Annotated in this window: 54 protein-coding genes (1 of these 54 only partly in view); 26 read left to right on the plus strand and 28 right to left on the minus strand. The window is 69.2% G+C overall.

Annotated elements, in window-relative coordinates:
* Positions 1–491: carboxylating nicotinate-nucleotide diphosphorylase (nadC, locus tag Q0581_RS13955; protein WP_298701058.1), on the plus strand; the 491-nt coding region annotated here is incomplete at its 5' end.
* A 69-nt stretch (positions 492–560) separates the two neighbouring features.
* Positions 561–776: a hypothetical protein gene (locus Q0581_RS13960; protein WP_298701059.1), complete on the plus strand. Its 216-nt coding sequence runs from the start codon at positions 561–563 to the stop codon at positions 774–776.
* A 4-nt stretch (positions 777–780) separates the two neighbouring features.
* On the opposite strand, the gene Q0581_RS13965 is transcribed toward Q0581_RS13960, so the two are convergent.
* Positions 781–1,884: a cell wall hydrolase gene (locus tag Q0581_RS13965; RefSeq protein WP_298701060.1), complete on the minus strand. Its 1,104-nt coding sequence runs from the start codon at positions 1,882–1,884 to the stop codon at positions 781–783.
* 435 nt (positions 1,885–2,319) lie between these two features.
* On the opposite strand from Q0581_RS13965, the gene Q0581_RS13970 reads away from it, so the two are divergent.
* From Q0581_RS13970 to Q0581_RS13980, 3 genes are all read left to right on the plus strand, one after another.
* A complete protein-coding gene (locus tag Q0581_RS13970) occupies positions 2,320–2,508 on the plus strand; it encodes a hypothetical protein (RefSeq protein ID WP_298701061.1) in 189 nt (62 codons plus the stop codon).
* A 57-nt stretch (positions 2,509–2,565) separates the two neighbouring features.
* Positions 2,566–3,051 carry a hypothetical protein gene (locus Q0581_RS13975; RefSeq protein WP_298701062.1) on the plus strand — a complete coding sequence of 162 codons (486 nt, stop codon included), beginning with the start codon at positions 2,566–2,568 and terminating at the stop codon, positions 3,049–3,051.
* Between the two features lie 115 nt (positions 3,052–3,166).
* Positions 3,167–3,526 carry a DUF6481 family protein gene (locus Q0581_RS13980; protein WP_298701063.1) on the plus strand — a complete coding sequence of 120 codons (360 nt, stop codon included), beginning with the start codon at positions 3,167–3,169 and terminating at the stop codon, positions 3,524–3,526.
* 13 nt (positions 3,527–3,539) lie between these two features.
* Here the strand turns inward: Q0581_RS13980 and Q0581_RS13985 are convergent, their stop codons facing one another.
* A complete protein-coding gene (locus Q0581_RS13985) occupies positions 3,540–7,211 on the minus strand; it encodes a PAS domain S-box protein (RefSeq protein WP_298701064.1) in 3,672 nt (1,223 codons plus the stop codon).
* Between the two features lie 188 nt (positions 7,212–7,399).
* Between Q0581_RS13985 and Q0581_RS13990 the strand changes: the two genes are divergently transcribed.
* From Q0581_RS13990 to Q0581_RS14000, 3 genes are all read left to right on the plus strand, one after another.
* The gene (locus Q0581_RS13990; RefSeq protein ID WP_298701065.1) at positions 7,400–7,879 is read left to right on the plus strand and encodes a Dps family protein; all 480 of its coding nucleotides are present in this window, start codon (positions 7,400–7,402) and stop codon (positions 7,877–7,879) included.
* A gap of 65 nt (positions 7,880–7,944) precedes the next feature.
* Entirely contained in the window at positions 7,945–9,111 is a 1,167-nt protein-coding gene (locus tag Q0581_RS13995; RefSeq protein WP_298701066.1) for a cell wall hydrolase, read from the plus strand.
* A gap of 117 nt (positions 9,112–9,228) precedes the next feature.
* Positions 9,229–10,179: an aldo/keto reductase gene (locus Q0581_RS14000; protein ID WP_298701067.1), complete on the plus strand. Its 951-nt coding sequence runs from the start codon at positions 9,229–9,231 to the stop codon at positions 10,177–10,179.
* Positions 10,180–10,188: 9 nt separating this feature from the next.
* Here Q0581_RS14000 and trxB read toward each other — a convergent pair whose 3' ends face one another.
* On the minus strand, positions 10,189–11,202 hold the full coding sequence (gene trxB / locus Q0581_RS14005) for a thioredoxin-disulfide reductase (protein ID WP_298701068.1): 1,014 nt from the start codon (positions 11,200–11,202) through the stop codon (positions 10,189–10,191).
* A gap of 70 nt (positions 11,203–11,272) precedes the next feature.
* Between trxB and Q0581_RS14010 the strand changes: the two genes are divergently transcribed.
* Both Q0581_RS14010 and Q0581_RS14015 read left to right on the plus strand, forming a co-directional pair.
* On the plus strand, positions 11,273–11,566 hold the full coding sequence (locus Q0581_RS14010; RefSeq protein ID WP_298701069.1) for a hypothetical protein: 294 nt from the start codon (positions 11,273–11,275) through the stop codon (positions 11,564–11,566).
* A gap of 102 nt (positions 11,567–11,668) precedes the next feature.
* Complete coding sequence (locus Q0581_RS14015; protein ID WP_298701070.1) at positions 11,669–12,463, plus strand: hypothetical protein; 795 nt, start codon at positions 11,669–11,671, stop codon at positions 12,461–12,463.
* Positions 12,464–12,519: 56 nt separating this feature from the next.
* Here Q0581_RS14015 and Q0581_RS14020 read toward each other — a convergent pair whose 3' ends face one another.
* The 7 genes from Q0581_RS14020 to Q0581_RS14050 all read right to left on the minus strand — a co-directional run bounded on the left by Q0581_RS14020 (position 12,520) and on the right by Q0581_RS14050 (position 20,221).
* Positions 12,520–13,503 (minus strand): mitochondrial fission ELM1 family protein, encoded by a 984-nt coding sequence (locus Q0581_RS14020; RefSeq protein ID WP_298701071.1) that lies wholly within the window; start codon positions 13,501–13,503, stop codon positions 12,520–12,522.
* Between the two features lie 4 nt (positions 13,504–13,507).
* Complete coding sequence (gene greA, locus Q0581_RS14025; RefSeq protein ID WP_298701072.1) at positions 13,508–13,981, minus strand: transcription elongation factor GreA; 474 nt, start codon at positions 13,979–13,981, stop codon at positions 13,508–13,510.
* 135 nt (positions 13,982–14,116) lie between these two features.
* Positions 14,117–14,326 (minus strand): hypothetical protein, encoded by a 210-nt coding sequence (locus Q0581_RS14030; RefSeq protein ID WP_298701073.1) that lies wholly within the window; start codon positions 14,324–14,326, stop codon positions 14,117–14,119.
* A 30-nt stretch (positions 14,327–14,356) separates the two neighbouring features.
* Positions 14,357–15,664 (minus strand): M20 family metallopeptidase, encoded by a 1,308-nt coding sequence (locus tag Q0581_RS14035; RefSeq protein ID WP_298701074.1) that lies wholly within the window; start codon positions 15,662–15,664, stop codon positions 14,357–14,359.
* 95 nt (positions 15,665–15,759) lie between these two features.
* On the minus strand, positions 15,760–19,059 hold the full coding sequence (gene carB / locus Q0581_RS14040) for a carbamoyl-phosphate synthase large subunit (RefSeq protein ID WP_298701075.1): 3,300 nt from the start codon (positions 19,057–19,059) through the stop codon (positions 15,760–15,762).
* A gap of 11 nt (positions 19,060–19,070) precedes the next feature.
* Positions 19,071–19,388 (minus strand): ribonuclease E inhibitor RraB, encoded by a 318-nt coding sequence (locus Q0581_RS14045; protein WP_298701076.1) that lies wholly within the window; start codon positions 19,386–19,388, stop codon positions 19,071–19,073.
* A 113-nt stretch (positions 19,389–19,501) separates the two neighbouring features.
* A complete protein-coding gene (locus Q0581_RS14050; RefSeq protein ID WP_298701077.1) occupies positions 19,502–20,221 on the minus strand; it encodes an HAD family hydrolase in 720 nt (239 codons plus the stop codon).
* A gap of 194 nt (positions 20,222–20,415) precedes the next feature.
* Between Q0581_RS14050 and Q0581_RS14055 the strand changes: the two genes are divergently transcribed.
* On the plus strand, positions 20,416–22,347 hold the full coding sequence (locus tag Q0581_RS14055) for an oligopeptide:H+ symporter (RefSeq protein WP_298701078.1): 1,932 nt from the start codon (positions 20,416–20,418) through the stop codon (positions 22,345–22,347).
* A gap of 108 nt (positions 22,348–22,455) precedes the next feature.
* Here the strand turns inward: Q0581_RS14055 and Q0581_RS14060 are convergent, their stop codons facing one another.
* On the minus strand, positions 22,456–24,498 hold the full coding sequence (locus Q0581_RS14060; RefSeq protein ID WP_298701079.1) for a TonB-dependent receptor: 2,043 nt from the start codon (positions 24,496–24,498) through the stop codon (positions 22,456–22,458).
* Between the two features lie 97 nt (positions 24,499–24,595).
* Positions 24,596–26,641 (minus strand): TonB-dependent receptor, encoded by a 2,046-nt coding sequence (locus Q0581_RS14065; protein ID WP_298701080.1) that lies wholly within the window; start codon positions 26,639–26,641, stop codon positions 24,596–24,598.
* Positions 26,642–26,800: 159 nt separating this feature from the next.
* Here Q0581_RS14065 and Q0581_RS14070 point away from each other — a divergent pair, with 159 nt between their 5' ends.
* Complete coding sequence (locus Q0581_RS14070; RefSeq protein WP_298701081.1) at positions 26,801–27,772, plus strand: TraB/GumN family protein; 972 nt, start codon at positions 26,801–26,803, stop codon at positions 27,770–27,772.
* 7 nt (positions 27,773–27,779) lie between these two features.
* Here the strand turns inward: Q0581_RS14070 and tldD are convergent, their stop codons facing one another.
* Genes tldD through Q0581_RS14090 form a run of 4 tightly spaced genes read right to left on the minus strand, consistent with a single transcriptional unit; the run spans position 27,780 to position 30,962 of the window.
* Positions 27,780–29,210 (minus strand): metalloprotease TldD, encoded by a 1,431-nt coding sequence (tldD, locus tag Q0581_RS14075; protein WP_298701082.1) that lies wholly within the window; start codon positions 29,208–29,210, stop codon positions 27,780–27,782.
* Positions 29,211–29,254: 44 nt separating this feature from the next.
* Entirely contained in the window at positions 29,255–30,037 is a 783-nt protein-coding gene (locus Q0581_RS14080; protein ID WP_298701083.1) for a DUF2807 domain-containing protein, read from the minus strand.
* Positions 30,034–30,615, minus strand: coding sequence for a DUF1700 domain-containing protein (locus Q0581_RS14085; protein ID WP_298701084.1), 582 nt, complete (start codon positions 30,613–30,615; stop codon positions 30,034–30,036). Before Q0581_RS14085 ends, Q0581_RS14080 begins: the two co-directional genes overlap by 4 nt.
* Positions 30,615–30,962, minus strand: coding sequence for a PadR family transcriptional regulator (locus tag Q0581_RS14090; RefSeq protein WP_298701085.1), 348 nt, complete (start codon positions 30,960–30,962; stop codon positions 30,615–30,617). Before Q0581_RS14090 ends, Q0581_RS14085 begins: the two co-directional genes overlap by 1 nt.
* A gap of 411 nt (positions 30,963–31,373) precedes the next feature.
* Here Q0581_RS14090 and coxB point away from each other — a divergent pair, with 411 nt between their 5' ends.
* The 11 genes from coxB (at position 31,374) to Q0581_RS14145 (ending at position 41,592) form a co-directional block, all read left to right on the plus strand.
* The gene (gene coxB / locus Q0581_RS14095) at positions 31,374–32,336 is read left to right on the plus strand and encodes a cytochrome c oxidase subunit II (RefSeq protein ID WP_298701113.1); all 963 of its coding nucleotides are present in this window, start codon (positions 31,374–31,376) and stop codon (positions 32,334–32,336) included.
* A 19-nt stretch (positions 32,337–32,355) separates the two neighbouring features.
* The gene (ctaD, locus tag Q0581_RS14100; RefSeq protein WP_298701086.1) at positions 32,356–34,026 is read left to right on the plus strand and encodes a cytochrome c oxidase subunit I; all 1,671 of its coding nucleotides are present in this window, start codon (positions 32,356–32,358) and stop codon (positions 34,024–34,026) included.
* Between the two features lie 94 nt (positions 34,027–34,120).
* On the plus strand, positions 34,121–35,086 hold the full coding sequence (locus Q0581_RS14105) for a heme o synthase (RefSeq protein ID WP_298701087.1): 966 nt from the start codon (positions 34,121–34,123) through the stop codon (positions 35,084–35,086).
* 5 nt (positions 35,087–35,091) lie between these two features.
* The gene (locus Q0581_RS14110) at positions 35,092–35,310 is read left to right on the plus strand and encodes a hypothetical protein (RefSeq protein WP_298701088.1); all 219 of its coding nucleotides are present in this window, start codon (positions 35,092–35,094) and stop codon (positions 35,308–35,310) included.
* Positions 35,307–35,849, plus strand: a complete 543-nt coding sequence (locus Q0581_RS14115) for a cytochrome c oxidase assembly protein (RefSeq protein ID WP_298701089.1) — start codon at positions 35,307–35,309, stop codon at positions 35,847–35,849. The genes Q0581_RS14110 and Q0581_RS14115 overlap by 4 nt, the downstream gene beginning before the upstream one ends.
* 116 nt (positions 35,850–35,965) lie before the next feature.
* The gene (locus Q0581_RS14120) at positions 35,966–36,892 is read left to right on the plus strand and encodes a cytochrome c oxidase subunit 3 (protein WP_298701090.1); all 927 of its coding nucleotides are present in this window, start codon (positions 35,966–35,968) and stop codon (positions 36,890–36,892) included.
* Between the two features lie 70 nt (positions 36,893–36,962).
* Positions 36,963–37,328, plus strand: coding sequence for a DUF983 domain-containing protein (locus tag Q0581_RS14125; protein ID WP_298701091.1), 366 nt, complete (start codon positions 36,963–36,965; stop codon positions 37,326–37,328).
* Entirely contained in the window at positions 37,315–38,019 is a 705-nt protein-coding gene (locus Q0581_RS14130) for an SURF1 family cytochrome oxidase biogenesis protein (protein WP_298701092.1), read from the plus strand. The genes Q0581_RS14125 and Q0581_RS14130 overlap by 14 nt, the downstream gene beginning before the upstream one ends.
* A 50-nt stretch (positions 38,020–38,069) precedes the next feature.
* A complete protein-coding gene (locus tag Q0581_RS14135; RefSeq protein WP_298701114.1) occupies positions 38,070–39,296 on the plus strand; it encodes a pitrilysin family protein in 1,227 nt (408 codons plus the stop codon).
* 9 nt (positions 39,297–39,305) lie between these two features.
* A complete protein-coding gene (locus tag Q0581_RS14140) occupies positions 39,306–39,896 on the plus strand; it encodes a GNAT family protein (RefSeq protein WP_298701093.1) in 591 nt (196 codons plus the stop codon).
* A 28-nt stretch (positions 39,897–39,924) separates the two neighbouring features.
* Positions 39,925–41,592, plus strand: coding sequence for a bifunctional diguanylate cyclase/phosphodiesterase (locus Q0581_RS14145; RefSeq protein ID WP_298701094.1), 1,668 nt, complete (start codon positions 39,925–39,927; stop codon positions 41,590–41,592).
* A gap of 4 nt (positions 41,593–41,596) precedes the next feature.
* Here Q0581_RS14145 and Q0581_RS14150 read toward each other — a convergent pair whose 3' ends face one another.
* Complete coding sequence (locus tag Q0581_RS14150) at positions 41,597–42,184, minus strand: YqgE/AlgH family protein (RefSeq protein WP_298701095.1); 588 nt, start codon at positions 42,182–42,184, stop codon at positions 41,597–41,599.
* A 143-nt stretch (positions 42,185–42,327) separates the two neighbouring features.
* On the opposite strand from Q0581_RS14150, the gene Q0581_RS14155 reads away from it, so the two are divergent.
* Positions 42,328–42,813, plus strand: a complete 486-nt coding sequence (locus Q0581_RS14155) for a peroxiredoxin (RefSeq protein ID WP_298701096.1) — start codon at positions 42,328–42,330, stop codon at positions 42,811–42,813.
* Positions 42,814–43,036: 223 nt separating this feature from the next.
* Complete coding sequence (locus Q0581_RS14160; protein ID WP_298701097.1) at positions 43,037–43,462, plus strand: very short patch repair endonuclease; 426 nt, start codon at positions 43,037–43,039, stop codon at positions 43,460–43,462.
* Here the strand turns inward: Q0581_RS14160 and Q0581_RS14165 are convergent.
* The 5 genes from Q0581_RS14165 to Q0581_RS14185 form a co-directional block, all read right to left on the minus strand.
* Positions 43,444–45,372, minus strand: coding sequence for an ATP-binding protein (locus Q0581_RS14165; RefSeq protein WP_298701098.1), 1,929 nt, complete (start codon positions 45,370–45,372; stop codon positions 43,444–43,446). The two genes, Q0581_RS14160 and Q0581_RS14165, sit on opposite strands and share 19 nt — an antisense overlap.
* Positions 45,373–45,440: 68 nt before the next feature.
* Positions 45,441–46,475: a quinone-dependent dihydroorotate dehydrogenase gene (locus Q0581_RS14170; protein WP_298701099.1), complete on the minus strand. Its 1,035-nt coding sequence runs from the start codon at positions 46,473–46,475 to the stop codon at positions 45,441–45,443.
* Complete coding sequence (locus Q0581_RS14175; RefSeq protein ID WP_298701100.1) at positions 46,472–46,816, minus strand: DUF952 domain-containing protein; 345 nt, start codon at positions 46,814–46,816, stop codon at positions 46,472–46,474. The genes Q0581_RS14170 and Q0581_RS14175 overlap by 4 nt, the downstream gene beginning before the upstream one ends.
* The gene (locus tag Q0581_RS14180) at positions 46,813–47,316 is read right to left on the minus strand and encodes a histidine phosphatase family protein (RefSeq protein WP_298701101.1); all 504 of its coding nucleotides are present in this window, start codon (positions 47,314–47,316) and stop codon (positions 46,813–46,815) included. The genes Q0581_RS14175 and Q0581_RS14180 overlap by 4 nt, the downstream gene beginning before the upstream one ends.
* Positions 47,317–47,327: 11 nt before the next feature.
* Positions 47,328–48,104, minus strand: coding sequence for a methyltransferase domain-containing protein (locus tag Q0581_RS14185; RefSeq protein WP_298701102.1), 777 nt, complete (start codon positions 48,102–48,104; stop codon positions 47,328–47,330).
* A 45-nt stretch (positions 48,105–48,149) separates the two neighbouring features.
* On the opposite strand from Q0581_RS14185, the gene gloB reads away from it, so the two are divergent.
* Positions 48,150–48,878 (plus strand): hydroxyacylglutathione hydrolase, encoded by a 729-nt coding sequence (gloB, locus tag Q0581_RS14190; RefSeq protein ID WP_298701103.1) that lies wholly within the window; start codon positions 48,150–48,152, stop codon positions 48,876–48,878.
* Between the two features lie 11 nt (positions 48,879–48,889).
* On the opposite strand, the gene Q0581_RS14195 is transcribed toward gloB, so the two are convergent.
* The 6 genes from Q0581_RS14195 to Q0581_RS14220 all read right to left on the minus strand — a co-directional run.
* Entirely contained in the window at positions 48,890–50,578 is a 1,689-nt protein-coding gene (locus Q0581_RS14195; protein ID WP_298701104.1) for a pilus assembly protein, read from the minus strand.
* A gap of 121 nt (positions 50,579–50,699) precedes the next feature.
* The gene (locus tag Q0581_RS14200) at positions 50,700–52,553 is read right to left on the minus strand and encodes a M2 family metallopeptidase (RefSeq protein WP_298701105.1); all 1,854 of its coding nucleotides are present in this window, start codon (positions 52,551–52,553) and stop codon (positions 50,700–50,702) included.
* Positions 52,554–52,642: 89 nt separating this feature from the next.
* The gene (mtgA, locus tag Q0581_RS14205; protein ID WP_298701115.1) at positions 52,643–53,329 is read right to left on the minus strand and encodes a monofunctional biosynthetic peptidoglycan transglycosylase; all 687 of its coding nucleotides are present in this window, start codon (positions 53,327–53,329) and stop codon (positions 52,643–52,645) included.
* Between the two features lie 47 nt (positions 53,330–53,376).
* A complete protein-coding gene (locus tag Q0581_RS14210) occupies positions 53,377–54,342 on the minus strand; it encodes a WD40 repeat domain-containing protein (RefSeq protein ID WP_298701106.1) in 966 nt (321 codons plus the stop codon).
* Positions 54,339–55,421 carry a GTP-binding protein gene (locus Q0581_RS14215; RefSeq protein WP_298701107.1) on the minus strand — a complete coding sequence of 361 codons (1,083 nt, stop codon included), beginning with the start codon at positions 55,419–55,421 and terminating at the stop codon, positions 54,339–54,341. The genes Q0581_RS14210 and Q0581_RS14215 overlap by 4 nt, the downstream gene beginning before the upstream one ends.
* A 40-nt stretch (positions 55,422–55,461) precedes the next feature.
* Positions 55,462–56,385, minus strand: partial view of a cation diffusion facilitator family transporter gene (locus Q0581_RS14220; protein ID WP_298701108.1) — the 3' portion only. The gene runs 6 nt beyond the window's last position; only the last 924 of its 930 coding nucleotides appear in the window; its start codon lies beyond the right edge, outside the window; it ends in the stop codon at positions 55,462–55,464.

The following is a 56,385-nucleotide window of genomic DNA, read 5'->3' on the forward strand; positions in this document are numbered from 1 at the left end:
AGGCGGTCGCGGGGACCAAGGCGCGCATCGTCGACACGCGCAAGACGACGCCGGGGCTACGGGCGCTGGAGAAGCACGCGGTGGCCTGCGGCGGCGGGCTGAACCATCGCTTCGGTCTGGATGACGCCATCCTGATCAAGGACAACCACATCGCCGTGTGCGGCGGGGCGGCCGAGGCGGTGCGCCGCGCCCGCGCCCATGCCGGGCATCTGGTCAAGGTCGAGGTCGAGGTGGATAGTCTGGACCAGCTGGACGCCGTGCTGCCGGAACGGCCCGATGTGGTCATGCTGGACAATTTCACCCTGCCGGCCCTGCGCGAGGCGGTGGAGCGGGCGGCGGCCAGCCCCTTTGGTCGGCCGGTGCTGGAGGCGTCGGGCGGAGTGACCCTGGACACCGTGGGCGTCATCGCGCGCACCGGGGTGGACGTGATTTCGGTCGGCGCCCTGACCCATTCGGCCCCCGCACTGGATGTGGGGCTGGACGCCGCCTGACGCCTTTTGCCGGGAACGGACGCTTCAGGCGGGGGTTCTGAAAGGGACCGTCACCGACAGGAGCGAGACATGGGCCACGCCCCCAAGATCCCCAAGGAACAGCGCAGCTTCGCCGACCATGGCGCGCGCAGCGAAGACGAAGCCGCCATCAGCGACCGCCGCGATCTGGCGACCGGCGTCCAGTCCGGCCAGGTCGGCGATGCGGATGTGAATCTGGACACCCAGGGGCGGTTCGGAAACCTGCGCCAGAATCTGACGACCCACTGGAAAGTCCAGGAACGCTGAGGCGTCAGGCCGGCGCCGCGCCCGGATTGGCCGCGGCGGGCGTGGGGGCAGTGGGCTTGGCCGCCGCCGGTGCGGGAGCCGCTTCGGCCGGTTCGGCCTGAGGACGGTCCTGGGCGCGGTCGGGCGCGTTGCGACCCTCTTGAGCCAGCAGCAGGGTATAGGCCACGGCCTGACCCGCCTGACGCGCGGTTTCGACCGGGTCCAGCCCGGCCTGGACCAGTTGCGGTTGGTCGTCGGACGACGAGGGCCGGGCGGCATAGGTGAAGGCCGCGCTGGAGCCCGCCCGCCCGCCGAAGCGATAGAACAGATGCTGGCCCACGCGCGTCACCTGGATCAGCGAACCGCGCCACGCCGGGCTGACCTGGGTGGTGTGGAAATGGGTGGCGGCGCCGACCGGGGCATAGACATAGCCGGACAGGGCGCGGGTCGCGACCTCGCGCGCACGGCTCCAGGCGGCGCGATTGACCGGGCCGCGCATCGAGCCGTCACAGGTGAAGCTGAACTGGCAGCCGGTGCGCCGGGCCGCGCCCTGGAACACCACGCCGCAGATGCTGCTGGGGAAGGCCGCGTGGCGGACGCGGTTCAGGACCACCTGGGTCACCGCGCGCATGCCGTCGGCGCCTTCGCCGCGCGCTTCGTAATAGGCGGCCTGGGTCAGGCAATCCAGATCGCGGGAATCGTCGATGGCGCTGGCCAACCGGAAGGGCTGGACCGAGGGACCGGCTGTCAGGCTGATGCGACGCAGGTCACCCGCCGGGGCGCCGCGCAGCTGTTCCAGGCGGGCGGTCAGCAGGGCCGACTGGCGGTCGCGCTGGGCGCCGCCGGCCACCGTATAGGGATCATGACGCCGCGCCACGGCCAGGGCGCCGGAATCCAGGCCCCCGGCGGCGGCCGACAGGGCCTCTTCGGTGAAACCGGCCGAGGTCGCGACCTGAATCCGTTCCGCCTGGCCCCGCACCGTATTGGCGCGCGCGGCCGTTCCGCCCAGATAGGCCGCGCCGATCGCCAGCCCGACAAGACCGCCGAACACGGCCGCCGTCGTCATGGGGCGCAGGCGCGCGACGCGGTCGGCGGACGGAAGGGCGCTGGGGCCGGGAATGGGCGACAAAGGCGTGGTCCTGTGCGGCAGGGCGGATATCGTCGCCCCCGGGTCGTCTCGCCTGCCGGTCGATTGCGTCATCGATCCGGCCGCGGAACCGATGCTCGGCGAACGGCCGGACATCGGGAAGGCGCGCCTATAGCCATCCCTTTATGGCGTCAATGTGGTTGATTCGCAACTTTGTGCTGCGGCGCAGCAATTTTGAGCAATTGTGACAACGCTTTCAGCCGCCCAGAGACGATGCCGGGTCGATTGCAAAGTCGTGGGCGGCAATACTGTATCCATCGTCTCGACGTCTGCATTGGCGACCGTCTTTGGGGTTCGGGGCGACTAAGGGCGTGTTCGCCTGGGGTTTTTGCGCCGCCGCAATACCAGCGCTCGACTGAAGCCGGAACCCGCGACCCGGCCAGCCGTTGAACAGCCAAGCCTTAGAGGAGTTGATCCATGACCCAGCGACTGATCCTGATCGCCGCCGCCTCGACCGCCGCCCTGGCCCTGGCCGGCTGCGGATCGACCATCGAACAGAAGGCCGCCACCGGCGCGGTCGCCGGCGCCGTGGTGGCCGGCCCTGTCGGCGCGGCGGTGGGCGGCGCGGCCGGCACGGCGGTGGGGCAGGCGTCCAAGCCCAACTGATCGGCCGTCAGGTCTCGACAGCCGACGTGGCCGAGCACGCCCGGCTAGATGGCTGTGATGAAGATTGCCGCGCTCGTCCTCGCCGTCCTGGCCTCTGCACCCCTGGCCGCCAGCCAGGCGGGCGTGGTGCGTCTGGGTGCGCTGGAAGCCGATTACGACCCGGCCATGATGACCATCGAGCGGTTCGACGGCGGGCTGGTGCTGCAGGGCGCCCGCGAATGGACCCGCACCGCCGCCTATGTCGATGTGTCCGAGACGGCGCCCTGTTCGACCGAGGCCATGCGAACGGCCCTGGGCGAACAATCTGAATCGCGTGAGGCGGAAGGGTCACGCACCCTGGCGTCGGGCCTGACCCTGCACTGGGCCACCACCTGGACCGGGTGTGCGGCGATGACCGGCCGCCCCGTCGCGGCCTGTGTGCGGCACGACGGCGTGACGACACGGGTGCGCGGTCTGGACCTGGGATGTCGGACGCCGATCCATCAGGATCTGCTGATCCTGGCGCTGATGAACAGCCTTCGGCCGGCCGGCGAAGCGGGCTGAAAAACCGGCGCGGGGTTGATTTTCGCGCCGGTTTGGGGTTCAGCCTCCGGCTTCCCATATCGCAATCCCCTGGCGGGCGCCTGGCCTGCCGCCTCAAGGACACGTCCGCGCCCGCATGAGAGACCTGAAGAACACCGGATTCACCGACCGCCTGACCTCGCAGCAGGAGGCCAAGAAGGCGCTGCTGGCCCGCTTCAAGCCCAAGGCGGCCGCGCCCGATCCCGAGTTCGACAAGCTGGCTGAAAAGCGCGCGGCCGAGAAAGAGGCCCAGCGCCAGCAGCATGAGCTGGAAAAGGCCGAACGCCGTCGCGAAAAGGCCGAGAAGGACGCCGCCCGCCTGGAGGCCGAACGCGAGGCCCAGGATGCGATCGACGCCGAGAAGCGCGCCGCCCGCAAGGAGCGCAAGGCGCTGACCAAGGAAGAGCAGAAGGCGCGTCGCGACGCCCGCTACGCCGCCCGCAAGGCCCGCCGCTAAATCGACCCCCGGTTCAGGCTGGCAGCTCGCCCTCGTCGATGATGCGGCGCAGCTGTTCGGCCGAATAGGGCTTGGACAGGAAGGGCCACGGCGCGTCCTTCAGGGCCGCGTCCACATCGTCCCCGACATAGCCGGACGTCAAAACGATCCGCATGGCCGGGTGATCGGCCGCCACGCGCCGGGCCAGGTCGATGCCGGTCATGCCGCCGGGCATGACGATGTCGGTCAGCATCAGATCGAAACGGCCCTTGCGCCGGCGCAGGATCTCCAGCGCCTGGGGACCGCTTTCGGCCGCCGTCACGTCCAGCCCCATGGATTTCAGCAGATCCATGGCCACGGCGGCGACGGCGACGTCGTCTTCGACCAGCAGCACCTGACGGTCCGAGGCGGCGGACGGGATCGGCGCGCGCGCCGGCTCGGCGGCGATGACCGCGCCCTGGGCCAGGCGCGGCAGGTACAGGCGGATTTCGGTCCCCTGGCCCACCTGGGACGTGATGCGCACGCCGCCGCCCGACTGGCGCGCGAACCCATAGACCTGTGACAGGCCCAGGCCCGTCCCCTTGCCGACCGACTTGGTGGTGAAGAACGGCTCGAACACGCGGTCCAGCACCTCGGGCGCAATGCCCATGCCCGTGTCGGTCACCGAAACGCAGATGTAGTCCCCCGCCGCCAGTTCGGGAATCTCGCCCTCGGCCGCCGCGCAGTCCAGGGTCTGGACCGTGATGCGGCCCGTGTCGCCCAGGGCGTCGCGGGCGTTGACGATCAGGTTCAGCAGCGCCGCCTCGAACTGGGCCGGGTCGACGTTCACCCGCGCGCCGCCGCGTTTCAGCTTCAGCTTGAACACCATGGCCTCGCCGACGGCGCGGCGCAGCAGGGGCTCGCTCTCGCGGATCAGGCCGTTCAGGTCGATGGCTTCGGGCCGCAGGGCCTGACGGCGCGAGAAGGCCAGCAGCTGATGCGTCAGCCGTTCGCCGCGCCGGGCGGCGGCCAGGGCGGCCTCGCCCATCTTCTTGCGCCGCGCCGCGTCGTCGGGCGAGCGCAGGATCATGTCCAGGGCGCCGATGACCACGGTCAGCAGATTGTTGAAATCGTGCGCCACCCCGCCGGTCAGACGGCCGACCGCCTCCATCCGCTGGGCGTGCATCAGGTCCGCCTCGGCCTTGGCCTTTTCCGCCATGGCTTCGCCGACGCGCTCTTCCAGCAGTTCGTTGATGCGCTTCAGGTCGTCTTCGGCGCGCTTGGCGTCGGTGACGTCGAAGGTGGCGCCGACATAGCCCTGGAAGACGCCGCCCGCGTCGAAGCGCGGCACGCCCTCGGTCCGCAGCCAGCGTTCGCCCATGTCGGGATGATTCATCCGCACCACGGCCTCGAACCGGTCGCGCGTCTGATGTGCGACGGTGAAGTCTTCCTCGAACCGGGCCAGGTCGTCGGGGTGGATGACGCGGCGCCAGGCGGGGGTCAGGCGCCGGTCGGACCGCACGCCGAAGAAGGTCTTGTAGCGGCGATTGGCGAAGATGATCTGATAGCGGTCGTCGCTCATCCAGATCATGGCCGGGGCGCTGTCGGCCACGGTGCGGAAACGGGCCTCGGATTCGGCGATGCGGTGTTCGGCCTCGCGCATGTCGGTGACGTCGAAGGCCACGCCGACGAAGCCCACCACCTGACCGCCGGCGGCCAGGCGCGGTCGCGAGAACGACTTGAGCCAGCGGTATTCGCCGTCATGGCGCAGATAGCGCGCCTCCATCGAGAACGGCTCGCCCGTCGCCTCGCCGGCGATGGAATCGGCGATGATGCGCGGGTGGTCGTCGGGGTGGATGATCTCGCGCCAGTCCTTGAGCCGCGCCTGTTCGTAGGTGTCGCCCGAAAAGGCGACATAGGCCTGATTGACGAACTCGCGCACCCGGTCGGCGCCCGTGACCCAGATCAGCACGGGCGCGGTGTCGGCCACGGCGCGGAACCGCTGTTCGCTTTCGCGCACGGTGGCCTCGGCGCGGGCGCGCTCGACCTCGCTCCAGGTTCGGGCGGCGACTTCCTCGACCAGATCGATCTCTTCGGCGGTCCAGTCGCGCGGCGCGCTGGCGTGGACATAGAGGAAGGCGCGCAGCCGGCCCGAGCGGATCAGCGGCGCGCGGATGAGGGCGCGGGTGCGGATGGCGTCGAAGGCGCCGGTAACCGGCCGGGTGCGCGGGTCGTGGTGGACATCGGCGATGGCGGCGGTGCGTCCGGCCGCCAGATCGTCCATCAGCGCCTGACCATAGGCGTTCAGATCGACCTGGCCCTGGGCGCTGTCGACGCCCGATGTCCAGTCGCGGCTCATGACCACCAGGCCGCGTTCCTGATCCACCTCGCCATAGCCGACGCGGTGCACGCCCAGTTCGGCGCCCAGGGCTTCCTCGACCGTCACCATGATCTCTTCGGGATCGGTCAGGTCGCGGATGCGGTCGTTCAGGGCCAGCAGGAAGGACTGGCGCCGCCCCTGGGCCGCCAGGGCGTCCAGCGCCAGCCGCGTGTCGGTGATGTCGAACGACATGCCGACATAGCCCAGGAAGCGTCCATCCGGGTCGTGGCGCGGATTGACCGCCACCCGCATCCAGCGCCATTCGCCGTCGGCGCGGGCGAAGCGGGCCTCGAAACCATAGGGCTGGCGGGTCGGGCGCGCGGCGGCCTGGGCGGCGGCGACGGTGGGGACGTCGTCGGCGTGGATGGACTGTTTCCAGACATGTCCCTGAATCTGGTCGGCGGGCAGGCCGTAGAACTGGACCAGGGCCTCGTTGACGAACTCGACCTCGCCTTCTTCGCCGGTCAGCCAGACGGGCGACGGCGCCGTATCGGCCATCAGGCGGAACCGGCTTTCGCTTTCGCGCAGGGCGCGTTCGGCCGCGCGGGCCTGGGTGACGTCGGTGTTGACCCCGATCATGCCCAGGAAGCGTCCGGCGCCGTCGAAACGCGGCTGGGCCTCGGTGCGCAGCACGCGCCAGCCGCCATCGGCGTGGGCGTAGCGACCCTCGACCACGAACGGCTGTCTTTCGCGATTGGCGGCCATGGTGCGGGCGATGATGTCGTCGCGGTCGTCCGGGTGCAGGGTGGCCGCATAATCGAAGTCGCCCAGGTCGTCGCCGACGCCCCAGAAACGGCGCTGGGCGCGGTTCAGGTGAATGCAGCCGCCATCAGGGTCGCTCATCCACAACAGGGCGGGGGACAGTTCGCTGAAGCTGTGCAGCCGGCCTTCGGTCTCGTCGGCGCGGGCGTCGGACAGGCTCTGGGCCTTCAGCGAGGCGTCCAGCCGCAGCATGGCCTTGCGCAGGGCGGCGGCGACCAGCACCACGAACACCCCGACGATCACCACATTGACGTTGGACACCACGCCCGAGCGGGTCATCAGGCCGATGCCCGCCACCTCGGGGCTGAGCACCAGCCGCACCCCGGCCATGCTGACGGCCAGGGCGGTGAAGCCGGCGATGCGGCCGCCCGCCAGCGCCGCCAGGATCACCCCCGGCAACAGGATCATGAAGCCGCTGGAATTGCCGTAAAAGTCCGACACCGACCAGCGCAGCAGCACCGCCAGGGCGCCGCACAGACCGCCGATCAGGACAGCATGCACCGGCGACGCCACGGGGCGCCGCGCCAGGCGGCCCAGCCCGGCCTCGAAATCGAATGCACGCCTGACCCAGGCGAAATCCGCCATCGGCCCCCCGAGCCTGTTCCCCCGCGTTCATATGCACGCGCAGCCTGCAACGCTTGTCGCGTTCAGGCGTTCCCCGCCATCGGCTGCATGCGGACGATTAGGCTAACCCGCCGCACCGGCCTTGGCGAAGGCTTTCGGCATCCCCACCTTCGCCATATCGAAATTTCTCACATGGAGGCTCCCCGCCCATGACCGCCACGATCAAGACCGGCCTCAGCAGCCCGAAGCGCAAGGAGATCGCCGAGCAGCTGACCAAGGTTCTGGCCGACAGCTACGCCGTCTATCTGAAGACCCACGGCTATCACTGGAACGTGCGGGGCCCCGAATTCTTCGCCCTGCACAACCTGTTGGAACAGCAGTACCGCGAGCAATGGGAGGCGCTGGACGAGATCGCCGAGCGCATCCGCGGCCTGGGCGAACTGGCGCCCCAGGGTTATGGCGCCTTCGCCAATCTGACCTCGGTCAAGGACGGCGACCCCGAGAAGGACGCCAAGGCCATGCTGGAAGAGCTGATGCGCGACCACGAGACGGTGGTGGCCACGGCCCGCGAGGCGCTGAAGATCGCCGATGACGACGGCGACGACGTCACCGCCGACCTGATGACCCAGCGTCTGGCCGCCCATGAAAAGGCCGCCTGGATGCTGCGCGCCACGCTGGGCGGGCGCTGAGCCGCACGGGCGAACGCCGGAATCCGGCCTCCAAAGGGCCGCATCCGCGCGCTATGGGATCGACCATGAACCGCGCCGCCTGGGACAGGATCAAGGCCGTGGGACGGCGCGGCATGGCCGCCGCGCCGGCGATGGCGGCTGTCCTGGGCGCCGCCATGGCGGCCGGGTCGTCGCCCCTGCCGAACCCGGACCGCGAGGCCCTGCCGCTGGCGGGGCGTGTCGACACCACCGGCCTGATGGTGGTGTCCAAGGACGATCCCCTGATGCGTCAGGCGGCGCTTCAGGGTCTGGCGCCGGGTCAGGGCGCACCGCTCAGCCTGACCGCCGCCGGGCTTGAGGCCCAGAAGCTGAATGCGGCCATGCCGGCGGCGTTGAACGCCCTGAAACCCGCCCGCGCCTTCGCCTTCACTCCGCGCACGGCCGAGGACCGGCACCGCGCCCTGCGCTGTCTGACCCAGGCCGTCTATTACGAGGCGGCGCTGGAGCCGACCCTGGGACAGGAGGGCGTGGCCCAGGTGGTGCTGAATCGCGTGCGCGATCCCAACTATCCCGCCAGCATCTGCGGCGTGGTGTTCCAGGGAGCCGAGCGGACGACGGGCTGCCAGTTCAGCTTCACCTGCGACGGCGCCCTGGCCCAGGCGCCGGTCGGCTGGGCCTGGGACCGCGCCCGGCGGGTGGCCGAGCGCGCCTTGGCGGGCCATGTCAGCCCTCATGTCGGCACGGCGACGCATTATCACGCCGACTATGTCTATCCCTGGTGGGCGCCGACCCTGGCCAAGATCACCAAGGTCGGGGCGCATATTTTCTATCGCTGGAAGGGCGCCAGCGGCGACACCGCCGCCTTCCGCCAGGCCTATTCGGGCCAGGAGCCGATGATCGACGAAGTCCGCTTCGCCCGTCCGCGCCTGATGCTGGCTTCGGTCGAGACGCCGGTCGAGGGCGCCGCGACCGCGCCAGGCCAGATGGAGTCCGCCGCTGTCGGCGGGGTCGAGATGCGCACCATCGAAATCGAGGGGCGCACCCGCGTGGTCGGCGTGGCCAGCCTGGGCGGTCGTCGCCTGCCGACGCGCGAAGAGGTGGCCCGCATCAACGCCCAGCTGGCCGCCGCCCAGGCGCCGACGCCGACGGTCACCCTGTTCCCGTCGCCGCCCGGCGTGACCACGATGGATGTCGAGGAAGTCGGCCGTCCGACCCCGGCGCCCCCGGCTTCGGCGGGTGGCGCCGGCGCCTGAACGGCGGACGCCGGAACAGGCTTCACATCTGCGGCATAGAGGAGGGCGGGGCGGTTGCACGCGCCCGGCGACGGCCTAAATGCCGACCCTCCCCATCACGCAGTCGGAGCCATCCCCATGCAGAAACGCCCCCTCGGCCCGTCCGGCCTGGATATCGCGCCCCTGGTGTTCGGCGGCAACGTCTTCGGCTGGACGGCGGACGAGGCGACGTCCTTCGCCCTGCTGGACGCCTTCGTCGATGCGGGCTTCAACGCCATCGACACCGCCGACGCCTATTCGCGCTGGGTTCCCGGCCATGAGGGCGGCGAGAGCGAGACGATCATCGGCCGCTGGCTGAAGGCGCGCGGCCGCCGTGACGAGGTGGCCATTCTGACCAAGGTCGGATCGGACATGGGCCAGGGCCATAACGACCTGTCGCCCGGCTGGATCGAACGCGCGGTCGAGGCGTCGCTGCGCCGGCTGCAGACCGACCGGATCGATCTGTATCAGGCGCACTGGCCCGATCCGCGAACGCCCCAGGAAGAGACGCTGCGCGCCTTCGACCGGCTGGTCCAGGCGGGCAAGGTGCGGGCCATCGGCGTGTCGAACCATGACGCCGACCAGGTGCGACAGGCGCTGGATATCTCGGCCCGCGAGGGACTGGCGGCCTATGCGGCGATCCAGCCGCACTACAATCTGTACAGCCGCGCGACCTTCGAGGGGCCGTTGCAGGATCTGGCCGTCGAGAAGGGCCTGGGCGTCATCACCTATTTCAGCCTGGAAAGCGGCTTCCTGACCGGCAAATACCGCACCGGCGCCGATGTCGCCGGAACCTCGCGCGAGGGGATGCTGAAGGACAAGTTCGACGAACGCGGCGTGCGCGTCCTGGCCGTTCTGGACGCCGTGGCGCGGCGCAACGAGGCGGCCCCGGCCCAGGTCGCCCTGGCCTGGCTGCTGGCCCAGCCGGGGGTGACGGCGCCGATCGTCAGCGCCACCTCGACGACGCAGCTGGCCGAGGTGCTGAAGGCGGCGGATCTGACGCTGTCGGACCAGGATCTGGCCGAACTGAGCCAGGCGGGCGCGGTCTGACGAAAGGCCCTACCAGACGCCGATCTTTTCCGCCTCGGCGTGGCTGATGGGATGGCCGGCGGCCTTGTGGTCTTCCTCGGCCAGGAAACGCGCGGCCTCCAGCGCGGCCATGCAGCCCATGCCGGCGGCGGTGACGGCCTGGCGATAGACGTCGTCGGTCACGTCGCCGGCGGCGTAGACCCCCTCGACGGCGGTCGCGGTCGTGCCCGGTTTGACCACCAGATAGCCGCCAGCCTTGGTCTCCAGCTGGCCTGAGAACAGTTCCGACGACGGGGCGTGGCCGATGGCGATGAAGACGCCGTCGGCGGCGATGTCCTGGGTCGAGCCGTCCAGCGCATTCTTCAGCCGCACGCCGGTGACGTTGCGCGCCACGCCGTCGACGACGCCGACGATCTCTTCCACCTGATGGTTCCAGATGACCCGGATCTTGGGATGGGCGAACAGGCGGTCCTGAAGGATCTTCTCGGCGCGGAATTCGTCGCGGCGGTGCACGACGGTGACGCTCTGGGCGAAATTGGTCAGGAACAGCGCCTCTTCGACCGCCGTATTGCCGCCGCCGACCACCACCACGTCCTTGCCGCGATAGAAGAAGCCGTCGCAGGTGGCGCAGGCCGAGACGCCGAAGCCCTGGTATTTCGCCTCCGAGTCCAGCCCCAGCCATTTGGCCTGGGCGCCGGTGGAGATGATGACCGTCTCGGCCAGAATCTCGGTTCCCGAATCCAGCGTTAGGCGGAACGGGCGCGACGACAGGTCGGCGCGGGCGACGATGTCGTGGATGACCTCGGTTCCCACATGCTCGGCCTGGGCCTGCATCTGCTCCATCAGCCAGGGGCCCTGGATGGTCTCCGCAAAGCCGGGATAGTTCTCGACATCCGTGGTGATGGTCAGCTGGCCGCCCGGCTGCAGCCCGGCGATGACCACGGGGTTCAGAGAGGCGCGGGCGGCGTAGATGGCGGCGGTCCAGCCGGCGGGGCCGGACCCGATGACGGCGACGCGGACGGTGCGGGGGGCGGGGGTGCTCATGACCCCTATTTAGGCGCTGATTCCGGCCGAGGCGATGCTAGTCTGACGCCCGTATCCACAAGGAGCCGACATGACGGACAAGAAGACCGACAAGAGCGCCGCCTTCCTGCCCATCGGCATCGGCGCGGGTCTGGCCATCGGCGTGGGCCTGGGGGTCGCGCTGGACGATATCGCCATGGGCCTGGCGCTGGGGGTGGCCATCGGTTCGGGGCTGGGCGTCGCCGGAATGGGGGCGGCCAAGGCCCGCAAGGGCCGCCAAGATGGCGGCGACGCCGCAGGGACGGGCATGAGCCGGGAATCAGACGCCGAGTCTGGTTCGGACTCTGGCGGTGGCTCGGGCGGCGGTGACGGCGGCGGCGACTGACGCTTCGCGACGCGGCCAAAAACCCAGGTTTCGGCTTGCCATTCGCGCCATCATCATGATGATCGCAGGCCGAACGGTATTCTTTTGAATGGGGTTGAAACTATGGAAGGCAAGGTTCTGGGGTTCGACGCGGCGACGGGAACCGGCGCCATCAAGGCGACGGACGGCGGGCGTTACACCTTTGGCGCGGCGGACTGGCGCGGCGCGGCGCCGGCCAAGGCCGGTGACGATGTGGACTTCACCATCGACGGCGCCACGGCCAAGGAAATCTATGTGACCCGCGCGGGGCTGAACCTCGACCTGGGCGGCATCGGGGATTCCATCAAGACAGAAGGCGGCGTGGCGGGCATCTTCCTGTCGTCCTGGTCGGCCATCCTGGCCGCGGCGACCCTGGTGGCCTGCTTCCTGCCCTTCATCTCGGCCGCGGGGCAGAGCGAGAACCTGTTCGGCGTCGTCGAGATGGCCGGCACGGTCAAGACCGGCCTCAGCGGCTATGGCATGGCGGCGGCCATGTTCGGCGGCGAGGCCCAGGCCCCGGCCTTCGTGGGCGTGATGAAGACCCTGCTGGGCCTGTATCCGCTATTCTATCTGATCCCGGTCGCCGCGATCTGGGTGCTGGTCTTCGCCTTCATGAACAAGCCTCTGCGCCTGCCGACCCTGGTGTCGGGCGCCCTGACCCTGGGTCTGCCGATCGTGCTGATCCTGCTGGGCGGTCTGATGGTGGTCAGCTCCATGCCCGAAGAGATGCGCGAGATGATGTCGCAGGGCGGCGGCGGCGGCCTGGAGATGGGCCTGGGCCTGGGGGGATGGCTGATCGTCGTCCTGGGCGCGGCGCAACTGGCCAATGTGTTCGGCTACATCAAGGTCACGCCGGCCGGCCTGATCAACAAGAGCTGAGGCTCAAAGCCTGGACAACAAAGGGCGGTCGCCGTTTCGCACGGCGGCCGCCTTTTTCATGCGCCGCGCGCGGCCATGGCCTGCAACACCGCCTGGGCGGCGCGGTCGGTCTCGGCCAGGGGCGGATAGGTCCAGGTCTCCAGAACGCCGTCGAACGGCCGCGTCGCGCCATGGGCCGCCAGATCGGCGTGCAGACGCGCGAACTTGCCGCCCGATCCGCGCGGGATCATGGGCAGGACATGCACCGGCTTGCCGGTCGAGGCGGCCTCGGCGGCCATGTTGGCGCTGTCCTCGGTGACCAGGATGTGGTCGGCGCCGTGCAGGAAGGCGAACAGGGGATTGTCGCCCGTCCCGTCCCAGATCCAGCCGGGCAGGGCCGCCAGCCGCTCGGTCATGATCGCCCGCGCGGCGTCCGGCGTGCGGCGCGAAAAGGTCAGCATCAGCGATCCCCCGGCCGCCGACACGGCCTCGCCGATGCGCCGGGCCAGATCGGCGGCGTGGGCGGGGGTCAGGTCGAAGGCTTTGGACCGCCCGCCGATCATCGCCGCCACGCGCGGGCGGGACAGGGGATCGATCCGGTCGGCGAAGGCGGGCGCCGCCTGGGCCAGGCCTTGCGGCGTGATGCGGTGGGGGCTGCCGATGATCTCGAACACAGTGTCGCCGTCCAGCTCGTCATGAGCGGGCGCGACCACCATGTCGAAACGGCGCGGATCAAGCCGTGGGTCTTGCACCTGAACCACGAACGGACGCGGCGCGGATGCGCGGCGAATCCTCAGCGACAGCGGCAGGCTGGCCCGGCCGCAGGCGATCCACAGGTCGGGCGCCGGCCCGTCCAGGGCGTCGGTCGCGCCATCCAGCATGGAGGGCCGCTTCAGATCGGCGGGCAGGGCGTCGAACAGCGGCCGCCAGCGGACGGTGCGGTCCTGAATCACAGCCGGGGTGCGCCGCGCCACGGCCTCGGCCAGGCCCAGGGCCTGGTTGCGGATGCCGGCGCGGCCGTCGGTGACGACGCGGATCGTCAGCGGCGCGGGCGCCGCCACGACCTTATTTCCACTCGACCTTGGCGATCTCGTAGGCCTTGACCCCGCCGGGGGTGTTGACCTCGACCGTGTCGCCCACGGATTTGGAGATCAGAGCCCGCGCGATGGGTGAGGCGACCGAGATGCGGCCGGCCTTCACGTCGGCCTCGTGCTCGCCCACGATCTGATAGCGGCTCTCCTCGTCCGTATCCTCGTCGATCATGGTGACGGTGGCGCCGAATTTGACCTGATCGCCCGACAGTTTCGACACGTCGATGACCTGGGCGCGGCTGATCTTGTCCTCGATCTCGGCGATCTGGCCCTCGATCCAGCCCTGGCGCTCCTTGGCGGCGTGGTACTCGGCGTTTTCCGACAGGTCGCCGTGCGCGCGCGCTTCCGAGATGGCGGCGATGACCGCCGGCCGCTCCACGGACTTCAATTGCTTGAGTTGATCGTCGAGGGTGCGATAGCCCTCGGCCGTCATCGGCACTTTTTCCATTGTAGCGTGGGTTTCTTGTCGCCCTGGAGACTGAAGGTAAGGCCAAAGGAAACTGAACCCGCCGCGGGGCGAGCGCGGCGGGGTTTCATCAAGACTAGGGTGTCCTGCCTAAAAACTCAAGATCGGCGTGGCGGATCAGGCGGCGCCGCGTTCGCGTCGGGCGGCGGCCAGGCGGCCCCGGAACAGCACCCGGCGGATCAGGCTGAAGGCCAGGAACCCCAGGGCGCAAAGGCCCGCCAGCAGGAACAGGCTGGACACCAGAACCGCGCCCGCGGCCATGAAGGCCAGGACGAAGGCGATGGCGGCGGCAAGGGCCAGGATGATCTGGGCGGCGTTCGGTCGCATGAACCGTTAACGGCCAGACCGGCGGAAGGTTCAGCCGGGCGTGCGCGGCATCAGGTCCAGGGCGCTGCGCACCATGGCCTCGGCGCCGGCGATGACGGCGGGCTCCGGTTCGATGCGGAACTCGGGCGAATGGTGCGGGGCGGCTTCGCCGGTCGCCGGGGCGCCGCCCACATCCATGAACACCGCCTTCACCCCCGTTTCCGGCTGGCCGTAAAGGGCGAAGTCCTCGGCTCCCATGCCCATCCGCTCGGGCGGGATCAGGGTCTCGGCCCCCATACCGTCCACCACCACCTGACGCAGGCGCAGGGCCAGCGGCGTGTCGTTGATGACCGGCGGCACGCCGGGGCTGGGCTGGCTGACGACCGGCAGGCGGTCCTCGGGCACGTTCAGGGCCAAGGCGGTGTTGCGGGTGATGCGTTCGACCCCAGCCATCAGATGATTGCGCACCTCAAGGCTGTCGGATCGCACGGTCAGCTGCAGCTTGACCTCTTCGGGGATGATGTTGTGGCGGATGCCGCCGTGGATCGACCCGACGGTGACCACGGCGCCCTGAAGCGGATCGACCTCGCGGCTGCGCAGGGTCTGCAGCGCCACCACAATGTGCGAGGCGACCAGCACGGGATCGACCGTCAAATGCGGTGCCGCCCCATGGCCGCCGACGCCGCGCACGATGACGTCCAGGCTGTCGGAACTGGAATAGGAGATGGCCTCGGGGATCTGCACCTTGCCCGCCGGCAGCCCCGCCTTGACGTGAAAGCCCAGGGCGAAGTCCGGCTTGGGGAAGCGGGTGTAGAGGCCGTCGTTGAGCATGGCGCGGGCGCCGCGCACGCCTTCTTCGGCCGGTTGGCCGATCAGCACCAGCGTGCCGGACCAGGCGTCGCGCCGGGCCATCATCTGGCGCGCGGCGCCGACCAGGGCGGTCATGTGCACATCGTGGCCGCAGGCGTGCATGACCGGCTTCTCCACCCCATCGACATCGACCTGGGTCACGGTCGAGGCGTGCGGCAGGCCGGTGGCTTCGCGAATGGGCAGGCCGTCCATGTCGGCGCGGATCAGGACGGTGGGGCCGGAGCCGTTGCGCAGCACGGCGACCACGCCGGTGCCTCCCACGTTTTCGGTGACGTCATAGCCCAGGCCGCGCAACTCCTGGGCCAGGCGCGCGGCGGTCTGGACCTCCAGCATCGACAGCTCGGGGTTGCGGTGGAAATGCTCCCACAGGGCGCCCAGATTGGCGCCATAGTCGGCGGCGATGGCGGCGCGCAGATCGGCGGGCGCCTGGGCGGCGACCGGCGTCGCAAAGGCGGCCACAGCCGCGGCCAGTCCCAGCATGGATTTCATCGTCGCCTCCCCTGACGCTGTTCGGGGAAGCCTAGACCATTTTTCGGTTCACTCGGAATCGACTGAACCCGCATCTTCGCTCTAGGCCTGCCGCCTCAGCCGTAGGCCTGGATCGGCCGGACATCCAGATCGCCGGCGCGCAGGGCGGCGATGCCTTGCGCCGCCGCCAGCGCCCCGGCGGCGGTGGTGTAATAGGGGATCTTCATCATCAGGGCCGTGCGCCGCAGGCTGAAGCTGTCCTGCAGCGACTGCTTGCCCTCGGTGGTGTTGATGACCAGCTGGACCTCGCCGTTCTTCATGGCGTCGACGATGTGGGGGCGGCCCTCCAGCACCTTCTTCACCAAGCCGACCTCGACCCCCTGTTCGGCCAGATAGGCGTGGGTGCCGCCGGTGGCGATCAGGCTGAAGCCTTGGGCCAGCAGGGTGCGCGCGGCCTCAAGGATGAAGGGCTTGTCGCTGTCCTTCACCGACACGAAGGCGCAGCCGGACGACGGCAGGGTGGTGCCGCCGCCGATCTGGGACTTCAGGAAGGCGCGGGCGAAGGCGGGGGCCAGATCGGCCTCGCCCTCGCGTTTCCAGTCCAGGCCCATGACCTCGCCGGTCGAGCGCATTTCCGGCCCCAGAATGGTGTCCACCCCGGCGAAGCGCGCGAAGGGGAAGACCGCTTCCTTGACCGCGATATGGTCATAGCAGCGCTGTTCCAGGCCGAAGGACGCCAGGGGCACGCCGGCCATGACCTTGGCGGCGATGGCGGCGATGGGCGCGCCCATGGTCTTGGCCACGAAGGGGGCGGTGCGGCTGGCGCGCGGATTGACCTCCAGCACGAAGATGCGCGGTTCGGCCGAGTGCGGCTCCTCGATGGCGAACTGCACGTTCATCAGGCCGCGCACCTTCAGGGCGCGCGCCATGGCCTCGGTCTGGCGCATCAGCTCGGCCACCGTCTCGCCCGACAGGGAATAGGGCGGCATCGAGCAGGCGCTGTCGCCCGAGTGGACGCCGGCTTCCTCGATATGCTCCAGCACACCGGCGACGAAGACGGTCTCGTCGTCGCACAGGGCGTCCACGTCCACCTCGGTGGCGCGGTTCAGATAGTGGTCGATCAGCACGGGATCGTCGCCCGAGACGCGCATGGCCTCGTGAACATAACGGTCCAGCTGTTCGCGGTCGTGAACGATCATCATGCCGCGGCCGCCCAGGACGTAGGAGGGGCGCAGCACGACCGGATAGCCGACCTCCTCGGCCTTCTGCGCGGCTTCCTCGGCGCTGCGGGCCAGGCCGTTCGGCGGCTGGATCAGGCCGATGTCGTTCAGCATCTGCTGGAACCGCTCGCGGTCCTCGGCCAGGTCGATGCTGTCGACGCTGGTGCCCAGGATCGGCACGCCGTCTTCCTGCAGGGCATGGGCCAGCTTCAGCGGGGTCTGGCCGCCGAACTGAACCACCGCGCCGATCAGTTCGCCCTTGGACCGCTCGACCTCGATCAGTTCCAGCACGTCCTCGGCCGTCAGCGGCTCGAAATACAGCCGGTCCGAGGTGTCATAGTCGGTCGACACCGTCTCGGGGTTGCAGTTGACCATGATCGACTCGACGCCGATGTCGTCAAACGCAAAGGCCGCGTGGCAGCAGCAGTAGTCGAACTCGATCCCCTGGCCGATGCGGTTCGGCCCGCCGCCCAGGATGACGGCCTTCCTGCGATCCGACGGCTCGGCCTCGCACTCGGGCGCCTGGCCCAGGGCGCCGGTCTCATAGGTCGAATACATATAGGCGGTGGCGCTGGCGAACTCGGCCGCGCAGGTGTCGATGCGCTTGAAGCTGGGCCGGACGTCCAGGGCGCGGCGGGCGCTGCGCACCGCCTTTTCGGTCGCGCCGGTCAGGGCGGCTAGGCGCGCATCCGAAAAGCCCTTGGCCTTCAGGCGGCGGAAGTCGCCGGCCTCGGTCGGCAGGCCGGTCACGCGGATGTGGCCTTCGGTGCGCACCACGTCGGCGATCTGGCGCAGGAACCAGGGTTCGTAGGCGCAGGCGGCGGCGACCTCTTCGACCGACAGGCCGTGGCGGAAGGCCTGGGCGATGACGCGGATGCGGTCGGGCGTCGGCTGGCCCAGGGCGCGCACCACGGCGGCGCGGGCGCCCGCATCGTCCTCGGCGCCGGCGACGCCCTCGATCTCGATCTCGTCGAAGCCCGACAGGCCGGTCTCAAGGCCGCGCAGGGCCTTCTGCATCGATTCCTGGAAGGTGCGGCCGATGGCCATGACCTCGCCCACCGACTTCATCGAGGTGGTCAGGTGCGGTTCCGACCCCGGATATTTCTCGAAGGCGAAGCGCGGGATCTTGGTGACAACATAGTCGATGCTGGGCTCGAACGAGGCCGGGGTCACCTGGGTGATGTCGTTGGTCAGTTCATCCAGGGTGTAGCCGACCGCCAGCTTGGCCGCGATCTTGGCGATGGGGAAGCCGGTGGCCTTGGACGCCAGGGCCGACGACCGCGACACGCGCGGATTCATCTCGATCACCACCATGCGGCCGTCGGCGGGGTTGATGGCCCACTGGACGTTCGATCCGCCGGTCTCGACGCCGATCTCGCGCAGGACGTTGATCGAGCCGGTCCGCATCCGCTGATATTCCTTGTCGGTCAGCGTCAGGGCGGGGGCGACGGTGATGCTGTCGCCGGTGTGGACGCCCATCGGGTCCACATTCTCGATGGAGCAGATGATGATGCAGTTGTCCGCCCGGTCGCGGACCACCTCCATCTCGTATTCCTTCCAGCCCAGCACCGATTCCTCGATCAGCACCTCGGTGGTCGGCGACAGGTCCAGGCCGCGCTCCACGATCTCGCGGAACTCCTCGACATTATAGGCGATGCCGCCGCCGGTGCCGGCCAGGGTGAAGCTGGGGCGGATGATGGCGGGCAGGCCGACGAAGCTGAGCGCGTCCTCGGCCTCGTCGATGTGGTGGACGGCGCGGCTGCGGGGCGATTCCAGGCCCAGCTTGTCCATGGCGTCGCGGAATTTCTGGCGATCCTCGGCCTTGTCGATCACCTCGGCGCGGGCGCCGATCATCTCGACCCCGTGCCGGGCCAGGGCGCCCGAGCTTTCCAGCGCCAGGGCCGTGTTCAGCGCCGTCTGGCCGCCCATGGTCGGCAGAAGGGCGTCCGGCTTCTCCGTGGCGATGATCTTTTCGACCACCTCGGGCGTGATCGGCTCGATATAGGTGGCGTCCGCGACCTCGGGGTCGGTCATGATGGTGGCGGGGTTCGAGTTGACCAGGATGACCCGGTACCCCTCGGCTTTCAGCGCCTTGCACGCCTGGACGCCGGAATAGTCGAACTCGCACGCCTGGCCGATGACGATGGGGCCGGCCCCGATGATCAGGATGGACTGGATGTCTGTGCGCTTGGGCATGGGTCAGGCCTTCAGTTCGTCGCCACCGCGCATTCCCAGCCGTCGTAGTCCAGCTGGAAGGCCGCGGCCCAGGATTGCATCATGACGGAAACGGGGGCGAAGGCGGCTTCGTCCACCGCCATGGTCGTTTCCAGAATAAGAGAATCGTCGCCGCCGCGCGTCAGGTATCCGGCGCGTCGCGCCACCTCGTTCAGATCGCCCAGGGCCGCGTCGTCGCCGAAGAAATAGAACAGCGTATGGCGCGGCGTGACACCGGAATCGCCGTGTTCCGCCAGGGCGGCGCGGATCATGGCGTCGCGTTCGTCATGGCTGGCGTCGGCGTCGGTCACGGCGGTCCTTCCGGCCCTGGCGCGCGCGAAGGCCGGCGCGGGGAGGCGCAGCGGTCCGGCGGCTTGTCGGCTAAGCGGCCCGTCTAATGACGCGGGGCGGCGGGAGCAAGCGATTATCGGGCCGAACCGTCCGCCCGCGCATCGATCCAGGCCGGCAGGTCGGCGATGGCTTCCAGCGCGCCATAGCGGGGGTGGCCGGCCGGGGCGTCGGCCAGCTCGTGGGCCCAGGTGATGTGATAGGGGATGTGCACCGCCCAAGCCCCGGCCTCCAGCGCCGGAAGGACATCGGATTTCATCGAATTGCCGGCCATGACGGCCTGATCCGGGCCGGTGCCGTGGCGGGTGAAGACGCGGTCATAGGTGGCGCGGTCCTTTTCCGACACGATCTCGACCGCCGCGAACAGTTCGCCCAGGCCGGACGCCGCCACCTTGCGTTCCTGATCCATCAGGTCGCCCTTGGTCACCAGCACCAGGCGATAGCGTTCCGACAGGGCGGCCAGGGCCTCGTCCACGCCGGGCAGGGTCTCGACCGGATGGGCCAGCATCTCGCGCCCGGCGGCCAGGATCTCGCGCACCACTTCCGGCGGGGCGCCGCCGTCGCACAGCTCCATCGCCGTCTCGATCATCGACAGGGTGAAGCCCTTCACCCCATAGCCGTAGAGGCGCAGGTTGCGGCGCTCGGTCTCGGCCAAGCGCGCCTCGATCGTCTCGGGATCGCCGTGGTCGTCCAGCAGGTCCACGAACCGGGCGTGGGTCAGGCGAAAGATCGTCTCATTGTGCCAAAGGGTGTCGTCGGCATCCAGGCCCACGGTGGTGACGGCGGCGCGTTTCATGCCCGGCGAATGTCGCAGCCGCCGCCCGGATGCAAGGCCCGAACGCAGGCAGAACCGCGATCACCAACGGTTACGACTTGTAAAGCCTGTTCCGTGGTGGTCCTATCCGCCTGATCGCCGGGGGAGGCGGATGCGCGGACCAGTCGTCTGGTTCAGGTCGCTGACGGGGCCCGGCACACGCAAAAAGGCATCATATGAACATCGTCATCCTGCTGGGGGTCATTATCACCCTGGCGACAGGTTTCCCTGTCCTGATGCAGATCCTGAAGAACCATCCCAAGGGTCTGATCACCTGTTTCTTCGCCGAGATGTGGGAACGGTTCTCGTTCTACGGCATGCGCGGCCTGCTGATCTTCTATCTGACCCAGCATTTCCTGTTCGACGACGACAAGGCGTCGGGCCAGTACGGCACCTATGGCTCGCTGGTGTATCTGCTGCCGCTGATCGGCGGCATCGTGGCGGACCGCTACATCGGCACGCGCAAAGCCATCGCCTTCGGCGCCGTCCTGCTGGTGCTGGGCCACGGCCTGATGGCGTTCGAGGGCAATCCGGCGACCCAGACCCTGCGCGTGGGCGATCAGTCCTACGCCGTGCAGGTGGTGGACCGCGCCGACGCCAAGGTGACCCAGGTGGTCGTCGACGGCGCGGCCTATGACTACGCCACCGACGCCCAGGGCGCGATCAGCATCGCCGGCCTGCCGGAAGGTTCGCCCCTGGCCACCGCCACCACGGCGGACATCCAGCTGACGACCCAGAAGTCGTCGGGCGAAAACTGGTTCTATCTGGCGCTGTCGCTGATCATCATGGGCGTGGGCTTCCTGAAGCCGAACATCTCGACCCTGGTGGGCCAGCTGTACAAACAGGGCGATCCGCGCCGGGATTCGGGCTTCACCCTTTACTATTACGGCATCAACCTGGGCTCGTTCTGGGCCGCCATCCTGTGCGGCTTCCTGGGCCAGACCTATGGCTGGGGCTGGGGCTTCGGCCTGGCCGGCGTCGGCATGCTGGCGGGCCTGATCGTCTTCATCATCGGCAAGCCGCTGTTGCAGGGCAAGGGCGAGAGCCCGAACCCCGAGCTGATGCGCCGCCCGGTGCTGGGCCCGATCAACCGCGAATGGCTGATCTACATCCTGGCCTTCGTCGGCGTGGGCGGCCTGTGGTTCGTGGTGCCCAATCACGAACTGGTGGGTCAGGGCCTGCTGCTGTCGACCATCGCCGCCCTGGCCTTCGTCGCCTGGTTCATCATCTTCAAGCTGAAGGGCGACAAGATCGCGCGCGAGCGGATGATGCTGGCCATGGTGCTGATCTTCGGTTCGGCGGTGTTCTTCACCCTGTTCGAACAGGCCGGGTCTTCGCTGAACCTGTTCGCCGAGCGCAACGTGGATCTGGCCGTCACCAGCCAGGCCTACACCCTGTTGGGCATGCCGATCGGTTCGCCGGCCCAGGTGGCCGCCGCCGGTCTGGACACCTCCAACTGGTGGGGCTGGATCAACACCTCGCTGACCGCCTCGCAGACCCAGTCGTTCAACGCCGGCTTCATCCTGATCTTTGCGCCGGTGTTCGCGGCCCTGTGGGCCTTCCTGGGCCAGCGCAAGATGGACCCGAACCCGGTGGTCAAATTCGGCCTGGGGATCATGCAGGTCGGCCTGGGCTTCCTGGTCGTGGTGTGGGGCGTCAACTCGGGCATGGTGAGCGAGGCGTTCCGCACGCCGATGTTCCTCTTGGCCATGCTGTACCTGCTGCACACGACCGGCGAGCTGTTCCTGTCGCCGGTGGGCCTGTCGCAGATCACCAAACTGTCGGTCGCCTCGATCGTCAGCTTCATGATGGCGGTGTGGTTCATGGCCTCGGCCATCGCCCACTTCATCGCCGGCGAGATCGCCAAACGGGCCGGCGCCGACACCGTGGGCGGCCAGGTGACCAATCCCGAAGCCGCGCTTCAGGGGTCGCTGGATACCTTCAACCTGATCGGCCTGTGGGGCGTCGGCATCGGCGTGGCCTTCATCCTGATCAGCTTCGTGATCGGCAAGTGGACCCACGGCAGCGACGACCACGGTCCGCTGGTGACCGAGGGCGGCCACGAGGACGGCAACGTCGCGCGGCCGAACACCTCGACCGCGGGGTAAGACCGAGGACGGGCTGAAAAGCCCGGTTCGCAAGATCAAGGGCGGCGTCCGCACCGGACGCCGCCCTTTCCTTATGCGCTGTCGTGGGCGCGCGTCCGGCGCCCTGGCTCAGAGCGTCTTGCGCAGTTGCAGCTGGAACCAGGGATAGGCGCTGGTCTCCTGCCGCTCGTGATAGACCAGCGGCGCGGTGTTGCGCGGCCCCGAATAGACCCAGCGGTCGCGGCCCAGCACCCGCACCGTGGCGTTGCCGACTTCCAGACGCACGGTCAGGTCGGCGCGCGGCTTCCACTGGCCATGCAGGGTCACGAACGGCGTCTGGTCCGACCGGCGCAGTTCGCGCGTGCGATAGTTGTAGCCGCCGTCGTCATCGCAGCCGTGATCGACGCCATAGCTCCAGCGCCCGCCCTGAAGGTCGTGGGTGAAGGTGACGCCGCAGCCGAAACCGTCGTTGCCCGGGAACTCGATCTCCTGGCCCGTCAGGGGATCGGTGACTTGCGACCAGGTCCAGGTGCCGCGCGCCTGAAGCCGGGCGCCGCTCAGGCCCAGCCGGTCCAGCGGCAGGGTCAGCCGCGCCTGGAACAGGTCTTCAGAGCCGTCGCCGATGTTGCCCACCGCGTCGAACCCGCCCACCAGGGGGATGACGCCGATGAAGTCGCTGATCCGCGCATGCGAGGCGGTCAGTTGCAGCACGGCCTGGTCCCAGAAACGCCGTTCATAGACCGCTTCGATCGTGTCGATCTTCTCGGGGACCAGATCGGGGTTGCCCGCCGTCACCTGGCCCAGATTGACCTCGGACGAGGCGACGAAGTCGCCGAAATCCAGCTGGCCCACCTCGCGTTCATAACGCAGACGCAGCTGGTGCCCCGCCGCCGGGGTCCAGGTCAGCAGCAGTCGGGGCTTGGGATAGGTGAAGGATTTGGACCGGTCGGTGTCGCCCGACTGGCGGATCTCGGACACCTCGACACGCAGGGCGCCTTCCAGCGTCAGGCGCGGATCGGGCCGCCAGGTCGCCTGGCCGAACACTTCGCCCCGCAGCTCCTCGACCTTGACCGCGGCCGAAGGCAGGGGCACGGCCACGCCGTTCTCGGCATAGGCGGTGGCGCTGTCCAGCAGGTTGTAGGCCAGTTCGCCGCCGCCTTCGAAGGCCCAGCGGTCGTCGCGGCGGAACCGCACCAGCGTGCGCGCGATGCTTTCGCCCTCGGTCTCGTCGGCGGTGAAGACCGAGGTGAAGCCCGTGCGGTCCAGCACCGAGGCCCCGTCCTCACGCTCGATGCGTTGCAGGGCGGTCAGCTCCAGCTCGGTGCGCGGGCCCAGCGGCCGGGTCCAGCTGACGCCCAGCTCGCCGCTGACCTCGTCGGACGCCTCGTTCGTGCGTTCGTTCTGGCCCACACCGGACAGGACGGTCAGACGCCGTCCGTTCTCGCTCTCGCCCCAGGCCGCCAGTCCGTTCAGGCGCAGCTTGCCGCCCGCGAAGGGGCGCAGCACCGCGCCGGTCACGCTGATGTTGCGAAACAGGTCGTCCAGATCCAGCCGCGCGTCCTGGATCAGGGCGCCGCTCGCGTCATAACGGCGGCGGAATCCGTCGCCGACCAGATCGACCCTCTGGTCCGAGGTGGCGCTGAAGGCGATCTCTTCCTGATGGTCGCCGGCGCGGCGTGCATACTGGGCGCGCACCAGCGGGCCGACATAGCCGTCCGGGTAGATATAGGGGCTGAACTCGATCACCCGTTCGGTGGTGACGTCGCGGTGCAGCACGACATTGGCCACGACGGCGCGGCCCTGCATGTCCACGCCCGGCGCCCCGCCGCGGATCAGGTCGATGCGCGCCACCGACCGGGCCGAGATGCGCCGCAGATAGCCGTCCAGCCCCTCGCTCTTGATCGCCGGCCGCGCGCCGTCGACCAGCACATTGCCCCCGGCGCCGGCATAGCCGCGCGTGTCGCTGTCGCCATATTCGATGACGAAGCCGGGCAGGCGGGCCAGCATGTCCAGCGCCGTATCGGGCCGGGCGTCGGCGAAGAAGGCGGGCTCATAGGCGATGACGCCCGCGCCCTCGTTGGCGGGCGCAGACGCACTGGACTGCGCTTGCGCCAGGGCGGGGCAGATCAGGGCGACAGCGGCCGCGCCGCCCAGCAGAAATCCCAGACGCATCGGCGACATCCCTCCGTTCGCCGAAGCCATGCCGAACCCGCGCCGACGACGCCAGTTACAAGGATGCAAGGAACCTTAACCGGCGTCGGCCCGGCCGTCAGAAGGTCTTGCGCAGAGACACGTTCCAGAAGGTGCGCGGATTGACGCTGCGCGTCTCGACATAGGCGACGGGCCGGGTCGTGCGGTTCGCATAGCCGATGCGCGTGAAGTTGAAGTCGTCCCAGTCGGTCAGCTGGACCCGCACGGTCAGGTCGGGCTTGGGCTTGTATTCGACATAGGCCTGGAAATAGTCGCCGCCCGCGCGCCAACTGGAGGTGAAGTCGGGGTTGTGCGTGGTCTGGCCCAGGCGGGTCAGGATGGTGGCCCCCCACTGGATGTTCCAGCTGGCGATGTCCTGGGTGACGGTGAAGTTCGGCTGGCTTTCGCGCAGTCCCGTGACGCTGCGCTTGAGGCCGGTGGTCGGGTCGGTGACCTCGGTGTCGATCCAGTTGTTGCGGAAGCTGAACCGTCCGCCGGTGAAACCGATCCGGTCGGCCGGGATCACCAGATTGACCGAGAACTGTTCGTACCAGCCGTCGCCGATGTTTCCGGTAGCCGACAGGCCGTCCTTCAGCGGGATGACGTCGATATAGTTGCTGACCGTGTCGCGACGATAGCCGACCGAGAAGACACCCTCGCCCCAGAACCGTCGCTCATAGGTGATCTCGCCGATCCAGCGGGATTCCGGCTCCAGATCGACATTGCCGCCGTACAGGGTTTCGGAATCCAGATCGGCCGAGGCGGCGAAGTCGCCGAAATCCAACTGGCCCACCTCGCGTTCGATGCGCAGCCGGATCTGGTGCGACGGGATCGGCGTCCAGGTGGCCAGCAGGCGCGGCTTGGCGAAGACGAAGCTCTTTTCCTGGCTGGCGTCGCCGGACTGACGGATGTTCGACGCCTCGATCCGCACCCCGCCTTCCAGCGTCAGATCGGGGTGGATGCGCCAGGTGCCGCGACCGAACACCTCGCCGCGCGTCTCCTCGACCTTGACGGTCGCCGAGGGCAAGGGAATGGCGGTTCCATCGACGCTGAACGCCTGGGTCACGTCCAGCAGGTTGTAGGCGATCTCGCCGCCGGTCTCGAGGGTGACCTTGGGCGAATGCTCCCACCGCGTCAGGGCGCGCAGAATGGTCTCGGATTCCAGGCCCTCGGCGGTGAACACCTGTTCGGGACTGACCGTCGCGCCGATGAAGCCGTTCGACAGGGAGGTGTTGTCGAAGTCGGCCGCCGTGTGGATGAAACGCGTCTCCAGCGTCACGCCCTGGGCCATGGGGCGGGTGAAGACCACGCCGACCTCGCCATTGATGTTCTCGTTGTCGTAGGTGCTGTAGCGCAGGATGTCCGGCGCCATCTGTTCGGTGACATTGTGCCAGTCGCCGCGGCCGATGCGGCCGGTCAGGTCCAGCTTGCCGCCCATGAAGGGCGATGAATAGTTGCCGCGCAGGCCGTTGCTGCCGCCGTAGCCTTCGGTACGCAGCGCCTCGTCACGCAGAACGGCGCCGGCGCCGTCGATGCGCCGCACCCGGCCCACCCCGTTGCCGTCGTCGCTGCTGATGCCGTCGCTCAGGGTGAAGCCCCAGGTGCGGTCGCCGTCGCGGGCCGAGAACTGGTACGAGCCGCCGAACAGGTCCGGGCCGCCGTTGAACAGGGTGGCGTTCATGCTGAGCACCGACTGGCGCGTGTTCTCGCGTTTCAGGATCACGTTCACGACCACGGCGTAGCCCTGCATGTCGATGCCCGGAGCGCCGCCGCGGATCAGCTCGATCCGTTCGACCTGGCTGGCCAGGGTGCGCGACAGCACCGACGAGCCGGTGTCGTTCTTGGATGCCGGACGGGCGCCGTTGATCAGGATGTTCCCGACCGCGCCTTCAAAGCCCCGGCTGCCGTCGCCATCCTGGGTCGAGAAGCCCGGCACGCGATTGACCATGTCGTGGGCCGTGTTCGGCCGCTGGTCGGCGAAGAAGTCGGGCGTGAAGATCAGCACGCCGCGCTGGGCCGCGTCGGCCACCGGCGCGGGGGCGGACTGCTGGGCCATGGCGGGATGGGCGGCGGCGAAGATCAGGGCCGAAACGGCCCCGGCGGTGGCGAACCGGACGGTGTTCATGTGGACTCCCCTTGTGTCGCCAGCAAAGGCGTCGGGGGATGCGAAGTCTTGTTACAAGTCGGTTAGGTCGATTAAATTTCAGACACAGACTGTGCAAACTGTAATGCTTCGGCTGCGGCAGACCAGATTTCGCCACAGTTCAATAGGTGATTGCCGATCATGACGATGATGAAGACTGTACTGGCCGGCGTGCTGCTTGTTGTAACGGTTGCGGCCATCCCCGCGCGCGCGCAGACGCTCGCGGAGGATCCGGCGCCGGCGGCCTCGGTCGAGGATGTGATCGTCACGGCCCGGCGCTCGGGCGCGCCGATGTGGGAGATCACGCGCGGCGATGCGACCCTGCTGCTGGTCGGCGAACTGATGGGGGCGCCGGACGATCTGGACTGGCGGCCCGATGCGCTGGAGGCCGCCACGATGCAGGCGCAGCGGGTGATGACGGCCCCGGTCGGGCGGGTGTCGGGCGGCGACATCCTGCGGCTGATCTGGCGCATCCGCACCATTGGATCGCTGCCCGAAGGCGTCGGCCACGCCGACTATCTGGGCGCCGAAGACTTCGCCCGGCTGGAGGCGGTGATGGCGTCCGAACGCAGCCAGACCTGGCGCCGCGCCAGCCCGGTGATGCTGAGCTTCGACCTGCTGAAGGATCGGGCAGGCTATCGGCGCGGCGACCGGCTGGCGGGCGATGCGGTGCGGCGGGCGGCGCGCAAGGCCCGCATCCCGTCGCAATCCATCGGCTTCGTGCGCGGGGACGAAATCATCGAATCCCTGATCGCCCAGCCGCCGGCCGCCTATGCCCCTTGCGTTCGGGCCGCCATCGCGGCGGCCGAGGTGGGGCCAGAGGGCTTCCGCGCGCGGGCCGAGGCGTGGCGCCGCTGGCGCGTGGCCGAGGTGACGGCGTCGCCTCTGGACCGGGCGCTGTTCCAATGCTGGCCCTATGGCGATCCGGCGATCGGGCCGCAGCTGAACGGCCTGTGGGTCGAGGCGATCGACGGCGCCCTGAACGAGACGGGCGTGACCCTGGCGGTGGCGCCGCTGCGGCTGCTGGCGGAACCGGGCGGGGTGCTCGACCGGCTGGAGGCCGCCGGCTTCCAGATCGACGGCCCCGAATGGAAGGCCGCACCGGAAAACTAAGGCGAGGTCAGACCGCCGTGCCGCCCACGGTCAGGCCGCCGATCTTCAGCGACGGCTGGCCGATGCCGACCGGCACGCCCTGGCCCGCCTTGCCGCACACGCCGACGCCGGGATCGAAGGCGAAGTCGTCGCCGATCATGCTGATGTTGGTCAGGGCCGTGGCCCCGTCGCCGATCAGGGTGGCGCCGCGCACCGGGGCGGTGATCCGGCCGTCCTCGATCAGATAGGCCTCGGTGCACTGGAAGACGAACTTCCCATTGGTGATGTCCACCTGGCCGCCGCCGAAATTGGCGGCGTAGAGGCCGCGCTTGGTGCTGGCGATCATGTCAGCCTGGCTGTCGCGGCCGCCCTCCATGAAGGTGTTGGTCATGCGTGGCATGGGCATGTGGGCGAACGACTGGCGCCGCCCGTTGCCGGTGGCCGCGGCGCCCAGTTGCCGCGCGCTCAGCCGGTCGTGCATCAGCCCGACCATGATGCCGTCCTCGATCAGCACGGTGCGGCCGGTGGGCGTGCCCTCGTCGTCGATGGTCAGCGAGCCGCGACGCCCGGCGATGGAGCCGTCATCGACCACGGTGACGCCCGGCGCGGCCACCCGCTGGCCCATCCGTCCGCTGAAGACCGAGCTGCCCTTGCGGTGGAAGTCGCCCTCGAAGCCGTGGCCGACCGCTTCATGCAGCAGCACGCCGGGCCAGCCGGCGCCCAGGACCACGTCCATCTCACCGGCCGGACAGTCGACGGCGTCCAGATTGATCAGCGCCTGGCGCAGCGCCTCGTCGATCTGGCCCTGCCAGCGGTCGGGCGCGATCCAGGTCTCGAAGCCCGCGCGGCCCCCGGCCCCGGCCGAGGCCGATTCGCGCCGGCCGTCCTTTTCCACCGTGACCGAGACGTTCAGACGCACCAGGGGGCGCACGTCCTGCACCCGCCGTCCATCGGCGCGCAGGATCTCGATGGCCCGTCGTTCGCCCACCAGAGAGGCCGAGACCTGGACCACGCGCGGATCGCGGGCGCGCGCCCAGGCGTCCATTTCGGACAGCAGGGCGATCTTGTCGGCGAAGGCGGGCGCCGCCAGGGGATCGACCGGCTCGTACAGTTTCTGATTGGTCGCGTGGGGCGCCTCGGCGGTCACGCCCGCATGGCCGGCCTTGGCCAGGGCGGCGGCGTCGGCGGCGCGCTGCATGGCCGCGACCGAAATCTCATTGGCGTGGGCGTAGCCGGCGGTCTCGCCCGCCACCACGCGCAGGCCGAACCCCTCGACCGCATCATAGGCGGCGCTCTTCAGCCGGCCGTCGTCGAAGACCAGGCTCTCGCTCTCGGTCTTCTCCAGAAACAGTTCGCCGTCGTCGGCGCCGGCCAGGGCGGCCTGAAGCACGTCCAGGGCCTGGTCGGGGTCGACGCCAGACGTTTCGAGGATAGGGGGCGGGGTGACGGAGACGGTCATACGCCCTCAGATAGGGGCTGACGGCCGCCGCGTCACCCGCCGTGTCAGAACGATTCCTCGACCGCGCCCGAACCGGTGATGGTCCGGTTCAGCTGGGCCGGCCGGCGCGTCAGGGTGACGTCACCCGAGCCGCTGATGTCGATGTCCGCCTTGCCGGTCGGCCCGGCCCGGGCTTCGCCCGAGCCGTTGATCGTGATGGCCGCGTCGGTCAGGGTCAGATCGCCCAGGTCCACATCGCCCGAACCGGTGATCTCCAGCTCCAGCCGCTGGGTCTTGCCCGTGCCGGTGACGTCGGCCGAACCGTTGACGCCGATGGCCAGGGTCGGCTGGTCATAGTTGCGCAGGGTCAGGTCGCCCGAGCCGTTGATGTCGAAGCGCGACACGCGCGGCGCGGTCACCACGATGCTCAGTTCGCCGCGTTCGGACCGGGCGTTCAGACCATCGGGGCCCCAGCCGAACACCACGCGCTCGTCGCCCTCGGCCAGGAAGATGCGGCCGTTCTCGACGCGGACCCGGTCGGCCAGGCCCTTGGGTCCGGTGACCACCACCCCGGCCTCGGCGCCCTGAACGAAGTCGACGTCCAGAGAAGAGTCCAGCGTCAGGGTCTCGCCGCTCCAGGCCAGGTTGCGGGTGATGCGCGGACCCAGGTCGTTGGACCCGCCCCCGCGAACCCGTTCGATGCGGACCGATTCGCCATTGTCGTCGCGGACGGTCCAGGCCCAGCCGTGGCGGGCCATGTCGCGGCCGCCCAGGGCGGCGGCGCCGCCCAGACAGGCCAGGCACAGCACCAGGGCGGCGCCGGCGATGATGAGCAGGGTGCGGGTCATGCCGTCTCTCCAGCGGCTTGGGGTTCCAGGGCCGGCTTCAGCAGCCGGTAGTGCAGGCGGGCGAACCAGATCAGGCCGTTGACCAGCCAGACGGTCACCAGGGCGGTCAGGGCGCCGACGAAGGTGGCGCCGGCCATCAGGCCCAGGCCGCACAGCAGGGCCGCCAGGGCGCCGCCGGGGAAGCCCGCGAACGGACCGGCCACGAAGACCACCCCGCCGCCGATGAAGACGCCGATCACGGCCACCACCACCCCGAACAGGGCGCCGACCACGCCCATCAGAAGGGGCAGCAGGATCAGGATGTCGATCGCGCCCAGGCCCAGCACCGCGAAGACGGCGGCGGCGGCGGCGGACGGGTTGCGCTCCTGGGTCCAGCGCTGGGCCGTGGCCTCGGCGCGCAGTTCGCGGGCCAGGCGGTCGGGGTCGCCCAGGGCGGCGGCCACCTCGGCCTCGGTGCGGCCGTCCTGCACGCCGTCGTCGAAGTGGGATTCATAGTCGGCCACGATCTCGGCGGCGGTATGGGTCGGCAGGCCGACCAGTCCGCGCTTCAGTCGCGACAGGAATTCGGCGCGCGTCATCAGGCGTCTCCCGATTGGGCGGCGTCGGCGTCGGAAATGACGGCGTCGACGGCGCGGGTGAAGGTTTTCCATTCGGCCGCCTGGGCGTCCAGTGCGGCGCGTCCGGCGGCGGTCAGGCGATAGTATTTGCGCGAAGGGCCGGCGGAGGATTCGACCAGATAGGTCTCGACCAGGCCGTCGGTCTGCATGCGCCGCATCAGCGGATAGATCGTGCCCTCGCCCATGCCGATGGCGTCGGACAGGCGGCTGGCGATCTCGTAGGCGTAGCTGTCGGCGCGGGCCAGAAGGGCCAGGACACACAGCCCCAACGCCCCCTTCTTCAACTGGATGTCTATGGTTTCGGGCACCTCGGTTCTCCTGTGCTCGAAGTCTGACTATCGCAAGGTATCATGTAACGCAAGGTAGCTTGCGAAACATGGATGCGATGTAATGCAGGGAGGGACAAGGGACTAAGGACTAGGGATTGGGGATGGGGGAGCGGAGCCTGGGGGCGACTGCGTCGGCTTGGTGCAGCCGACATGGTTGGTGCGGAGACGGTCTGTCGCCCGGCCTAATCCCTAGTCCCTAGTCCCTAATCCCTCCCTTTCCCCCCGCTGATCGCTTGGCAAGCGTCCATCGATCCGATAGGGACCGGCCCATGACGCGGCGGCTGGGGCCCCTTGCGCGCTGACTTGCGATTCACTCGCAACTAGCTGCCGCAGAACGACTTTATTTAAGGGACGTCTCGAATGGGGATGGGCATGCGAGCCAAGGGGTTGATGGGAGGCGGTATCGCCTCGGCCCTGGCGCTGTTCGCCGCCGCGCCGGCATGGGCGCAGGATCTGATGGGTCAGCCGACGCCGGGCGGTCTGGGGCTTCAGCCCGCCGCCTCGCCGCTGAAGGTGGAAGCGCACATCTTCCACGACTTCATCCTGATGCCGATCATCACGGCCATCTGCCTGCTGGTGCTGGGCCTGCTGCTGTGGATCATGATCCGCTACAACAGGAAGGCCAATCCGACGCCCGCGCGCTGGAGCCACAACACCCTGATCGAGATCATCTGGACCGTGGTGCCGGTGCTGATCCTGGTGTTCATCGCCCTGTTCTCGTTCCGGCTGCTGTTCGCCTATCACGACATGCCCGACCCGGACGTGACGGTTAAGGTCACCGGCAACCAGTGGAACTGGGCCTACGAATATCCCGACCAGGGCGTGGCCGAATACATCTCGAACATGCTGCCGGAAGAAGAGGTCGCCCAGCGCGGCATGCCCAGCAGCCTGTATCGCCTGGCCGCCGACGAGCCGATGGTGGTGCCGGTCGGCAAGACCGTGCGCCTTCTGGTCACCGCCTCCGACGTGATCCACGCCGTCGCCCTGCCGGCCTTCGGCCTGAAGACCGACGCCGTTCCGGGCCGGGTCAACGAGACCTGGTTCCGCGCCGATCGCACCGGCGTCTTCTATGGCCAGTGCTCGGAACTGTGCGGCGTCGACCACGCCTTCATGCCGATCCAGATCAATGTGGTGACCGAAGCCGAGTTCGCCGCCTGGATCGCCTCCAAGGGCGGCTCAATGACCCCGGCCACGGCCGAACAGGCCCCCGGCGGCACCGCCGCCCAGGTGGCCGCCGGAACGACCGGCGCCCCGACCGCGACCGCCGCTGCTGACGCCGCTGCCGCTCCGACCGCCCAGACGGCGACCACTCCGACCAACGCTCCGGCCGCGCCTGCGGCTGTGGCCCAATAATCCGCGAGAGCCCCCGATCATGGCCACCGCAGCCCAGAACCTCGCTCACGACCACGACGGTCATGACGATCACGACCACAAGCCGGGTTTCTTCACCCGCTGGTTCCTGTCGACCAACCACAAGGACATCGGCGTCCTGTATCTGGGCTTCGCGATCTTCGCGGCCCTGATCGGCGGCGCCCTGTCGGGCCTGATCCGCTGGGAACTGGCCGAGCCGGGCATCCAGATCTTCCGCGAAGGCTCGTTCGTCCAGCACCTGGGCCTGGTTGAGGCGACCAAGCACGGCTACAACGTCACGGTCACGGCCCACGCCCTGATCATGGTGTTCTTCGTGGTCATGCCGGCCACCATGGGCGGCTTCGCCAACTATTTCGCGCCGATCATGATCGGCGCGCCGGACATGGCCTTCCCGCGCATGAACAACATCTCGTTCTGGATGCTGGTCAGCGCCTTCGTGCTGCTGTGTCTCAGCCTGTTCGTGGACGGCGGTCCCGGTCGCGGTTTCGGCGGCGGCTGGACCGTCTATCCGCCCCTGTCGACCAAGGGCCACACCGGCCCGGCCATGGATCTGGCGATCTTCTCGCTGCACGTCGCGGGCGCCAGCTCGATCCTGGGCGCGATCAACTTCATCACCACCATCTTCAACATGCGCGCGCCGGGCATGACCCTGCACCGCATGCCGCTGTTCGCCTGGGGCGTGCTGATCACCGCCTTCCTGCTGCTGCTGTCGCTGCCGGTTCTGGCGGGCGCCATCACCATGCTGCTGACGGACCGCAACTTCGGGACCAGCTTCTTCGACCCGACCGGCGGCGGCGACCCGGTGATGTTCCAGCACCTGTTCTGGTTCTTCGGTCACCCCGAAGTCTACATCATGATCCTGCCGGGCTTCGGCATCATCAGCCACATCGTCTCGACCTTCAGCCGCAAGCCGATCTTCGGTTATCTGGCCATGGCCTACGCCATGGTGGCCATCGGCTTCATCGGCTTCATCGTGTGGGCGCACCACATGTACACGGTCGGCATGTCGATCGAGCTGCGCGCCTATTTCGTGGCCGCGACCATGATCATCGCCGTGCCCACGGGCGTGAAGATCTTCAGCTGGATCGCCACCATGTGGGGCGGCTCCATCGACTTCAAGACGCCGATGCTGTGGGCCATGGGCTTCATCTTCCTGTTCACCGTCGGCGGCGTGACCGGCGTGGTCCTGTCGAACGCCGGCATCGACTACAGCCTGCACGACACCTATTACGTCGTGGCCCACTTCCACTATGTGCTGTCGCTGGGCGCCATCTTCTCGATCTTCGCCGGCTTCTATTACTGGTACGAGAAGATGTTCGGCGTGAAGTACAACGAGTTCCTGGGCGCGCTGCACTTCTGGATCATGTTCATCGGCGTGAACCTGATCTTCTTCCCGCAGCATTTCCTGGGCCTGCAGGGCATGCCGCGCCGCTACATCGACTATTCGGAAGCCTACACCTACTGGAACCACGTCTCGTCGATCGGTTACGTCGTGACCATCGTCGGCGTCGGGGTCTTCCTGGTGGTGTTGCTCGAATCGGCCATCCGTCGCCGCAAGGGTGAGGCGAATCCGTGGGGCGAAGGCGCCACGACGCTGGAATGGACCCTGTCGTCCCCGCCGCCGCATCACCAGTTCAACGAACTGCCGGTGGTCAAGTCCGACGAGCACTGATCCCCGGAGCGATCCGGGCCAGGGGCCGCCCTTCCCAGCCGGAAGGGCGGCCTTCGTCTTTCAAACGCGCCGCAAAGGCGTAAGAACGTCCGCCATGAACCCGACCCCCGCCACGCCCGTCGTCACCACGGCCCAGCCGGAAGACTACGTCCAGCTGCTGAAGCCGCGCGTCATGTCGCTGGTGATCTTCACCGCCGTGACCGGTCTGGTGGTGGCGCCGGGGGACATGCACCCGTTGTCGGCGGCCCTGGCCATTCTGTGCATCGCCGTGGGCGCCGGCGCCGCCGGGGCGCTGAACATGGCGCTGGAGGGTGAAACCGACGCCCTGATGCGCCGCACGCGCGGCCGCCCCGTCGCCGCCGGCCGGGTGCGCAAGGGCGACGCCATGACCTATGGCGTGGTGCTGTCGGTGTTCTCGGTCATGCTGCTGGGCATGGCGTCCAACTGGCTGGCGGCGGGTCTGCTGGCCCTGACCATCGTCTATTACGCCGGCTTCTACACGCTGCTGTTGAAGCGGCGGACGCCCCAGAACATCGTCATCGGCGGGGCGGCGGGCGCCTTTCCGCCGGTGATCGGCTGGGCCGCGGCGACGGGCGATGCGCCCTGGCCGGCGTGGCTGCTGTTCCTGATCATCTTCCTGTGGACGCCGCCGCACAGCTGGGCGCTGGCGCTGTATTCGGCCGGCGACTACGCCCGCGCCGGCATTCCGATGATGCCGGTGGCCCGGGGCGCCAAGTCCACGCGGCTGCAGATCCTGCTGTATAGCCTGGTGCTGGTTCCGGTGGGGGTGGCGCCGGCCTTCACCGGCCTGGGCGGCGTCATCTATGGCGTCGTGGCGGCGGTCGGCGGCCTGGTCTTCCTGGCGCTGGCGGTGCGGGTCTGGCGCTCGCGCGCGGGCGACCAGCCGGACAAGGCCGAGGCGGTGGGGCGAGAGGCCGCATTGTACGATGTCCGCGCCGAGGCCAAACCGGCGCGCAACCTGTTCGCCTTCTCCATCCTGTATCTGATGGCCCTGTTCGCCGCCCTTCTGGTCGAGCAACTGCCGGGCCTGGGACACTGACCGCCATGCGACTGACCGACGAACAACTGGCCGCCCGCAAGCGCCGCAACCTGGCCCTGGCCGGGGCGCTGGTGCTGTTCATGATCCTGGTGTTCACCACCACCTTCCTGCGGATGCAGCACAACCAGCGCGAATCGGCCAAGGCCCACCAGGCCGCCGTGGCCGAGGCCCAGGCCCTGCAGGCGCAAGCCCAGGCTCAGGTTGAGGCCGCGGCCCAGCCGTGAACCGCAAGAACGCCATCGCCCTGGCCTGCGTCGGGGGCGTCATGTTCATGACCGGCGCCGCCTTCGCCGCCGTGCCGCTGTATCAGCTGTTCTGTCAGGTGACGGGTTTCGGCGGCACCACCATGGTGGCGGACAAGCCGTCGGACGTGATCCTGGACCAGACGGTGCTGGTGCGGTTCGACACCAATGTGCGTGGCCTGCCGATGACCTTCCGCGCCGAACAGGTCAGCCAGCGGGTGCGCATCGGCGAGACGGGCATCGCCTATTTCGACGTCACCAACACCTCGGACCGGCCGATCCACGCCACCGCCGCCTATAATGTCGTGCCCGAGCGGGCCGGCCCCTATTTCCAGAAGCTGCAGTGCTTCTGTTTCGAGGGGCAGGAGATCGCGCCGGGCCAGACGCAGAAATTCCCGGTGCAGTATTTCATCGCCCCCGAACTGGCCACCGACCGCGAGGGTCGGGGGGTGCGCGAGATCACCCTGAGCTACACCTTCTATCCCACCCGCGGCTTCGACGAGGCGCAGAAGGCGGGCTGATCGCCGGCAAGGGCGTCGGGGGCGCCTTATTCCCGCCCCGGACCACTGGCGTCCCCGCAATCGCGGCGCTATAGCCCTGAGGAATCGAGACGTCCGCCGAGGATCCGGAAAGACCCATGGCCAATTCCCACGCCACTCCGCACCACGACTACCACCTGGTCGATCCCAGCCCCTGGCCGCTGGTGTCCTCCATCGCCGTGACCATCATGATGGTCGGCGCCGTGGTGTGGATGAAGGGGCTGGTCCCCGCCGACAGCGGCCCGATCGCCGACGCCCTGCTGGTCAAGGGCCAGAAGGCGCTGTTCTTCGCCGGCTTGGCCGGTGTGCTGACGGCCATGTTCGGCTGGTGGTCGGACGTCATCAAGGAAGGCCGTCAGGGCTATCACACCCCGGTGGTGTCGATCGGCCTGCGCTACGGCATGATGCTGTTCATCGCGTCCGAGGCGATGCTGTTCGCCGCCTTCTTCTGGATGTTCTTCGAAATGTCCGTCTTCAACGAGGCGCGCGCCCATATCCCCGAGGTCGGGGCCTGGGCCGACACGGCCAAGTCGTGGACCGCCGCCAATGGCGACAGCATCTGGCCGCCCAAGGGCGTCGAAACCCTGGACCCGTGGCAACTGCCGCTGCTGAACACCATCATCCTGCTGCTGTCGGGCACCACGGTCACCTGGGCGCACCATGCGCTGCAAAGCGGCGACCGCAACGGCGCCAAGATGGGCCTGCTGATCACCGTGCTGCTGGGCGCCCTGTTCACCGGCGTTCAGGCGTACGAGTACTATCACATCATCCACGAGAACCTGTTCTTCAACGAAGAGGCGGCCGGGTCGGGCCTGTACGGTTCGATCTTCTTCATGGCCACGGGCTTCCACGGCTTCCACGTTCTGATCGGTTCGATCTTCCTGCTGGTCTGCCTGCTGCGCCTGTATGCGGGCCAGATGACCCCGCAGAAGCATTTCGGCTTCGAGGCGGCGGCCTGGTACTGGCATTTCGTGGACGTGGTCTGGCTGTTCCTGTTCGCCTTCGTCTACGTGGTTTACGGGTGACCCAGGGGTGACCCAGGGGCGACAGCCCTCTGAGCATGCAACGGCGCGGGACCAGACGTCCCGCGCCGCTTTGCTTGACGGCGAGGCCCAGATTCGCGCCGGCCTGGCCTGTCGTTGCCCGGCCTGCGGGCGGGGGCGGCTTTACGCCGGTTTCCTGAAGGTGGTTCCGCAGTGCGCGGCCTGCGGCTTCGACTTTCGCGGATTGAACACCGGCGACGGGCCGGCGGTCTTCATCATGCAGGTCGCGGGCGGGCTGACGGTGTTCAGCGCCTTGGCTGTGGAGCTGAGCTATCGCCCGCCGATGTGGCTGCATCTGATCCTGTGGCTGCCGCTGACGGCCATTCTGGCGCTGGGGCTGATGCGGCCGGCCAAGGGGCTGATGATCGCCGTGCAGATGCGCAGCCGGGCCGGGGAGGCGCGTCATGGACAAGGCTGAACGTCGCGGCTTCCCCTGGGGCCTGACCGTCGCGACCCTGGCGGTTCTGGGGGTTCTGATCGCCCTGGGAAGCTGGCAGGCCAGGCGCCTGGTCTGGAAGGAAGGCCTGATCGCCACCGCCACGGCCGCCGCCCAGCGTCCGGCCGCCCCCCTGGCCCAGGTGCTGGCCGAAAGCGGCGACGCGGAGTTTCGCGCCGTCACCGTCGACTGCCCCGGCCTGGCCACCGCGCCGTTTGTGGAGATGCACACCATACTGGACGGGCAGCCGGGCCTGCGGCTGATCTCGGCCTGCCGGGCGGCGGATCGGACCTGGCTGGTCGATCGCGGCTTTGTGGCCGAGGAGATTTCGGCCCGGCCGCCGGTCGCGGCATCCGAGGCGCCGACTCCGATCACGGCCCAGATCCGCACCCCCACGCCCGCCGGGGCCATGACGCCGGCGCCGGAAGGCCGCCTGTTCTATGGCCGGGACGCCCCGGCCATGGCGCGGGTTTTGGGGGTGAGCGGCCCGGTCGAGCCGCGCCTGCTGTACGCCCTGACGCCCGCCCCGGCCGGCTGGGCGGCGTTGCAGCCCGCGGCCCCGCCTGCCGCCTTTTCCAACAATCACCTGGGGTACGCCCTGACCTGGTTCGGCCTGGCGGCGGTGCTGGCGGTTCTGTACGTCGCCCTGGTGGTGCGGAGGCTGAGATCCTGAGCGCGCGTCTGCATACCCTGTCGAACGGCGTGCGGGTGGTCTGCGATCCCATGCCGGGGCTGAAGACCCTGGCGGTCGTCGTGTCGGTCGAAGGCGGCGCGCGGTGGGAGCCGAAGGCCCGGTCCGGCTGGTCGCACCTGCTGGAGCATATGGTGTTCAAGGGCGCGGGCGACATGAGCGCGCGCGAGATCGTCGAGCGGGTCGAGGCCGAGGGCGGATCGATCAACGCCGCCACCGGCTATGAACGCACCAGTTTCGAGGTGCGGGGCCTGGCCGGCTCGCTGCCGCTGGCCATGCAGGTGATTTCGGACCTGCTGTTCCGGCCGACGCTGGACCCCGGCGACATCGAGCGCGAGAAGGACGTGGTCGGCCAGGAGATCGCCGAGGCCTTCGACACGCCCGACGACCATGTGTTCGAAATGGCCCAGACCCGCGCCTTTCAGGGCCAGGCCCTGGGGCGCCCCATCCTGGGCTCGGTCGCCAGCCTGAAACCGGCCGACCGCGCCAGCATGGCCGACTGGCGCGCGCAACTGTATGCACCGGACCGGATGGCGGTCGCCGTTTCGGGCGCGGTGGATGAAGACGAACTGCTGGCCCTGGCCGAGCGCTGGTTCGGGGCCGAAGTCTCCACGCCCGCCCAGCGTCCGGCGCCGGCGCGGTTCACCGGCGGAGCGGCGCGGCTGGGCCGACGCATCGAACAGGCCAATCTGGTTCTGGCCCTGCCGGGGCTGGGGGCGACCGATCCGGGCCTGCCGGCCCTGCGACTGATGACCGAAATCCTGGGCGGGGGCATGGCGTCGCGCCTGTTCCAGAGTGCGCGCGAGGATCGCGGCCTGGCCTACGCCATCGACGCCTGGCACGAACCCTATGCCGACATCGGCGTGCTGGGGATCTACGCCGGTTGCGCGGCGGATCGGGCCGAGGAGCTGGCGCGGGTCTGCGCCGACGAGCTGCGCACCCTGGCCGAGACGGGACCGACCGAGGCCGAACTGGCGCGGGCGCGCAATGTGCTGACCGCCTCGCTGTGGATGTCGGACGAAAGCCCCATGAGCCGGGCGGGGCGGGCGGCGGCCCAGACCCTGATCCACGGCCGGCCCGTGTCGTCGCAAGCCCTGGCAGAGGCCATGACGGTGGTTGACCGGGAGGCGGTGCGAGCGGCGGCGGCGGCGGTTCTGGCGCCCGGTCTGGCGGCGACGGCGGTGCTGGGGCCGCGCGCGGCGGGCGGCGCCGGAGATGTGTTCGGCCGGACCCTGTTTCCGGGTGCGGGCGACCGCTAAGCTATGCCCATGGCCCTGCTGGACTGGATGACGGAGACCACGGGCCCGGTCATCGAAGGCCGGGGCGTGATCCTGCGTCCGCCGCGCGCCGCCGACTATCAGCCCTGGGCGGAGCTGCGCCAGTTGTCGGCCGCCTATCTGCAGCCGTGGGAGCCGGCCTGGGCCGAGGACGACCTGACCCGGCCTGCCTTTCGCCGCCGCCTGTCTGTCTATGCCCGCGAGATGGAGATGGAGACCGCCTGGCCCTTCTTCATCTTCCAGCAGGGGAACGAGCAGCTGGTGGGGGCCATCACCCTGTCGAACATCCGGCGCGGGGTCGCGGATGCGGGCACCCTGGGCTACTGGATCGGCCAGCCCTTCGCCGGGCGCGGCCATGCGACGGCCGCCGTGCGCGCGGTTCTGGGCTTCGCGTTCGAGACGCTGGACCTGCACCGGATCGAGGCGTCGTGCCTGCCGACCAACCTTCCGTCGCGCCGCGTCCTGCAGAAAGGCGGCTTCCGGCAGGAGGGCGAGGCGCGGGCTTATTTGAAAATTAACGGCGCATGGGCAGATCATCTATTGTTCGGCGTCGTGTCGGACGAATGGGTGCGGGACGGCTGACGCAGCCCGCAGGGGCCGGAACGTCGATTTGAACGCGCGATCGCGATCACTGGGCTGGGATGCGACCGCCGCCATCGAGGCGCTGGCGGCCGCCGACGCGGCCTTGTGGGAATGGACGCCCGCCCAGGACCAGATCCGTTTCACCGGCTCGACCCGTTCGCTGGGGCTGGGGCCGCTGGCGCCGGAATGTTCGGGCGCGGCCTTCATCGCCCTGGCCCAGCCGCAGGATCGGGCCCTGGCCGAACGCATACTGAAGCCCCAGGACGAAGGCGCCGAGATCGCCGTGCGTCTGCGCATGCGCGGGTCCGAGGTCTGTCTGTGGCGCGGCGTCTGGCTGGAGGACGGCCTGCGCGCCGCCGGCATGGTGGCGCTGGAAACCAAATTCGCCGGCTCGGACAAGGACGCCCTGACCGGCCTGCTGGATCGTCGCACCTTCGTCGCACGCGTGGCGGAAACCCTGACACAGGCGGGCGAATACGAGCTGATCGTGGCCGACGTCGACCGGCTGCGGCGTCTGAACGAGGCCCTGGGCCACGAACGGGCCGATCTGGTGCTGTCGGCCCTGGGGTCGCGTCTGAGCGCGGCTTTTTCGCACGCGGCGGCCCCGGCCCGCATCGGCGAAGACGAGTTCGCCGTCCTGTTGCCGCGCGGCGCGGCCGGCCCCGCCGACCGGGTGCGCGAGGCGCTGGAACAGCCGCTGCGGGTCGCGGGCTTCGACATCTATCCGACCGTGTCGATCGGCGCGGTGGCGACCGAGGGCGGGCCGGACGCACCGGACGCCAGCGAACTGTTGCGGCGCGCCGAACTGGCGGTGGAACAGGCCAAGTCCGCCGGGCGCGGCGGCGCCGCCGCCTATGGCCGGGCGCTGGAAAGCGACAGCCTCAGCCGGTTGGCGATGGAATCGGACCTGCGCAACGCCTTCGTGCGCGGCGAGATCGAACCCTTCTTCCAGCCCATCGTGAACCTGCATACCGGCGCCGTGGCCGGGTTCGAGGCGCTGGCGCGCTGGCGTCACCCCCGGCGCGGCCTGGTGCCGCCGGATGAATTCCTGACCCTGACGGACGAAATGGGTCTGATGAACGACCTGGGCCTGCTGATGATGACCCAGGCGGCCAAGCAACTGGCCGAATGGCTGCATCGTCACCCGACAGCGGGCGCCCTGTTCTGCAGCGTCAATCTGTCGGTCGGCGAGATCGAGCGCGCCAATCTGGTCGAGGACGTGGATCGCATCATCCGCGAGACCGGCCTGCCGCGCGGGGCGCTGAAGCTGGAGGTCACCGAAGGCGACATCATGCGCGACACCGCGCGCGCCGCCGAGGTGCTGAAACAGCTGAAGGAAGTGGGGGCGTCCCTGGCGCTGGACGACTTCGGCACCGGCTTCTCGTCGCTGTCGTATCTGGCCAAGCTGCCGTTCGATACGCTGAAGATCGACCGCTATTTCGTGCTGACGATGGACAAGGACGAAGGCTCGGCCAAGATCGTCAAGTCGGTGGTCAACCTGGGCCGCGACCTGTCGCTGGAAGTCGTGGCCGAAGGGGTCGAGAACGCCGGCCTGGCCATCCGTCTGGTCGAGGCCAGCTGCCATTACGGCCAGGGCTTCGGCTATGCGCCCGCCCTGCCGGCCCAGGAGGCCGAAGTCTATCTGAACGAAAGCCTGGCCGACGGCGCCGCGCCGCTGAAGCAGCGCTCGGCCTGATCGCTCAGGCCCGGCCGCCCGTCGCGGAAAGTTGCGCGGCATCGACGCCAATGCCGGCCAAGGCGCGGCTCCATTTCGTGTCGTGCGCCGTGTCGAAGATCAGGTCCGGCGCGGCCTCGGCCACCAGCCAGACGTTTTCGGCCAGCTCATCCTCCAGCTGCCCCTCGCCCCAGCCGGCATAGCCCAGCAGCAGGATCGAGCGGTCCGGCCCGGTTTCGGGATCGGTCATGGCCGACAGGGCCTCGCGCGTGCCGGTCATGGCCAGGCCGGCGACGATGGGCAGGCTGGTGTCGTCGCTGATCCAGTCGTCGGTGTGCAGGACGAAACCGCGTTCCCGCTCGACCGGGCCGCCGACCAGAACGCCGCGTCCGGCGGCCGCGTCCGGCGCGGTCAGGTCCAGCCGAGACAGCACGGTCTTCAGCGTCACCCCGTCCGCCGGCCGGTCCAGGCGCAGGCCCATGGCGTGGTCCGCCTCGTGCGCGCAGATCAGGATCACCGCATGTTCGAAGCGCGGATCGCCGATGCCGGGCATGGCCACCAGCAGGCGGCCCGCCAGGGACTGGAACTGGGACTCCGACTGGAACTGGGACATGGGCCGATCATTCACGCGCTCTTTGTCCGGCGCAAGGCGTCACGATCGCGCGCCGCGCCTTGGCGGGTGGATCGCGAACGCCTATCTGGACCACGACACAATCGCGCCCAGTCCCTGAGCGCCCCAGATTTCGGAGACTTCCCATGACGATCAAGGTCGGCGACCGCATCCCCTCGGCCAGCCTGGGCATGATGACCCCCGACGGCCCCCGTCCGGTCAGCACGGACGATGTGTTCAAGGGCAAGACCGTGGCCCTGTTCGCCGTGCCGGGCGCCTTCACCCCCACCTGTTCGGCGCGCCACCTGCCGGGCTTCAAGGACAAGCGCGCCGACCTGGCCGGCAAGGGCGTGGACACCGTCGCCTGCCTGTCGGTCAACGACCCCTTCGTCATGGGCGCCTGGGCGCAGAGCCAGGACGTCAGCGCCGACGACATCGTCATGCTGGCCGACGGCAACGGCGAACTGACCCGCGCCCTGGGCCTGTCGATGGACGCCACCGGCTTCGGCATGGGCGAGCGGTCGCAGCGCTATTCCATGCTGGTCAAGGACGGCGTGGTCGAGCAGCTGAACATCGAACAGGGCGGCGAGTTCAAGGTGTCGTCGGCGGAGCACCTGCTGGCGCAGCTGTAATCCTAGGCTGACCTTGATCCCTCTCCCGCTGGGAGAGGGCTTGAGCGCCCAAGAGCCCGTCAGGGCGATTGGTCTGGCGCGAAAGGGTGAGGGTCGGGTCTTCAAGATTTAGGTGATCGCCCGGCCAGAGCCGCCCCTCACCCTTTCGCCTTGCCGATCGCTGCGCTCCCGGAGGCTCAAGCCCTCTCCCATCGGGAGAGGGAATTGGAGTGCGGTTGAGGCCATGACCGACGTCTTCACGCCGGAGCAGCGCAGCGCCGTCATGCGGCGGGTGAAGGGGCGTGACACGCGGCCCGAGCTTCGGGTGCGGGCGGCCCTGCGCGCGGCGGGGATCGGCTATCGCCTGGGCGGGCTGGGCTTGTCGGGGCGGCCGGACGTGGTGATGAAGGGGCGGCGGGTCGTCGTCTTTGTGCACGGCTGTTTCTGGCACGGGCACGACTGCGCGCGCGGCGCCCGCCAGCCCAAGGCCAATGCCGACTACTGGCGGGCCAAGATCGACCGCAACCGCGCGCGCGACGCGGCGAACGCCGAACGGCTGGCCCAGGACGGCTGGGCCGTGGTCACGGTGTGGGAATGCGCGATGAAGGCGCCGGACTTCGACGCGCGGCTGATCGACGCCGTGCGGGCCGGTCAGGCGGCGACGGTCTGATCCGCCTCGGCGTCCTGGGCGTCGGACAGCACATGCTCCAGCGCGCCCAGCAGGGCGGCCGGGGTCAGAGGCTTGGACACGAAATAGGCCATGCCGGCGCCGTGGCACGCCTCGACATCCTCGGGCTGGGTGTCGGCGGTGACGGCGACCACCGGGGTGGTGGCGTTCAGACCGCCGCCGGCGCGCAGGCGTCGGGTCGTCTCGCGGCCGTCCAGTTCGGGCATGCGCACATCCATGAAGATGACGTCGAAGGCCGTGTTCTGGCAGGCGGCCAGGGCGGCCATGCCGTCGGCGGCCATGGCGATCTCGCAGCCCAGCGGTTGCAGGATCAGCTGGATGGCCCGGCGGTTGATGTCGTGATCGTCCACCACCAGAACCGACAGCGGACGGCCCTCTTCGGCCTCGGCGACGGGGGCCGTGTCTACAGGCGTGGCCGGCTCGGCGACCACGACAGGTTCAGAAGGGGCAGGTTCGGCAGGCGCACTGACGCGCGGTCGGTCGGCCAGGGCGCGGGCGATGGCGCCGCGGCTGGCGTCGTCCAGGCCCGGTCCCGCCGGGGCGGCCACGACGCGGCCCGATCCCGCCGGCAGGGTCAGCGACAGGGTGAAGCGGGCGCCCTCGCCGGGGCGGCTGCGCACCGTCAGACGGCCGCCCATCAGCTGGGCCAGGTCGCGGCTGATGGACAAGCCCAGGCCCGAACCGCCATAACGGGCGCCGACGCCGTCGGCGGTCTGGTCGAAAGCCTTGAACAGACGATCCAGCTGATCGCGCGTCATGCCGGGGCCGGTGTCGATGACCTCCAGGGTGATGGCGTGATCGCCCGAATCCTCGACCCAGGCGTTCAGGTTCAGCGTGATGCCGCCCGCGTCCGTGAACTTCATGGCGTTGGACATCAGGTTGTTCAGCACCTGACGGATGCGCAGGGCGTCGCCGCGCACCGAGGCGGGCAGGCGACGGCCGCCCTGGATCGACAGCGTCAGACCCTTGGCCCGCGCCGGCCCGCGCCACAGAAGCGCGGTCTGGGTCAGAAGCGCGCGCATGTCGAAATCGGCGACCTCGACCGTCATGCCCCCGGCCTCGATGCGCGAATGATCCAGCAGATCGTCCAGCAGGCCCTTCATCATCAGGCCCGCATCCGCGATCAGCGAGGCGTGGGCGCGGGCGGCGGCGTCGCCGCCCCGACCGACTTCGGCCGCGCCGGTCAGAATGGCCCCGATGGGGGTGCGCAGGTCGTGGCCCACGGCGGCCAGGAAGGCGGCGCGCCCGGCCATGATGCGTTCGGCCTCGTCACGGCGTTGCTGGGCCTCGATCCGGGCCTGGGATTCGGCGATGGACGCCTGGTTCATCCGCTGCCAGGTCGTCAGGCAGAAGATGACGAAGACCGTCAGGGCCGCGCCCGCCGCCGTCGCATAGGCCGGGTCGGCGCCGGCCGCCATCATGAATACCGGCGTCATGGCCATGTAGATCAGCTGGGGCGCCGTGGTCAGGGCCAGCACCAGTCCCGAGCGCGGGGCGTTGACCATCGAATAGACCAGCACCGCCGTCAGCAGGACGCCGGCCGTGATCCCGCCCATCGGACCGCCCAGCAGCCACAACGGGATGCACAGGCCCCCAATCATGCCGGTATTGGCGAACAGGACCATGCCGCCCAGAACGCTGCGCCACAGCGGAAGACGCTCCGTCTCGCCGCGGTTGATCGGGCCGAACAGGCCGATCTCGGTCAACTGCATGGCGAAATAGGCCGCCAGCCAGGGGATGCTGACCGCGTATCCCAGAAGCGGGCTGAGGATCAGGGCGGTGGCCGCGCCGACGCACATGCGGATCACCAGCGCGCGCCGGCGTTGGCGGACCGCCAGGGTCCAGCCGGTCGCCTGGCCCCGCTTGTGGCCGATGTCGAGCGGTTGCGGCATGCACCATCCCCGAACCGGGCGGTGGCCGCCCTTTGGGATGACTATGGCCGATCGGCCCTAACGCTCCGTCAACGCAGGGCGCCGACGGCGTCGGAAAGGCTGGAAAATCCTTCGGCGCGCAGCCGGCGGGCCAGGTCGCGCTTGATGCGGCCCACCAGCCCCGGCCCCTCATAGATCAGCGCCGAATACAGCTGGATCGCGCTGGCCCCCAGGCCGATGCGGCGCCAGGCGTCTTCGCCCGAAGCGATGCCCCCAACGCCGATTAGCGGCAGACGCCCGCCCGCCGCCTCGGCCGCCGCGATCAGGGCGGCTTCGGCCCGGTCCTTCAACGGCGCGCCCGACAGGCCCCCGGCTTCGCCGCGCCAGCCGGATTTCAGCGTCGCGGGCCGGTCCAGAGTGGTGTTGGACACGATCAGGGCGTCGATGCCGTGCGCCAGGGCGGCCTCGACGATCATGCCGATCTCGGCGCCGTCCAGGTCGGGGGCGATCTTCAGGAAGACGGGAGCCGGGCCGCTGCGCGCCTGACGGACGCGGCCCAACAGGTCGTCCAGCGCCGCCCGTCCCTGCAGCGCCCGCAGGCCCGGCGTGTTGGGTGAGGAGATGTTGATGGTGAAATAGTCGGCCCGTCCCGCCAGGCGCGTCAGGCCCGTCACATAGTCGGCGGCGCGGTCGTCCTGATCCTTGTTGGCCCCCAGATTGGCGCCGACGATCACCCGGGCGGGGCGACGGTCCAGCCGGGCGGCGAACGCCTCCAGCCCCGCATTGTTGAACCCCATGCGGTTGATGACGGCCCGGTCGGGCGACAGGCGGAACAGGCGTGGCTTGGGATTGCCCGCCTGGGGCAGGGGGGTGACCGAGCCGCATTCGACGAAGCCGAATCCCAGTCGCGCCAGTCCGCCCAGCGCCTCGCCATCCTTGTCCAGTCCCGCCGCCAGTCCGACCGGATTGGGCAGGTTGAGGCCCGCCAGCCGGGTGTGCAGGATCGGATCGTCGGCCGGCGCGACCGGCGCAGGCAGCAACGACAGGGCCCGCACCGTCAGCCGGTGGGCCGTCTCGGGCGGCAGGCGCCGCATGGCCCAGGCGCCCAGGTCGGCCGGATTCACGCCGCCGCTCCGATCCGCATCTCGCCCTCGGCCGTGACGGTCAGGGCGCGTGCGGCGCGGACGCTGTCGGTCGTCAGGCGGCCGTACAGATGGGGGAACAGGGCGCCGCCGCGCGACGGCTCCCATACAATGGCCGCGCCATAGACCGTCAGATCGACGTCCAGCAGCACCAGATCGTCGCGGCCCGCATAGTGTTTGGCCGCCGTGCCCGCCAGCTGGTCCTGGGCCGACAGATGGATATAGCCGTCGCGCAGATCGACGGCCGAGCCGTCATAGCCGCCGCTGGCCCGAATGGCCGTCCAGTCGCCGCGCGAGACGATCTTGTAGGCCAGGCCGGTCATTCCGACGCCTCCAGATCGCGGGGCGTCAGATAGGCCTGATGCGCGCGCCGTCCGGCCGCATCGACGTTGAACACCGCCGTGGCGCCGGGCGGAAAGCCGCCGGTCATCCGCTCCATCAGGGCAGGCGACGCCGCCGCCTGCAACAGACAGTCGGCGGCCAGGATCTGAATGCCCGGATTGTGCGCCAGAACCAGCAGACAACCGGCGTCTTCGGCGGCCGCGTCGATCAGGGCGTGCACCGTCTCGGCCGGGGCGTTGTACAGGTCCGGCTCGATCCGCACCTCGACATCGCCAAAGGCGTCCTGAAGCAGGTCCCAGGTCTGGCGGGTGCGTGCGGCGCTGGACACCAGGGCCAGGTCGGGCCGCAGCCCCTGGGCGGCCAGGGCGCGTCCCACGCGTACGGCGTCGCTCTGTCCGCGCGCGCTCAGCGGGCGTTCGCGGTCGCCGCCAGGATGGGCGCGCTCGGCTTCGGCGTGTCGCATCAGGATCAGGCGGTGCATGAGCGTGGCCTTTAGGGCCGTTCGCGGTTCAGGGCCAGACCCGGCGCGGGCCGTTTGGACGCGGGCGCAGGCCGCGCGGCCTGGGGCGTCAGCTCGCCCAGCGCCGCCGCCGCCGCCTCGGCCAGGCCGGGCCGCACCGGCGCATAGGTGCGGCGCGACGCCTCCAGCAGGATGACCCCGGCCGATCCGGGGGCGATGCGGCGGGCCGCCTGGTCCCAGCCTTCGGCCAGGGGGAACAGCGGCGGCCAGGGCGGGGCGAACAGGGTGGCGGACCAGGCCATCGGCTCCAGCCCCGCCTCGCGCACCAGCCGTTCCATCTGGCGCCGGGTGAAGGGGCGGCCGTGGCCGAAGGGGGTGGATTCGGCGCGGGACCACAGGCCACCCCGCGCCGAGGCGATCAGGATCATCCGCCCCGCCGGCGCCAGGGCGCGCACGGCCTCGGCCAGCATCAGCCGCGCATCGTCGGCCTCTTCTAGGGCATGGACCATAAGGATGCGGTCGAAGGCCCCGGCGGCGAAGGGCAGGCGGCCGTCATCGACTAGCACCGAACGGCTGCGCGTCGCGGCGGCGGGCCAGGGTTCGGCCCCCTGGCCGCCCGGCATGGCGGCGATGCTGCGGCGGGCGCCGACGAACAGATCCAGCCACGGGGTCGCATAGCCCAGGCCCAGAACGTCGCAATTGTCAGCCTCGCCCCAGGCGTCATGCAGCCGCCGCGCGATCAGACGGCGCGTCAGCACCCCGGCGGGTTCGCCGTAGAAGGCTCTCAGCTCCTCGATGGCGCGGCGCATGGGTGCAGCATAGGCCCGGCGGCCCTCAGCGGCTAGGATGGTGGGATGACGATGGACATCCGCCTGTTCCCCTGCCTGAGCGACAACTATGGCCTGCTGGTGCGCGATGGCGCGACCGGAACGGTGGCGGTGATCGACACGCCCGACGCCGACCGCATTCAGGCCGAACTGGCGGCCAGCGGCTGGGGCCGGCTGGACCTGATCCTGAACACCCACTGGCACCCCGACCATACCGGCGGCAATGCGGTGCTGAAGGCGACGACGGGCTGCGAGATCGTGGGGCCGGAAGAGGTGCGCCGCGCCGCGCCGCTGGATCGCGTGGTCGTCGGCGGCGACACGGTGCAGCTGGGCGCGACCACGCTGGAAGTCACCGATGCGCCGGGGCACACCCTGGGGCATGTCGTCTATCGCAGCGCGGCGGACCATGAAGCCTTCGTCGGCGACGTGCTGTTCGCCCTGGGGTGCGGGCGGCTGTTCGAGGGGACGCCTGAACAGATGTGGGCCAGCCTTCAGACCCTGGCCGCCTGGCCCGATCAGACCCGCATCTGGTGCGCGCATGAATACACCGCGTCCAACGCCCGCTTCGCCCTGAGCCTGAATGACAGCGCCCAGATGCAGGCCCACGCCCAGGCCATCTTCGATGCGCGAGCGCGGGGCGAACCCACCGTGCCGACGACCCTGGGCGTCGAAAAGCGGCTGAACCCCTTTTTGACGGCGCGCGATGCGGCCCAGTTCGCGGCGCGCCGGGCAGCCAAGGATGGGTTCACCGGATAGGCAGGTCCGCCTTATTTGGCGATGCGCAGATTCTCGATGGCCCCGGCGATGCGGTCGAAGGCCTGGCCGATACCGCCGGCGTTCGACACGTTGAAATAGTTGGCCGGAACGGTGGCGCAGCCGCGCAGCAGCTCCTGGGTCCGCGTGTCGACCTGGACCCCCACGGTGTACAGGATCACGTCATTGGCCCTCAGATTGACGCACAGCTCCTCCAGCCGGCTGTCCATGGCGTTGCGCCGCTGGGTGCCGCTGGAGCTGGACCCCACGCCCAGGCGGTTCTGCCAGATCATGCCGACGCCGGTATAGGTCGAGTTGTCGGGGTTGGACGCGGTGTTGTTCACGTTCTCGCCGTCGGTCATCAGGATGATGATCTTCTGCAGCCGCTCGGTCCCATAGGCGCGACCGTCGCGATAGGGGGCGTTCGGCGACAGGGCGTGCCAGCCCCACATCAGGCCCATGGGGATGTTGGTGGTGCCGGTCGCGGCCATGCGGCTGACGGCGCTTTTCAGGCCTTCGTAGTTGTCGGTCAGGCGCATGACCGGCTCAAGCCCGCAACCCTGGTTCGGACCCAGGTTCACGCCGATGCCGCTGCGCAGACGGCTGCGGACATATTTGCTGTCGTCCTTGCCCAGGCGGTCCCAGGCCTGAAGCCGCAGGGTGTTGGTCAGGGTGCTGAGCAGGTTGCTGATCAGGCCCGTCAGGCTGGTGGTCGGCTCGTCCAGATAGTCGTTGTCGTAGCTGTAGTTGCGCCAGGTGCTGTCATTCGGGAAGGTGTCGCGGTCCGGGCTGTCCGGCGCGAAATAGGGCACGAACATCGTCGCCTGGTTGCCGGATGACGGCGCCGTGTCGCGCACGTCGTTGGGATAGGGCCGGCTTTCGATACAGCCGCTCCAGCCGATCTGCATGGTGTCCAGAAGGGCGAACCGGTCCTGGCCGGTTGCGAACAGGCCGGTGGCGCCGGTCGAGCCGGTGTGGTTGGTCGCGCGGCTGACCCAGCCCAGGTTGCTGGCGCCGGTGCGGTTGCCGGTGCTGGAGAAGCCCGCGTGCGGCCGCACGGTCATGGAGAAGGGCACCAGGGCGATCTTGACCGCATCGGGTTCGACGCTGCGCGCGTCGGCGGCGGCCAGGCGGTCGATCAGGTCGCGCGCCGCCGTCTTGGTGTTGGTCAGCTTGGTCCCCTGCATCGAGCCGGTGTTGTCCAGCACCAGGGCGATCTCGACCATCTTGTTGGAGCGATAGACTTCCGAATGGGCGCCCACCGGCAGCTTGTCGTCCATGAACTGGCCGTAGGGCGGCAGGAAGATGTTGGCCACCAGCGCCTTCACATCGACCTTGGATTTGGCCACCACAATGCCTTCCTCGTTCAGGACGAAGGAGGTCTGGTCCTCACGCAGGGTGATCTGCGGATAGGCCTTCAGATTGGCGCGCAGGGCCGCCAGGCCGACGGTGCTGATCTCGGCGTTGGTGGTGTAGGGCGAGCGGGCGGCGGCCAGGGCGGCGGCGTCCAGCGCATCCTGCAGGTTGACCCGCACGGTCGAGGCGCGGTGGATGTCCACTCCGCCCAGAGTCATCAGGATCAGAGGCGGCAGGCTGAGGGCGAAGATCATCGCCACATTGCCGCGCCGGGCGCGCGCGAACCGGCCCGCAAAGCCTTTCAGCCTGCGCGTCCAGTCGCCCACGACATGCCCGATACCGCCCATCTGCGTCCGTCCCTGATCGCGGACGCACACGTCCGCCAAGGGTCCAGCATGCCGGTCGAGCGTTAAGGAAGGGCCTATCGGCCAAGGTTAACGGGCGCGGCCGGAACCGCGCCCGCCGGGGTCAGCCTTCCCAGCCGCAGTTCTTGCCGCGGTTCTGGGTCTCCAGCCAGGTGTTCAGCGGCGCGAAATAGTCGGCCACGGCCGAGGCGTCGTTGCCGTTTTCGCCGGTGAAGGCGGCCATGGCCTCTTGCCACGGACGCGACTGGCCCATCTCCATCATGGCGTTGAAACGGCTGCCGACCTCGGTGTTCCCATAGATGGAGCAGCGGTGCAGCGGCCCGGTCCAGCCCGCCATCTTGCAGGCCGCGCGGTGGAACTGGAACTGGTAGATGTGGGCCAGGAAATAGCGCGTGTACGGCGTGTTTCCGGGGATGTGATATTTGGCGCCGGGGTCGAAGGCGTCGGCCGGGCGCGGGCCGGGCGGAACCAGGCCCTGGTATTTCAGCATATTGGCCGTCCAGGCGTCGTTATAGCCTTCCGGCGCCGTGCGGCCCGAGAAGACGTCCCAGCGCCAGCGGTCGACCATCAGGCCGAACGGCAGGAAGGCGATCTTGTCCAGCGCCATCTTCAGCAGGAAGGGAATGTCCTCCTCGGCGCCCGGCACCGTGTCCAAAAGGCCGATCTGGTTCAGATAGGTGGGGGTGGTCGCCGACAGGCCGACAAAGTCGCCGATGGCCTCGTGGAAGCCGTCGTTGGCGCCGTTGCGGAACAGGAAGGGCTGGTCCTTGTAGGCGCGCTGATAGACGTTGTGCCCCAGTTCGTGGTGCACGGTGTAGAAGTCGTCGGCGTTCACCTGGGTGCACATCTTGATGCGCACGTCCTCCAGATTGTCCAGGTCCCAGGCCGAGGCGTGGCAGACCACCTCACGGTCGCGCGGGCGGGTGATCTGGCTGCGTTCCCAGAAGGTTTCCGGCAGGGGCGCAATGCCCAACGAGGTGTAGAAACCCTCGCCGGTCTTGACCATGCGGGTGGCGTCGTACTGGGCGCGGGTCAGCAGTTCCGTCAGGTCGTAACCCTGGCCCTCGGCCGTGCCGGGCGGGGCCACGACGTCATAGATATTGCCCCACTGCTGGGACCACATATTGCCCAAGAGGTCGGCGCGGATCGGGCCGCTGTCAGGCTGGACCGCGTCGCCATAGCGGGCGTTCAGCCGACCGCGCACATAGCAGTGCAGGTTCTCGTAGAACGGCTTGACCTGATTCCACAGCCGGTCGGTTTCGGCCGCGAAGGCGTCGGGCGCCATGTCATAGCCGGCGCGCCACATGGCGCCGGTGTCGGCGTATCCCAGCTCGCGGCTGCCTTCGTTGGCGATGGCGACCATGCGGGCGTAGTCGTCGCGCATCACCGGCGAAATGGTGCGCCAGCCTTCGTACAGAGCCTTGGTCTCGGCCGGGTCGCGGCTAGCGGCCATCTTGATGGTGGCGTCGTCCAGGGTGATCTGCTCGCCCTTGAAGGCGAATTTACCGGTCGCATAGGTCGAATCCAGCCGGGTGGTGATGTCGGCCAGCTCGGCCGCCGCGCCCGGCCGGTTGGGGGCGGGCAACACCAGGCCCAGGCGCAGCAGGTTCAGCTTGCGCCGCACGTCGGCGGGAACCTGGACGTCGTTGAAGCGGGCGGCCTCATTGGCCAGCTGCACCGACATTTCCGTGGCCTGGGCGTTGGCCCGGCTTTCCAGCCACATGGTGTCGAAGGTGATGTTGGTGGCCCGGACCCATTGAACCCGCGCCACGTATTCGGCCATTTCGGCCAGGCGCGCCTCGGCGTCGGCGACGAAGGCGGTCGCGCCCTGGGGCGTGGCGGGGAAGGCGGCGGCGGCCTGGGGGGCGGCGGCCGAGGTCGGTTGGGCCAGAGTCGGCTGGGCCAGGCCGCAGCTCAGGGCGCAGGCGGCGACGGCGGCCAGAAGGTTGCGCTTCATCGGATCGTTTCTCCCGAACGCCGTCCCTCGCGGACGGTCTGATCGCCGCGCATGGGAAGGCCAGCGGAGCCGTTCCGTCAAGCGGCGCCTTATCTCAGAACGCAGGCGGCCAGGCCTTCGCCCCGCACCGTGCCCATGGCGGCCTGGATGCGGCCGGCGCGGCGACGGACATAGGGGCCGGGGCTGGCGGCTTGATAGCGGCGGGGGCTGGGCAGGATGGCCGCCAGCCGCGCCGCCTCGCGCGGGGTCAGATCGGCGGCGCTCTTGCCGTACCAGCGGCGGGCGGCGGCCTCGGCGCCATAGACGCCCGGCGCCCATTCGGCCACGTTCAGATAGACCTCCATGATCCGGCGTTTGCCCCACAGGGTCTCGATCAGAAGGGTGTAGCCGGCCTCGAACCCCTTGCGCACCCAGTCGCGGCCCGGCCACAGAAAGACGTTCTTGGCGGTCTGCTGGCTGATGGTCGAACCGCCGCGCACCTTTCGGCCGCGCGCATTGCTGTCCAGCGCCTTTTCGATGGCCTTGAAGTCGAAGCCGCGGTGTTCGCAGAAGCGGGCGTCCTCGGCCGCGATCACCGCTTCGACCAGACGCGGCGAGATGTCGTCGATGCCGCGCCAGTGATAGGTCAGGCCGTTCCCGGCCACCGCCTGCTTGACCATCAGCAGGGTGGTGGGCGGCGGCACGATGCGGTGGATGGCCACCGCCCCGATCGGCAGCAGCGCCAGGATCAGCAGGGCCGTCAGGATCGGCCGCCCGCGCCTCTTGATCTGATCCACCCCGCTCATGGGCCTTAGGCTTCCGCCATCACGGCCAAGGTTGCAAGTCAGAGATCGGCGATCCCCGCCTGACCGTCTTCGTCGGCCCAGGCCAGGCGGCGGGCGTCGGCGTCGAACGTCAGGGCGACGATGGGCGCGCCCTTGTCGGCGCGAACGCGGTCCAGCCCCTGACCCGCCGGATCGGCGACCCAGACCCGGCCGTCGTTCAGACCGGCGGCGACGCGGCCATGGCTGGGCCGGGCGGCGACCAGATTGACCAGGCTGGCCTCGTCATAGCCGATCTCGGTCGCCTCGCGCCCCATCGGTCCCTGCGATCCCTCGAACGGCCACAGCACCACGCCCTGGGCGCCCGGCGTGACCAGCAGGCGGCCGTTGGCGGCGAAGGCCAGGTTGCGGATCTTTCCGGGATAGCCGCCCATGCGCATGTTGCGCTGATCCTTCATGCGCCAGCCGTGCAGCTGATTGTCCTGCATGGTGGTGACCACAAAGGCGCCGTCGGGCGACCAGGCCACGCCGGTGTGCGACCCGGCCCATTTCAGCATCGTCGGCTGTTGCTGGGCGATACGGGCGAACCACAGGGCCGCCCCGCCATAGGTCGAGGCGGCTATGCGCCGACCCTTGGGATCGAAGGCCACGCCCGACACCGTGCGCTCATGCGAAAAGTCGCGGCGGAAATGGGTGTCGGCCGGGTCGATGACCGAAAGGGTGCGGCCGAAGGCGAAGGCCACCAGTCCCGTCTCGGGCGCCGCGTCGATGGCGTCGATCCACTGGCCCTTGGCGGTGGCCAGGACGACGGACTCGCCGCGCCGGCTCCAGACCACCTTGCCGTCGTCGCCGCCGGTGATGATCCCGTCGCCCGACGGATGAACGCAGGCGCACAGGACGGCGCCGTCATGCGCCTCGGCCCGTTCGCCGCTCTCGAACACCACCGCCCCGTCGCCCAGGGCGAAGACGGCGCCGGTCGCATCGAACAGGGCGGCGGTGACCTGGGCGTCGAAGGTGAAGGTCTTCACGCGGCGCAGGCCTCGAACCCGGCTTTCAGGGCGGCTTCGTCCAGGTCGCGGCCGATGAAGACGGCGCGGCTCCAGCGGCGCTCCTTGTCGCCCCACGGCCGTTGCAGGTCGCCTTCCAGGATCATGTGCACGGCCTGGAACACCAGGCGGCGGTCTTCGCCGGCCACGTCGATGATGCCCTTGGCGCGCAGGATGTCCTGGCCCTTTTCCGCCAGCAGCCGGTCCAGCCAGGCGGTGAACTTTCCGCCGTCCAGCGGCCGGTCCAGCGACAGGCTGACGCCCTTGATGTCGTCTTGGTGCGCGTGGCCGCGCGGGCCATGGTCGTGATGGCCGTGATCATGGTCATGGTGATGGTGGCCGTGGTCATGATCGTGGTCATGGCCGCAGTGTTCGTCGTGGACATGACCTTCGGCGCCATGGGGCGGGTTCACCCAGTCGGGCCTGACCTCCAGGATGCGGTCCAGGTCGAAGCCATGCTGGCCCAGCACCTGGTCCAGCGGCACGTTCGAGCGTTCGGCGCGGACGATGGGCGCCAGGGGGTTCAGGCCGCGCAGCCGCGCCTCGACCGCATCCAGTTCGTCCGGCGTCGCCAGGTCGGTCTTGTTCAGGATGATGCGGTCGGCGAAGGCGACCTGTTCGCGCGCCTCTTTGGAGTCATCCAGCCGCGCCATCACATGTTTGGCGTCGACCAGGGCGGTGACGCTGTCCAGGGTGGTCTTGGCCTTGACGTCCTCGTCCACGAAGAAGGTCTGGGCCACCGGGCCGGGGTCGGCCAGGCCCGTCGTCTCCACGATGATGGCGTCGAAGGCCGGCTTGCCGGGCCGCTGGCGCTTCATCAGGCCCGAGACGACGCGGATCAGGTCGCCGCGCACCGTGCAGCAGACGCAGCCGTTGTTCATCTCGAACACATCCTCGTCGGCGCCGACGACCAGATCGTTGTCGATGCCGATCTCGCCGAACTCATTGACGATGACGGCGTAACGCTTGCCGTGGTCCTCGGTCAGGATGCGGTTCAGAAGGGTGGTCTTGCCGGCGCCGAGATAGCCGGTCAGGACGGTCACGGGGGTCTTGTCGCTCATGGGCGGCTAGATGGCGGCTGGCGACCCGAAAGGGAAGGGGTCAGCAGGCCGGACAGTCGGGCAGGGCGCCGGTTTCCAGCTGGAAGGTGGTGTGGCCGACCCCGAAACGATCCCGCGCCAGGCTTTGCGCCTGGGCCAGCAGGGCGGCGGCGTCGGGCCGGTCATGCACCAGATGGGCGGTCATCGCGGCGTCGGTGGTCGACAGGCCCCAGACGTGCAGATCATGCACCGCCGTGACCCCCGGCAGGGCCAGCAGGGCCGCGCGCAGATCGTCCACCCGGATGCCGGCCGGCGCCGCGTCCAGCGCCAGATCGACCGAATCCCTCAACAGGCCCCAGGTGCCGATCACGATCACCACGACGATGATCAGGCTGACGATCGGGTCGATCAGACTGAAGCCGCTGAACATGATCGCCGCGCCCGCGACGACGACGCCCAGCGACACCCCGGCGTCGGCCATCATGTGCAGATAGGCGCCGCGCACATTCAGATCCTTGTGCTGGTCCTTCATGAACAACAGGGCCGTGCCCAGGTTGATGACGAAGCCGATGCCCGCCACCACCATGACCGTGACCGAATCGACCGAGGCCGGATTGCTGAACCTGTGGGCCGCCTCCCAGGCAATCGCCCCGCAGGCGAACAGCAGAAGGATGGCGTTGGCCAGGGCGGCCAGAACCGTCGCCTTCCTGAATCCATAGGTGCGCTGTGACCCCGCCGCGCGCCGCGCCAGCCAGGCCGCGCCTCCGGCCAGGGCCAGGCCCAGGACGTCGGACAGATTGTGCCCCGCATCGGCCATCAGGGCGGTGGACTGGGCCACCCAGCCGGCCCCGAACTCGACCGCCACGAAGACCAGATTGACCGTCAGCCCGACCAGATAGCGCCAGTCGCCGGTGTCGGCCGGCGCATGGCTGTGGCCATGGGCGTGCGAATGCCCGTGATGGCTGTGGTCATGGCTGTGGTCGTG

The sequence above is a fragment of the uncultured Brevundimonas sp. genome, assembly GCF_937863155.1.
Taxonomy (GTDB): domain Bacteria; phylum Pseudomonadota; class Alphaproteobacteria; order Caulobacterales; family Caulobacteraceae; genus Brevundimonas.

Bases quoted from the DNA above. Each gene is read 5' to 3' on its own strand.
- Q0581_RS14195 (WP_298701104.1), bottom strand. From the start codon at position 50,578: ATGGGCGGTATCGGGCATGTCGTGGGCGACTGGACGCGCAGGCTGAAA.
- gloB (WP_298701103.1), top strand. From the start codon at position 48,150: ATGACGATGGACATCCGCCTGTTCCCCTGCCTGAGCGACAACTATGGC.
- Q0581_RS14105 (WP_298701087.1), top strand. From the start codon at position 34,121: ATGAACCCGACCCCCGCCACGCCCGTCGTCACCACGGCCCAGCCGGAA.
- Q0581_RS14135 (WP_298701114.1), top strand. From the start codon at position 38,070: ATGCCGGGGCTGAAGACCCTGGCGGTCGTCGTGTCGGTCGAAGGCGGC.
- Q0581_RS14175 (WP_298701100.1), bottom strand. From the start codon at position 46,816: ATGACCGGCCTGGCCTACAAGATCGTCTCGCGCGGCGACTGGACGGCC.
- Q0581_RS14010 (WP_298701069.1), top strand. From the start codon at position 11,273: ATGACGGACAAGAAGACCGACAAGAGCGCCGCCTTCCTGCCCATCGGC.
- Q0581_RS14165 (WP_298701098.1), bottom strand. From the start codon at position 45,372: ATGCCGCAACCGCTCGACATCGGCCACAAGCGGGGCCAGGCGACCGGC.
- Q0581_RS13960 (WP_298701059.1), top strand. From the start codon at position 561: ATGGGCCACGCCCCCAAGATCCCCAAGGAACAGCGCAGCTTCGCCGAC.
- Q0581_RS14185 (WP_298701102.1), bottom strand. From the start codon at position 48,104: ATGCGCCGCGCCATCGAGGAGCTGAGAGCCTTCTACGGCGAACCCGCC.
- Q0581_RS13990 (WP_298701065.1), top strand. From the start codon at position 7,400: ATGACCGCCACGATCAAGACCGGCCTCAGCAGCCCGAAGCGCAAGGAG.
- Q0581_RS14015 (WP_298701070.1), top strand. From the start codon at position 11,669: ATGGAAGGCAAGGTTCTGGGGTTCGACGCGGCGACGGGAACCGGCGCC.
- Q0581_RS14130 (WP_298701092.1), top strand. From the start codon at position 37,315: ATGGACAAGGCTGAACGTCGCGGCTTCCCCTGGGGCCTGACCGTCGCG.
- Q0581_RS13975 (WP_298701062.1), top strand. From the start codon at position 2,566: ATGAAGATTGCCGCGCTCGTCCTCGCCGTCCTGGCCTCTGCACCCCTG.
- Q0581_RS13970 (WP_298701061.1), top strand. From the start codon at position 2,320: ATGACCCAGCGACTGATCCTGATCGCCGCCGCCTCGACCGCCGCCCTG.
- Q0581_RS13995 (WP_298701066.1), top strand. From the start codon at position 7,945: ATGAACCGCGCCGCCTGGGACAGGATCAAGGCCGTGGGACGGCGCGGC.
- Q0581_RS14110 (WP_298701088.1), top strand. From the start codon at position 35,092: ATGCGACTGACCGACGAACAACTGGCCGCCCGCAAGCGCCGCAACCTG.
- Q0581_RS14120 (WP_298701090.1), top strand. From the start codon at position 35,966: ATGGCCAATTCCCACGCCACTCCGCACCACGACTACCACCTGGTCGAT.
- Q0581_RS14060 (WP_298701079.1), bottom strand. From the start codon at position 24,498: ATGCGTCTGGGATTTCTGCTGGGCGGCGCGGCCGCTGTCGCCCTGATC.
- Q0581_RS14215 (WP_298701107.1), bottom strand. From the start codon at position 55,421: ATGAGCGACAAGACCCCCGTGACCGTCCTGACCGGCTATCTCGGCGCC.
- coxB (WP_298701113.1), top strand. From the start codon at position 31,374: ATGGGAGGCGGTATCGCCTCGGCCCTGGCGCTGTTCGCCGCCGCGCCG.
- tldD (WP_298701082.1), bottom strand. From the start codon at position 29,210: ATGACCGTCTCCGTCACCCCGCCCCCTATCCTCGAAACGTCTGGCGTC.
- Q0581_RS14055 (WP_298701078.1), top strand. From the start codon at position 20,416: ATGAACATCGTCATCCTGCTGGGGGTCATTATCACCCTGGCGACAGGT.
- Q0581_RS14180 (WP_298701101.1), bottom strand. From the start codon at position 47,316: ATGCACCGCCTGATCCTGATGCGACACGCCGAAGCCGAGCGCGCCCAT.
- Q0581_RS13985 (WP_298701064.1), bottom strand. From the start codon at position 7,211: ATGGCGGATTTCGCCTGGGTCAGGCGTGCATTCGATTTCGAGGCCGGG.
- Q0581_RS14160 (WP_298701097.1), top strand. From the start codon at position 43,037: ATGACCGACGTCTTCACGCCGGAGCAGCGCAGCGCCGTCATGCGGCGG.
- Q0581_RS14035 (WP_298701074.1), bottom strand. From the start codon at position 15,664: ATGAAATCCATGCTGGGACTGGCCGCGGCTGTGGCCGCCTTTGCGACG.
- Q0581_RS14080 (WP_298701083.1), bottom strand. From the start codon at position 30,037: ATGACCCGCACCCTGCTCATCATCGCCGGCGCCGCCCTGGTGCTGTGC.
- Q0581_RS14150 (WP_298701095.1), bottom strand. From the start codon at position 42,184: ATGTCCCAGTTCCAGTCGGAGTCCCAGTTCCAGTCCCTGGCGGGCCGC.
- Q0581_RS14065 (WP_298701080.1), bottom strand. From the start codon at position 26,641: ATGAACACCGTCCGGTTCGCCACCGCCGGGGCCGTTTCGGCCCTGATC.
- Q0581_RS14050 (WP_298701077.1), bottom strand. From the start codon at position 20,221: ATGAAACGCGCCGCCGTCACCACCGTGGGCCTGGATGCCGACGACACC.
- Q0581_RS14140 (WP_298701093.1), top strand. From the start codon at position 39,306: ATGGCCCTGCTGGACTGGATGACGGAGACCACGGGCCCGGTCATCGAA.
- Q0581_RS14085 (WP_298701084.1), bottom strand. From the start codon at position 30,615: ATGACGCGCGCCGAATTCCTGTCGCGACTGAAGCGCGGACTGGTCGGC.
- Q0581_RS13980 (WP_298701063.1), top strand. From the start codon at position 3,167: ATGAGAGACCTGAAGAACACCGGATTCACCGACCGCCTGACCTCGCAG.
- Q0581_RS14000 (WP_298701067.1), top strand. From the start codon at position 9,229: ATGCAGAAACGCCCCCTCGGCCCGTCCGGCCTGGATATCGCGCCCCTG.
- Q0581_RS14200 (WP_298701105.1), bottom strand. From the start codon at position 52,553: ATGAAGCGCAACCTTCTGGCCGCCGTCGCCGCCTGCGCCCTGAGCTGC.
- trxB (WP_298701068.1), bottom strand. From the start codon at position 11,202: ATGAGCACCCCCGCCCCCCGCACCGTCCGCGTCGCCGTCATCGGGTCC.
- carB (WP_298701075.1), bottom strand. From the start codon at position 19,059: ATGCCCAAGCGCACAGACATCCAGTCCATCCTGATCATCGGGGCCGGC.
- Q0581_RS14030 (WP_298701073.1), bottom strand. From the start codon at position 14,326: ATGCGACCGAACGCCGCCCAGATCATCCTGGCCCTTGCCGCCGCCATC.
- greA (WP_298701072.1), bottom strand. From the start codon at position 13,981: ATGGAAAAAGTGCCGATGACGGCCGAGGGCTATCGCACCCTCGACGAT.
- ctaD (WP_298701086.1), top strand. From the start codon at position 32,356: ATGGCCACCGCAGCCCAGAACCTCGCTCACGACCACGACGGTCATGAC.
- Q0581_RS14070 (WP_298701081.1), top strand. From the start codon at position 26,801: ATGACGATGATGAAGACTGTACTGGCCGGCGTGCTGCTTGTTGTAACG.
- Q0581_RS14155 (WP_298701096.1), top strand. From the start codon at position 42,328: ATGACGATCAAGGTCGGCGACCGCATCCCCTCGGCCAGCCTGGGCATG.